52 protein-coding genes and 1 rRNA gene (1 of these 53 running past the window's edge) are annotated in these 57671 nt (G+C 44.6%); 31 read left to right on the forward strand and 22 right to left on the reverse strand.

Going from position 1 to position 57671, the window contains the following annotated elements:
- Positions 1-3: 3 nt before the first annotated feature.
- The 4 genes from rrf to FTV34_RS10550 all read left to right on the forward strand — a co-directional run bounded on the left by rrf (position 4) and on the right by FTV34_RS10550 (position 4962).
- A 5S ribosomal RNA gene (gene rrf / locus FTV34_RS10535) occupies positions 4-118 on the forward strand.
- Between the two features lie 147 nt (positions 119-265).
- Positions 266-1480, forward strand: coding sequence for an MFS transporter (locus FTV34_RS10540; RefSeq protein ID WP_180070098.1), 1215 nt, complete (start codon positions 266-268; stop codon positions 1478-1480).
- A gap of 143 nt (positions 1481-1623) precedes the next feature.
- Positions 1624-4014, forward strand: coding sequence for a YgiQ family radical SAM protein (locus FTV34_RS10545; RefSeq protein WP_180034235.1), 2391 nt, complete (start codon positions 1624-1626; stop codon positions 4012-4014).
- Positions 4015-4413: 399 nt separating this feature from the next.
- Positions 4414-4962, forward strand: a complete 549-nt coding sequence (locus FTV34_RS10550) for a DUF2726 domain-containing protein (protein ID WP_166136543.1) — start codon at positions 4414-4416, stop codon at positions 4960-4962.
- A gap of 80 nt (positions 4963-5042) precedes the next feature.
- On the opposite strand, the gene FTV34_RS10555 is transcribed toward FTV34_RS10550, so the two are convergent.
- The 5 genes from FTV34_RS10555 to mdtD all read right to left on the reverse strand — a co-directional run bounded on the left by FTV34_RS10555 (position 5043) and on the right by mdtD (position 10348).
- Positions 5043-5399 (reverse strand): RidA family protein, encoded by a 357-nt coding sequence (locus FTV34_RS10555; protein WP_005233436.1) that lies wholly within the window; start codon positions 5397-5399, stop codon positions 5043-5045.
- Positions 5400-5403: 4 nt separating this feature from the next.
- On the reverse strand, positions 5404-6699 hold the full coding sequence (gene shiA / locus FTV34_RS10560) for a shikimate transporter (RefSeq protein WP_179992224.1): 1296 nt from the start codon (positions 6697-6699) through the stop codon (positions 5404-5406).
- 222 nt (positions 6700-6921) lie between these two features.
- The gene (gene dinB, locus FTV34_RS10565; protein WP_180031587.1) at positions 6922-7977 is read right to left on the reverse strand and encodes a DNA polymerase IV; all 1056 of its coding nucleotides are present in this window, start codon (positions 7975-7977) and stop codon (positions 6922-6924) included.
- A gap of 143 nt (positions 7978-8120) precedes the next feature.
- Positions 8121-8906 carry a GH25 family lysozyme gene (locus FTV34_RS10570; RefSeq protein ID WP_180052793.1) on the reverse strand — a complete coding sequence of 262 codons (786 nt, stop codon included), beginning with the start codon at positions 8904-8906 and terminating at the stop codon, positions 8121-8123.
- A gap of 50 nt (positions 8907-8956) precedes the next feature.
- Entirely contained in the window at positions 8957-10348 is a 1392-nt protein-coding gene (gene mdtD / locus FTV34_RS10575; protein ID WP_179992221.1) for a multidrug transporter subunit MdtD, read from the reverse strand.
- A gap of 352 nt (positions 10349-10700) precedes the next feature.
- On the opposite strand from mdtD, the gene FTV34_RS10580 reads away from it, so the two are divergent.
- Positions 10701-11666, forward strand: a complete 966-nt coding sequence (locus tag FTV34_RS10580; protein ID WP_034169797.1) for a hypothetical protein — start codon at positions 10701-10703, stop codon at positions 11664-11666.
- Between the two features lie 89 nt (positions 11667-11755).
- Here FTV34_RS10580 and FTV34_RS10585 read toward each other — a convergent pair whose 3' ends face one another.
- Entirely contained in the window at positions 11756-12376 is a 621-nt protein-coding gene (locus tag FTV34_RS10585) for a TIGR00730 family Rossman fold protein (protein WP_166136525.1), read from the reverse strand.
- Positions 12377-12699: 323 nt separating this feature from the next.
- Here FTV34_RS10585 and FTV34_RS10590 point away from each other — a divergent pair, with 323 nt between their 5' ends.
- The 6 genes from FTV34_RS10590 (at position 12700) to FTV34_RS10615 (ending at position 21187) form a co-directional block, all read left to right on the forward strand.
- The gene (locus FTV34_RS10590; protein WP_159123942.1) at positions 12700-14280 is read left to right on the forward strand and encodes a TerC family protein; all 1581 of its coding nucleotides are present in this window, start codon (positions 12700-12702) and stop codon (positions 14278-14280) included.
- Positions 14281-14355: 75 nt separating this feature from the next.
- A complete protein-coding gene (locus tag FTV34_RS10595) occupies positions 14356-14820 on the forward strand; it encodes a YchJ family protein (protein WP_180070100.1) in 465 nt (154 codons plus the stop codon).
- 61 nt (positions 14821-14881) lie between these two features.
- Entirely contained in the window at positions 14882-15526 is a 645-nt protein-coding gene (locus tag FTV34_RS10600; protein ID WP_034169794.1) for a trimeric intracellular cation channel family protein, read from the forward strand.
- A gap of 131 nt (positions 15527-15657) precedes the next feature.
- Positions 15658-16977 (forward strand): MFS transporter, encoded by a 1320-nt coding sequence (locus FTV34_RS10605; RefSeq protein ID WP_005233444.1) that lies wholly within the window; start codon positions 15658-15660, stop codon positions 16975-16977.
- Between the two features lie 163 nt (positions 16978-17140).
- The gene (parC, locus tag FTV34_RS10610) at positions 17141-19360 is read left to right on the forward strand and encodes a DNA topoisomerase IV subunit A (RefSeq protein ID WP_180011315.1); all 2220 of its coding nucleotides are present in this window, start codon (positions 17141-17143) and stop codon (positions 19358-19360) included.
- A gap of 150 nt (positions 19361-19510) precedes the next feature.
- The gene (locus FTV34_RS10615) at positions 19511-21187 is read left to right on the forward strand and encodes an AMP-binding protein (RefSeq protein WP_180003777.1); all 1677 of its coding nucleotides are present in this window, start codon (positions 19511-19513) and stop codon (positions 21185-21187) included.
- Between the two features lie 35 nt (positions 21188-21222).
- Here the strand turns inward: FTV34_RS10615 and FTV34_RS10620 are convergent, their stop codons facing one another.
- Positions 21223-21609 (reverse strand): hypothetical protein, encoded by a 387-nt coding sequence (locus FTV34_RS10620; RefSeq protein ID WP_034703874.1) that lies wholly within the window; start codon positions 21607-21609, stop codon positions 21223-21225.
- Positions 21610-21709: 100 nt separating this feature from the next.
- Between FTV34_RS10620 and FTV34_RS10625 the strand changes: the two genes are divergently transcribed.
- Positions 21710-22108 carry an MAPEG family protein gene (locus FTV34_RS10625; RefSeq protein ID WP_004787362.1) on the forward strand — a complete coding sequence of 133 codons (399 nt, stop codon included), beginning with the start codon at positions 21710-21712 and terminating at the stop codon, positions 22106-22108.
- Between the two features lie 120 nt (positions 22109-22228).
- On the forward strand, positions 22229-22765 hold the full coding sequence (ppa, locus tag FTV34_RS10630) for an inorganic diphosphatase (RefSeq protein ID WP_180070102.1): 537 nt from the start codon (positions 22229-22231) through the stop codon (positions 22763-22765).
- A 100-nt stretch (positions 22766-22865) separates the two neighbouring features.
- On the opposite strand, the gene FTV34_RS10635 is transcribed toward ppa, so the two are convergent.
- Positions 22866-24191, reverse strand: coding sequence for an OprD family outer membrane porin (locus FTV34_RS10635; protein WP_166136507.1), 1326 nt, complete (start codon positions 24189-24191; stop codon positions 22866-22868).
- Positions 24192-25058: 867 nt separating this feature from the next.
- Between FTV34_RS10635 and FTV34_RS10640 the strand changes: the two genes are divergently transcribed.
- Positions 25059-25793 (forward strand): TorF family putative porin, encoded by a 735-nt coding sequence (locus FTV34_RS10640; RefSeq protein ID WP_180015429.1) that lies wholly within the window; start codon positions 25059-25061, stop codon positions 25791-25793.
- Positions 25794-25859: 66 nt separating this feature from the next.
- Here the strand turns inward: FTV34_RS10640 and FTV34_RS10645 are convergent, their stop codons facing one another.
- Both FTV34_RS10645 and FTV34_RS10650 read right to left on the reverse strand, forming a co-directional pair.
- The gene (locus tag FTV34_RS10645; protein ID WP_180070104.1) at positions 25860-27347 is read right to left on the reverse strand and encodes a YifB family Mg chelatase-like AAA ATPase; all 1488 of its coding nucleotides are present in this window, start codon (positions 27345-27347) and stop codon (positions 25860-25862) included.
- Positions 27348-27412: 65 nt separating this feature from the next.
- Positions 27413-27640, reverse strand: a complete 228-nt coding sequence (locus tag FTV34_RS10650) for an accessory factor UbiK family protein (protein ID WP_004787313.1) — start codon at positions 27638-27640, stop codon at positions 27413-27415.
- A 278-nt stretch (positions 27641-27918) separates the two neighbouring features.
- Here FTV34_RS10650 and glnK point away from each other — a divergent pair, with 278 nt between their 5' ends.
- From glnK to FTV34_RS10685, 7 genes are all read left to right on the forward strand, one after another.
- A complete protein-coding gene (gene glnK, locus FTV34_RS10655) occupies positions 27919-28257 on the forward strand; it encodes a P-II family nitrogen regulator (RefSeq protein WP_004650081.1) in 339 nt (112 codons plus the stop codon).
- Between the two features lie 60 nt (positions 28258-28317).
- A complete protein-coding gene (locus tag FTV34_RS10660; protein WP_180053833.1) occupies positions 28318-29733 on the forward strand; it encodes an ammonium transporter in 1416 nt (471 codons plus the stop codon).
- A gap of 139 nt (positions 29734-29872) precedes the next feature.
- Positions 29873-30340 (forward strand): transcriptional regulator NrdR, encoded by a 468-nt coding sequence (nrdR, locus tag FTV34_RS10665; protein WP_004787309.1) that lies wholly within the window; start codon positions 29873-29875, stop codon positions 30338-30340.
- A 2-nt stretch (positions 30341-30342) separates the two neighbouring features.
- Positions 30343-31431, forward strand: coding sequence for a bifunctional diaminohydroxyphosphoribosylaminopyrimidine deaminase/5-amino-6-(5-phosphoribosylamino)uracil reductase RibD (gene ribD, locus FTV34_RS10670; protein WP_180070107.1), 1089 nt, complete (start codon positions 30343-30345; stop codon positions 31429-31431).
- Complete coding sequence (locus FTV34_RS10675) at positions 31428-32720, forward strand: DNA adenine methylase (RefSeq protein ID WP_034703433.1); 1293 nt, start codon at positions 31428-31430, stop codon at positions 32718-32720. The genes ribD and FTV34_RS10675 overlap by 4 nt, the downstream gene beginning before the upstream one ends.
- Positions 32721-32743: 23 nt before the next feature.
- Positions 32744-33403: a riboflavin synthase gene (locus FTV34_RS10680; protein ID WP_166136489.1), complete on the forward strand. Its 660-nt coding sequence runs from the start codon at positions 32744-32746 to the stop codon at positions 33401-33403.
- A 109-nt stretch (positions 33404-33512) separates the two neighbouring features.
- Complete coding sequence (locus FTV34_RS10685; protein ID WP_180070109.1) at positions 33513-34058, forward strand: VTT domain-containing protein; 546 nt, start codon at positions 33513-33515, stop codon at positions 34056-34058.
- A 103-nt stretch (positions 34059-34161) separates the two neighbouring features.
- Here the strand turns inward: FTV34_RS10685 and FTV34_RS10690 are convergent, their stop codons facing one another.
- The 3 genes from FTV34_RS10690 to FTV34_RS10700 are packed head-to-tail and all read right to left on the reverse strand — an operon-like array spanning position 34162 to position 36651.
- Positions 34162-34776 carry a hypothetical protein gene (locus FTV34_RS10690; protein WP_159123955.1) on the reverse strand — a complete coding sequence of 205 codons (615 nt, stop codon included), beginning with the start codon at positions 34774-34776 and terminating at the stop codon, positions 34162-34164.
- A 26-nt stretch (positions 34777-34802) separates the two neighbouring features.
- On the reverse strand, positions 34803-35210 hold the full coding sequence (locus tag FTV34_RS10695; protein WP_034703428.1) for a DNA polymerase III subunit chi: 408 nt from the start codon (positions 35208-35210) through the stop codon (positions 34803-34805).
- Positions 35203-36651, reverse strand: a complete 1449-nt coding sequence (locus tag FTV34_RS10700; protein ID WP_180070111.1) for a leucyl aminopeptidase — start codon at positions 36649-36651, stop codon at positions 35203-35205. The genes FTV34_RS10695 and FTV34_RS10700 overlap by 8 nt, the downstream gene beginning before the upstream one ends.
- A gap of 156 nt (positions 36652-36807) precedes the next feature.
- Here FTV34_RS10700 and lptF point away from each other — a divergent pair, with 156 nt between their 5' ends.
- From lptF to FTV34_RS10720, 4 genes are all read left to right on the forward strand, one after another.
- On the forward strand, positions 36808-37908 hold the full coding sequence (gene lptF, locus FTV34_RS10705; RefSeq protein WP_034703425.1) for an LPS export ABC transporter permease LptF: 1101 nt from the start codon (positions 36808-36810) through the stop codon (positions 37906-37908).
- Positions 37909-37910: 2 nt separating this feature from the next.
- Complete coding sequence (lptG, locus tag FTV34_RS10710) at positions 37911-38981, forward strand: LPS export ABC transporter permease LptG (protein WP_180003801.1); 1071 nt, start codon at positions 37911-37913, stop codon at positions 38979-38981.
- Between the two features lie 124 nt (positions 38982-39105).
- Complete coding sequence (gene gpmI / locus FTV34_RS10715; RefSeq protein WP_180015005.1) at positions 39106-40653, forward strand: 2,3-bisphosphoglycerate-independent phosphoglycerate mutase; 1548 nt, start codon at positions 39106-39108, stop codon at positions 40651-40653.
- A gap of 23 nt (positions 40654-40676) precedes the next feature.
- On the forward strand, positions 40677-41849 hold the full coding sequence (locus FTV34_RS10720; RefSeq protein ID WP_034703419.1) for a S41 family peptidase: 1173 nt from the start codon (positions 40677-40679) through the stop codon (positions 41847-41849).
- On the opposite strand, the gene FTV34_RS10725 is transcribed toward FTV34_RS10720, so the two are convergent.
- The 3 genes from FTV34_RS10725 to FTV34_RS10735 are packed head-to-tail and all read right to left on the reverse strand — an operon-like array spanning position 41850 to position 45517.
- Positions 41850-43271 carry a sigma-54 dependent transcriptional regulator gene (locus FTV34_RS10725; protein WP_180070130.1) on the reverse strand — a complete coding sequence of 474 codons (1422 nt, stop codon included), beginning with the start codon at positions 43269-43271 and terminating at the stop codon, positions 41850-41852.
- 17 nt (positions 43272-43288) lie between these two features.
- Positions 43289-44854: a PAS domain-containing sensor histidine kinase gene (locus FTV34_RS10730; protein WP_179992207.1), complete on the reverse strand. Its 1566-nt coding sequence runs from the start codon at positions 44852-44854 to the stop codon at positions 43289-43291.
- Positions 44855-44881: 27 nt separating this feature from the next.
- Positions 44882-45517 carry a response regulator gene (locus tag FTV34_RS10735; RefSeq protein WP_005233474.1) on the reverse strand — a complete coding sequence of 212 codons (636 nt, stop codon included), beginning with the start codon at positions 45515-45517 and terminating at the stop codon, positions 44882-44884.
- 216 nt (positions 45518-45733) lie between these two features.
- Between FTV34_RS10735 and FTV34_RS10740 the strand changes: the two genes are divergently transcribed.
- Positions 45734-46786, forward strand: a complete 1053-nt coding sequence (locus FTV34_RS10740; RefSeq protein ID WP_180070113.1) for a serine hydrolase — start codon at positions 45734-45736, stop codon at positions 46784-46786.
- Positions 46787-46845: 59 nt separating this feature from the next.
- Here FTV34_RS10740 and thrC read toward each other — a convergent pair whose 3' ends face one another.
- The 4 genes from thrC to xerD all read right to left on the reverse strand — a co-directional run bounded on the left by thrC (position 46846) and on the right by xerD (position 51305).
- Positions 46846-47985, reverse strand: a complete 1140-nt coding sequence (thrC, locus tag FTV34_RS10745) for a threonine synthase (RefSeq protein ID WP_180070115.1) — start codon at positions 47983-47985, stop codon at positions 46846-46848.
- A 57-nt stretch (positions 47986-48042) separates the two neighbouring features.
- Positions 48043-49347, reverse strand: a complete 1305-nt coding sequence (locus FTV34_RS10750) for a homoserine dehydrogenase (RefSeq protein ID WP_005233480.1) — start codon at positions 49345-49347, stop codon at positions 48043-48045.
- Between the two features lie 127 nt (positions 49348-49474).
- On the reverse strand, positions 49475-50287 hold the full coding sequence (locus tag FTV34_RS10755) for a DsbC family protein (protein WP_034703409.1): 813 nt from the start codon (positions 50285-50287) through the stop codon (positions 49475-49477).
- Between the two features lie 100 nt (positions 50288-50387).
- On the reverse strand, positions 50388-51305 hold the full coding sequence (xerD, locus tag FTV34_RS10760; RefSeq protein WP_159124366.1) for a site-specific tyrosine recombinase XerD: 918 nt from the start codon (positions 51303-51305) through the stop codon (positions 50388-50390).
- A 176-nt stretch (positions 51306-51481) separates the two neighbouring features.
- On the opposite strand from xerD, the gene FTV34_RS10765 reads away from it, so the two are divergent.
- From FTV34_RS10765 to ftsW, 5 genes are all read left to right on the forward strand, one after another.
- On the forward strand, positions 51482-51742 hold the full coding sequence (locus FTV34_RS10765; protein WP_004787267.1) for a FeoA family protein: 261 nt from the start codon (positions 51482-51484) through the stop codon (positions 51740-51742).
- Positions 51739-53595, forward strand: coding sequence for a ferrous iron transporter B (locus FTV34_RS10770; RefSeq protein WP_180003813.1), 1857 nt, complete (start codon positions 51739-51741; stop codon positions 53593-53595). The genes FTV34_RS10765 and FTV34_RS10770 overlap by 4 nt, the downstream gene beginning before the upstream one ends.
- 57 nt (positions 53596-53652) lie before the next feature.
- Complete coding sequence (locus FTV34_RS10775) at positions 53653-53904, forward strand: DUF6587 family protein (RefSeq protein WP_180070117.1); 252 nt, start codon at positions 53653-53655, stop codon at positions 53902-53904.
- Between the two features lie 378 nt (positions 53905-54282).
- The gene (gene murD, locus FTV34_RS10780; RefSeq protein ID WP_180070119.1) at positions 54283-55629 is read left to right on the forward strand and encodes a UDP-N-acetylmuramoyl-L-alanine--D-glutamate ligase; all 1347 of its coding nucleotides are present in this window, start codon (positions 54283-54285) and stop codon (positions 55627-55629) included.
- Between the two features lie 20 nt (positions 55630-55649).
- Entirely contained in the window at positions 55650-56846 is a 1197-nt protein-coding gene (ftsW, locus tag FTV34_RS10785) for a putative lipid II flippase FtsW (RefSeq protein WP_004787257.1), read from the forward strand.
- A 2-nt stretch (positions 56847-56848) separates the two neighbouring features.
- Here the strand turns inward: ftsW and FTV34_RS10790 are convergent, their stop codons facing one another.
- Positions 56849-57109: a zinc ribbon domain-containing protein gene (locus tag FTV34_RS10790; protein WP_034705366.1), complete on the reverse strand. Its 261-nt coding sequence runs from the start codon at positions 57107-57109 to the stop codon at positions 56849-56851.
- A gap of 56 nt (positions 57110-57165) precedes the next feature.
- Positions 57166-57671 carry the 3' portion of a tRNA glutamyl-Q(34) synthetase GluQRS gene (gene gluQRS / locus FTV34_RS10795; RefSeq protein WP_180070121.1) on the reverse strand. It continues 415 nt past the right edge of the window, so only the last 506 of its 921 coding nucleotides appear in the window; its start codon lies off the right edge, out of view; it ends in the stop codon at positions 57166-57168.

Raw genomic sequence — 57671 nt, forward strand, 5'->3', positions numbered from 1 at the left:
TGTGCTGGCGACCATAGCAAGAGTGAACCACCTGATCCCTTCCCGAACTCAGAAGTGAAACCTCTTAGCGCTGATGGTAGTGTGGGGTCTCCCATGTGAGAGTAAGTCATCGCCAGCTCATTATTCCAAAAGCCCTCTGCTCACGCAGGGGGCTTTTTTTATGCGTGGGGTTTAAGAAAATTAATTATTCGATGGTTATTTAAACTGAATCATCACATAAAAGGCGAATTGAGAGGCGTATACTGAGCAGGTTCATGGAGCGGATATGTCCTCAAATTCATCTTCAAGCCATATCGCATATGGTTCATCTGCTTTTAAAGCTATTTTATTCTCCTTATTTCTGGCGGGTTTCGCGATTTTTTCATCGCTGTATTGTGTCCAACCGATGATGCCGATTCTGGCGGATTATTTTCATATCTCTCCAACACAAAGCAGTTTTCCACTTTCCTTCTCTACCATTGCCTTGGCTATTGGCTTGATCTTTACTGGTCTGATTTCAGACCATTTTGGCCGTAAGCCGATAATGGTCTGGTCGTTATTTTCAGTTTCAGTCTTACTGTTACTCAGTGCTTTACTGCCAATCTGGTCGATATTTCTAGCCACACGAGTACTGATTGGTTTAACGGTCAGTGGTGTGGCAGCCGTGGCGATGACTTATATTGGAGAGGAAGTGGTAGAGCAGGATGTGGGCTTTGCCATGGGGCTGTATATTTCCGGAACTGCGATTGGGGGCATGAGCGGACGGTTGATCGCAGGGACATTGGTCGATTTTATTTCTTGGCAATCTGCGACTCTGATCATTGGGTTACTGAACCTATGTATCGCTATAACCTTCTATTTTCTATTACCTAAGTCCAGACACTTTCAGGCTTATCCAATTCAATTCAGCCGTTTTATCAGAGCATTTCAACAGAATCTGAGTGATCCTAAATTAAGAATTCTGTTTTTACAGGGCTTTATCCTGATGGGGGGATTTGTCTCGGTATTTAACTATCTGAGTTATCGTTTGATTCAAGCGCCATTTGAATTGTCTCATGTCTGGATTGGTCTGATTTCGATTACTTATCTGGCCGGAATTTATAGCTCGCCACGAGCCGCAGCTTGGAGCAGGAAGTTTGGACGTTATAGGGTACTTGCCGCCATGCTTTGTACCATGCTGTTTGGCTTAGCCTTAATGTTGATTAATAACTTGGCTTTAGTCTTTATTGGTTTGCTGATTTTTACCTTTTCCTTTTTTGCGGCTCATTCAACTGCTAGTAGCTGGGTATCGGTGCAATCCTTACAGTATCGTGCGGTAGGTTCGTCCCTTTATTTGTTCTGTTACTACCTGGGTTCAAGCTTACTTGGAAGTTCGAGTGGACTGGTCTGGGAAAATTCCGGATGGTTAGGACTAAGTGTATTTATCGCTATTATTTTAGGATTAGGCTTGCTGATGGCACAGCGTTTAAAACCTATAAATGATTCTTCAAAATCAGGATGAGTATATATTCCTAATAAAGGTCTTAAAGCTGTTTTTGTATAAATTATAATCAAGCAACCTAAGCCGAATTCATGCTAAAATACTCGGCTTTCATCTTTGATCACTTTTCTGATCTTCCATCTGCCAGCCGAGAATTGCTAGCCATGTCTACTGCTTATACCGCTCAGACTGCGCCTAAAGCGTTGTTTGATTACGACAAATATTGGGCGTCATGTTTTGAACCCGCGCCTTTTTTGCCGATGTCACGCGAGGAAATGGACCAACTCGGTTGGGACAGTTGTGACTTTATTTTTGTCTGCGGTGATGCCTATATTGACCACCCGTCATTTGTGACCGGGATCATTGGACGTGTGCTCGAAGCACAAGGTTTCCGCGTGGGGATTATTGCCCAGCCGGACTGGACTAATGTAGAAGCCTTCCGTGTACTCGGTAAGCCGAATATTGCCTGGGGCGTTTCTGCCGGTAATATGGACTCGATGATTAACCGTTATACGGCGGATCGTAAGATTCGTTCAGATGATGCTTATTCTCCAGATAACCAGCCGAATAAACGTCCAGACCGCGCAGCAACCGTCTATTGCCAACGTTGTCGTGAAGCTTTCCCGGATGTGCCGGTATTACTCGGTGGTATTGAAGGTTCATTACGTCGTATCGCACATTATGACTACTGGTCAGATAAAGTCCGTCGTTCGATCTTAATGGATTCTAAAGCGGACTTGTTGATGTACGGTAATGGCGAACGCTCGATCATTGAAATCATGCATCGCCTGGCTAAGGGTGAAAAGATTCATCAGATTACTGATGTTCGTGGTACCGCATTCATTATCAATAAACATAACCGTGCTGCGAAAGCCCAGTTTGTGGAAATCGCATCCAATGATGTCGATACCATTGGCCGTGTCGATCCGATCATCAACCCCTATGTGATGAGCGAAGATATTGATGGTTGTGAAATTGAAAAAGATAAAGGCAACAGCTTAAGCCAATACCAGAATTTCCAGAAAGAAGTGGTAGCCAACCCAATCGTGCGTGAAGGGGACAATTTAGATCCAGATACGCAAATTGTGCAGCTACAACCAGCTTCTAAAGCAATTAAACATAAATTACCACCACGTGAACTGGCAGTGATTCGTTTGCCTTCTTTTGAAAAAGTGGCAAATGACCCTGTGCTGTATGCACATGCGAACCGTATTCTGCATCTGGAAACCAATCCAGGGAACGCGCGTGCCTTGGTACAAAAACATGGTGAACGTGATGTGTGGATCAATCCGCCACCGATTCCATTAACTACCGAAGAAATGGATTATGTGTTCGACCTGCCTTATGCACGTCTGCCGCATCCATCCTATGGTAATGCACGCTTTCCGGCCTTTGACATGATCAAGTTCTCGGTGAACATTATGCGTGGCTGTTTCGGTGGCTGTACTTTCTGTTCGATCACCGAGCATGAAGGTCGTATTATTCAGAACCGTTCTGAAGAATCAATCCTGCGTGAAGTAGAAAAAATTCGTGATACCGCACCAGGCTTTACCGGTATTATCTCCGACTTGGGTGGTCCAACGGCCAACATGTACCGCCTGGCATGTAAAGATCCTGAAATTGAGAAAAACTGTCGTAAACCTTCATGTGTGTTCCCGGGCGTATGTCAAAACCTGCATACCGACCATGCACCGTTGACCCAATTGTATCGTAAAGCACGTGCTTTACCGGGTATTAAAAAGATTCTGATTGGATCAGGTCTGCGTTATGACCTTGCTGTATTGAATCCGGAATATGTCAGAGAGCTGGTCACCCATCACGTGGGTGGTTATCTGAAGATCGCGCCAGAGCATACCGAAAAAGGTCCATTATCCAAGATGATGAAACCGGGGATCGGGACGTATGACCGCTTCAAGCAGATGTTTGACCGTTTCAGTAAAGAAGCCGGTAAGGAACAGTATCTGATTCCTTATTTCATCGCGGCGCATCCGGGTACCACCGATTACGACATGATGAATTTGGCTATCTGGTTGAAAAAGAATGGCTTCCGTGCCGATCAGGTACAAACCTTCTATCCATCACCAATGGCCACTGCAACCACCATGTACTACACCGGTAAAAACCCGCTGGCGAAAGTCGCGCGTTATACTGAAGATGTGGACATCGTGAAAGGTGAGAAACGTCGTCGTCTGCATAAAGCCTTTTTGCGTTATCATGATCCAAACAACTGGCCTTTATTGCGTGAAGCTTTAAAGGAAATGGGGCGTCAGGATCTGATTGGTAACTCGAAACAGCATCTGATTCCAACCTATCAACCTGCTGGTACAGATGGGCAATACCAGTCTGCACGTAAGAAGAATTCGACTGTAGCGGGTGATTCACAGAAACGTACTGCTAACCCAGGTAATCGTGGTCAGGCTCAAAATAACCGTCCGAAAAAAGGCCAGATTCTGACCCAGCATACTGGTCTGCCACCGCGTGAAACGGGTGATGCGAAAAAGCCATTCGGCGGCCCTAAACCTAAAGCAAAATCAAAGCCAAAATCACGTGCTTGATTAAGCTGATAAAAAAGACACTTCGGGTGTCTTTTTTTATGTTCAGACTTTATTGATGCGGCTTTCAGGTTCTCAATTAAAATGTAAAATATTTTATTTTTAGTCGATTTAAATTTTTGAAAAATGATATAAAAATAACACTTTGTCGGAATTGTCTTACAGTTCAACCGATTTATATTGCGATCTATCAGGAGACTATTTTACAGTCGCGTATAAGGATTTAACCCTAATTTCTATTGAAATAGCAAAAAGCGGTTTTTAAGTAACCGGCAATCAAGTTTTGCTACGAATTGTATTGGTCTCTACACAGAATGGTAGCAGGGCAATTTTAAAAGTAGTATGGGTTTATACTGGATAACAATAAAACAAGAATGATTATAAGAATGCAAGGATTGAGTCATGACCACCTATATGATTATAGGGAGTTTCTTGGTGTTCTGTGTTGTGCTCATGGCATGGAAGCAGCTAAGGAATAGCCCAAAACCGCAAGACAGCGCCTTAAAACAGCGCGCTATTTTTAATCCAAATGAACAACTGACGTTTACACGCCTGAAAGAAGTATTGCCTGATTATATTGTACTGGCCCATGTTTCTTATGATGCACTACTTACTACCAAATTTGGTCGTACCCGGCACAAGTATCGTGATCTGATTGCAGATTTTGTGATTCTGGATCAGCAATACCAGATTGTTGCCATTGTAGCCGTCGATGATCCGGTGATTTTAAAACGTCCACAGCAGGCGCAATTTCAGGATGCCTTGTTGACTATGGCCGGTTATCGGGTCATTCGCTATGAAGATGTACCGGAATATTATCAGTTACGAGGAGATTTCCTGCGTGAGCAGGAGCATTCCAGTAAAGACCAGAGATTTACCGCTGTGAATGATCTCAAAAAATATCATCTCTATTCAGATCTGGAACGACGTAAAGTCAAAGCATTAAACTGATAGAACCTAAACGAAAAAAGTATGCCAAGTGCATACTTTTTTCTATTTTAGATGAGTAGCAATTAGGCCTGAATAGAAGTCTATTCAGGTTTGACGGCTACGACAGTCAGTTCCACTAACACGCGTGGATCATACAGTTTAGCTTCGACACAGGTGCGGGGTAGGGCTTGAATATCCGATACCCAGGCATCCCAGACTTCATTAAACGCTGCATAATCTTTTTCAATATCTTTGAGATAAATCGTCACAGACATGATCTGGCTTTTATCGGTACCGGCATCCGCCAGGAACTGGTCGATAATATCCAGTGTCTGCTGGGTTTGACCTTTGATATCTAGATCCAGGTCTGTCGCCAACTGACCGGCGAGATGAACCAGATTGCCGGCAATGGCGATCTCAGAAAAGCGTTGTGAAACATGCAAACGTTGAACAGACATCAGCTTAATCCTTGGTTTTTGGCATCAAGGCTGCGACTAATGCAGTCAATAGGCAGCCTATCGCAAGATAGATGGCTACATAATGCCATGAACCATCACCCCAAATCACTAAGGAGGCTGCAATCATTGGGGTAAAACCACCACCAATAATACTGGCGACCTGATAACCGACTCCGGCACCGCTATAGCGATATTCCGTACCAAATAGCGAGGTAAAAATCGGTTGATGCACGCTGACCACCATGTCATGCGCGACATTGGCCAGTAGAATGGCGCCAACAATAATCATCCAGGTATTTTGTGCATCCAGTGCCATAAAAAACGGAAAGGCAGACAGTGCACCGATCAGACCACCCCAGACGCACATGGTTTTATGCTGGATTTTATCCGATAGCCAGGCAAAGAAAGGAATACTGAAACAGCTGATCGCACCGACCATCAGGGTGATATTCAGGAAGAACTGTTTGTCCATGCCCAGATTATTGGTGGAATAGTTTAGGGCAAAGTTGGTGACCAGATACATGGTCAGCAGTTCGGTCAAACGTAAGGCAATAATATAAAAGAAAGCTTTAGGATGTTTGCTGATGGCCTGCAAGATTGGCAGTTTTTCTGGATGATGATCTGCCTTAATCACTTTCTCTACGAATTCTTGAGATTCATCCTGATCACGGCGAATCCACATCGCAATCCCGATCAGCACGATACTGGCAATAAACGGAATGCGCCAAGCCCATTCAGCAAAAGCCTCTTCACCCAGTGTGGCAATAATAACGGATACCGCACCCGTTGCCAGTACCAGACCTACGCCATAGCCGACCTGAACACCACTGCTATAAAAGGCTTTTTTGCCTTTAGGGGCATTTTCCACCGCCATCAGGGCAGCACCACCCCATTCACCACCGACTGCAAAGCCTTGAATGGCACGCAGGGTCACCAGTAAAACCGGTGCCCACCAGCCAATGGCTTCGAAATTAGGTAAAAAACCAATCCCGACGGTGGAAATCCCCATCAGGACCACAGTCAGAACCAGCATTTTCTTGCGGCCGAGCTTGTCGCCGAAATGACCAAATACCACACCGCCTAGAGGACGAAACAGGAAGCCTACCCCAAAGGTGGCTAAAGCCGCCAAGGTACCCATATTGGCACCAATGCTTGGGAAAAACTGGTCTTTAAAAATTAAGGCCGCAACAATGCCGTAAAGGAGAAAATCATACCAATCGACAACAGCACCAACAAAACTGGATAACGCCGCTTTACGCGCGCGTCGTTCTTGAATAACAGAAGAATTTACAGAGGACATGCAGGGAGGGATTCCATGAGATACATCAGAGTTGCCCTGTAATATTCGGATTTGATCGTCACGTCAATCACAGGACAGTATGCTGAAAGTAAAGGTGATTTTCAGCATCTCAGCACATACATGGATAATGCATTGCGCAGATAGAGTACTCCAAAAATTCAAAATGTAAAAACAAAGTTGCCGTATTTTTAAACTAACGTCTAATACTTGTACAAAATAGGCCTAAAGCAGCAGCAATTGCGTTTCTGTTTCACGTGCAGCGAGCTGATAGACGCCAAGCCCAATCAGCCGAAACTGCAGTTGAGGAGTAATATGCATCTCTTGAAGCAATAAGTGTAAAGCCTGCTCCAGTTCTTGCGGGCTACGCAGCAGCTGGCTGAAGCTTTTACTATGCTGCATGGTCTGAAAATTTTTCATTCTCAGTTTTACAGTAACCCCGCGGGCAGAGAGCTGTTTTTTTTCCAGACTCTGCCAGAGCTGGGCAATTAATGGCTGCCAGTAAGGCTGGCATTGCGGTAAATACAGATCATCATCGAAAGTCGTTTCCTTGGAAATCTGCTGGCGTTCCCGTTCAGCTTCGACTGGCCGATCATCAATGCCTTGAGCATAGAGAAACAGGCGCCGTCCATATTTGCCAAAATGCTGAATCAGGATCGCTTCTTCAATCTGCTGTAAATCTCCCAAGGTTTCCAGATTCAAACTTTTTAATTTTTCTTGGGTAACTTTGCCTACACCGGGAATTTTCTTCAGTGGAAGATCCTGAATAAAACGCTGCACCTGTGAAGGTTTGATGACACAGATTCCATTCGGCTTATGCCAGTCAGAGGCGATTTTAGCGAGAAATTTATTCGGCGCCACGCCAGCAGAAGCGGTTAGTCCAGTAGTTTGAAAAATATCTTCACGAATGCGCATTGCCACTTCAGTGGCACTTGGAATCTGCTGCAAATTTTCGGTGACATCCAGATAAGCTTCATCCAGAGACAACGGTTCGATGACCTTGGTATAAGTTTGAAATATTTGATGAATCTGACCAGAGACCTGACGGTATTTGGCAAAATCTGGTTCAATCACGATGACCTGAGGGCAGAGCTTACGTGCTTTAGTCATCGGCATGGCAGAGCGCAGTCCGAATTCGCGGGCCGGATAGGAGGCAGCCGCGACCACTGCCCGCGGATGATGCGAGGCAATCACCACAGGCAGAGCGTTCAGCTCCGGACGCTCACGCAGCTCGACTGAGGCGTAGAAGGCATCCATATCGATATGAATAATTTTGCGCATATCCAGTATCTTAAGTGGCTTTAGCTGGATTGGGAAGAGACCGGATTGACAAGTAAACAGGCTAAAGCATTATTCAAGACGAAGCATATCCTGCCTAAATAATTCAATATCCATTTCATGGTTGAATCAGGGAGAAATTGAGTTTATTTCTTGGCCGGAGGCTGGGACTGATCTGGGGTGGGAATACTGTTCTGCTGTAAAAATTTGATCCAGTCCTGCTCCGAGCCATAAAACACATTCAGGTCCACAGTACGGGCAATGCCGGGAATTTCACCCTGACTGGTATGCTGCCAGAAGGTCCATTTAGGCTGACCCTTTAAATCTGGCAAACCTTGGTACTCACGTACCCAGAGCGGTACGTCAGTAAACTCTCCCGCCAGCACGATGTTATAAAAAGATTTGGACACATAGAAGATCGGCTGCTTGCCATAATGGTGTTTTAAGGCATCATGCATGATCCGGATTTCCTTGAGCATCTGCTCTTTGGAATAGTGATTGATGCATTTGCTGTCATATTCCAGATCCATTACGGGTGGCAGGGCATCACTTTTACGCGGAACCGACTCTATAAAATTCTGAGCCTGAATGCTGCCATCACGGCAAAGCCGGTAAAAATGATAAGCACCGACCAGAAAGCCCTGTTCGCGGGCCTGCAGCCAGTATTCCTGAAACTTGGTATCTTTAAAATCACCACCTTCTGTGGATTTTAAATAGACAAATTTATATTTCTGTTTTGGTATTTTCTTCCAGTCTATTTCTTTCTGATGATGGGAAACATCAAAACCATGAATCGAATAATCTGCTGCATGCGCTGATGGCTGTTTGAAAACCAGCAGATAAAGCACAGTGGTTACCACAAGCGTAATCAGCAGCCCGACTGCAATCACTGAGTATTTTTTCCAGTTGCTAGAAGTAGGAGCTGCTTTCATGTGCACGGTGGCCTAATCTAGAGATATTCATATCGAGTTTATATTCTGCCCTAGACTGGCGTGTTTTTGGGGATATGCCAGAAAATATAGGCAGCAATAATGTTAATACAGCCTAGACAGAGCAGCGAAACGTGAAAGGCATTATCTAGCTGTTCTGGGCCGAAGTAGGCACTAAACATATTGACTAGCGTACCTGCCAGTGCCACCCCGATACTCATTGACAGCATCATGATCATCGACAGAAAACTGTTACCACTGCTGGCATCCTGCTGGCTTAAATCTTTTAAAGTCAGCGTATTCATTGAGACAAATTGCAGCGAATTCAGAATCCCGAACACAAAGAAATGTATAGCACGTAACCAAATTGGAGTCTCCGCCGTAGTCAAGGCAAAACTGGCGATACATAGACCGACCAGCAAGGTGTTGATCAACAAGACTCTACGATAACCAAAACGTTGAATGATTTTGCGGATAATCGGTTTAGATGCTAAAGAACCGAGTACCGTTGGAATCATCAGTAAACCGGTAATAAAAGGTTCGAAACCAAAAGCGACTTGCAACATTAAAGGCAATAAAAACGGAATCGAGTTGCCGCCGAGTCGGGCAAAGAAATTACCCAGAATGCCAATCGAATAGATCTTATTTTTAAATAATTTACTGCGAAAAAGCGCGTTCAGATGAGTATGCGAGTGGTAGGCGTAGATGAGTGAGGCAATCAGGCCACTTCCGACCAGACTTAAGCTCCACCATAGTGGATATTGTGGATTGGCAAAGTTTTCAATCCCTAGACACAAGCCGATCATTGCGATGACCAGTAGAATAAAACCGCCAAAATCAAAACGCTGTACCGTCGGTTCGGTAATATTGGGCATAGCTTTAAAGGTAATCAATGCACCCAGCAGACCAATCGGCAGATTGATCAGGAAAATCCAGTGCCAGGACAGGTATTCCACCATCCAGCCACCTAAGGTTGGACCGATTAAAGGACCCATTAGTCCGGCCAGACTCATCAGACTCATAGCGGATAGAAACTGGGTACGAGGAATAATTTTCAGCATGGCCAGTCGTCCGACTGGAAGCAGCAAAGCACCTCCAATGCCCTGAAATACCCGATAAACCAGTAGTTCATTCAGATTCTCAGACCAGGCACAGCCGAGTGAGGCCAGAGCAAAAATAATGATCGCTGCAAAATAGATATTCCGAACCCCAAAGCGATCTGCCAGCCAGCCACTTAAGGGAATGCAGGCTGCCACAGAAAGCACATAGGCCACCACCACACTATGCATCCGTAACGGATCTTCCTGCAGGTTACTGGCAATCGCAGGCAAGGCGGTATTGATAATCGTGGTATCCAGGCCTTGCATGAAAAAGCCAATCGATACCAGCAAGACCAGCAGTCTGAATTCAGGTTGTAGGGATTGATGCGTAGGAGTGACATTCATGGATTTAAAAAATCATCTATTTTGAATAGTTTAAAGAAATCTATGCAGCAGTGTGACTGAAATAAAAACGATTGTGAATAGGAGTCGTGTAGACAAAATGCTAATGAATTCACAGCCTGATTTCAGTTATTGAAGAGAAAGGGTAAAAGATATATTTCTATACTGCGAACATCTCAAACTTATACGGATTTATAAATACGTCATTTTTGGAACACTTCAAGCTTCTTTTTAAGGAGTAGGCTACAAAAAAATATGACGGAAATGTCATGAAAATGAAATAAAACCGTCATAATCTGGGGCAAACTTCCAGAACTGCTGTACTGGGAACTGTCTAGTAAAAGGTTTTGTACTTATGACCATCGAGATTCTGATGGTAGTTGGCTTCTGTCTGGCCGCCTATTCCATCGTGGGGAATGATGTTCCGCAAACATTAGGAACATTTATTTCATCGAACTCACATCGCCCATGGTGGGTACTCTGGATTTACATCAGTACTATTCTGGTTGTGGTGTTAATTTATGGCTGGTTTGCTTCTGGAGTAGGGGATGCCTCTTATGGACGTTTGGAAACCATTCCTTTTCCTGAGGATGGGGTCACCTGGCTATATGTAGTACCGCCTCTTTTACTGATCATTTTGACCAAATATGGTATTCCGGTGAGTACTACTTTCTTGGTGCTCACGATCTTCTCCCCGAGCAGTCTGGGTTCCATGCTGACCAAGTCGATGATGGGTTATGCCGTCGCGTTCTTTGTGGCGATTGTGATCTATCGTCTGGTCATGAAAAAACTCGCGGTCTATTTCAGTGAAACCCGTGATCAGCAACATTCTCCGATGTGGATGGCTTTGCAATGGCTATCTACGGCATTTCTGTGGAGCCAGTGGCTGATCCAGGATCTGGCCAATATCTTTGTTTATGTGCCGCGTCAGGTGCCGTTTGAATTCCTGATCTTTGCCATTTCTGTCTTTGTCATCCTGCTGGGCATGATTCTTTACCAACGTGGTGGAGCTATCCAGAATATTGTCGATACCAAGACTGGGGTCACCGATGTCCGTTCTGCTACAATTATCGACTTTATCTATGCGCTGATTCTGCTGGTGTTTAAAGAGTGGAGTAACATCCCGATGAGTACCACTTGGGTATTCTTGGGGTTACTGGCCGGTCGTGAATTTGCCATTTCGATGCTGGTGACTGAAGTCAACAAGCACCGTACTTCACGTAATGTCAGTAAAGATGCCATGAAACTGATGTTTGGTCTGGCGATTAGTGTATTTCTGGCGACGACTTTGCCATGGTTCTATCACACGATTTCCGGTTAATGTCTTTGCATGTATAAATGAAAAAAGCGAGCATCAAGCTCGCTTTTTTATGGCTTTAAATATTTGCTATTCAAAGCAGATGAAAAAATTTAAACCACAAAACGTTGTGGGGCATCCAGATTCAGCAAGGTGGTATAAATCTGATCTGCATGTTCACAGACAATCAATTTAGCCCGATGTTGGGGCGGCAAGAAGCCTTCCTGCACCGCAAGATCAAGCTGGGCAATCAGGGGATTATAAAAGCCATTGACGTTATACAGCATCATCGGTTTTTGATGCTGGTTCAGCTGACCCCAGGTCGCAATTTCCAGAATTTCTTCAAATGTTCCCAATCCACCCGGCAAGGCGACAAAGGCACAGGCACGATCTGCCATCATGGCCTTACGCTGATGCATGCTGGTGACGATATGCAGTTCTGTGAGTTGAGGATGGGCAATCTCATAATCCAGCATGAATTCAGGAATCACGCCCACCGCTTCACCACCATGCTGAATCATGGTGTCTGCCACCTGGCCCATCAGACCAATACTGGCGCCGCCATAGACCAGACCAAAACCATGTTCGGCCAGACCTTGTGACAGTTGAATCGCTTTTTCCAGATAAATCGGTTTGTTGCCGGCACGAGAGCCACAATATAAAGCTACTAGCGGGCGTGTTGTTTTTGGGGAGTTATCATTAAAATAATCGGTCATTTCCATTACACTTTGCATTTATTTTTTTCACCTTATCATTTTTTTATCTACTTACTATAACTTAGTTAACAAATATGACAATTCCATGAGCAGACCTCATTTTAGGACAAAATATTTCATTCAAATTCATCCATAATCCCGGATGAAAACAGGTGAATTTCATGCTGTTCTTGATATACTGAAAGTCTGTCTTACTACAATAGAACTCACATGGGTAGTCGAAGTTGGCGCTTTAATTTAATAAAACGTCACATTATCAAGTCTTTAATTCAAGTCGGGTATCAACCTGTATCTCATCATGCAAATACTTGCCTTTCTCCTCGGTTAGAGGAGCAGATGCAATGATTTTTGAATGGATGTCAGATCCCTCTGCCTGGATTGGCTTACTCACACTGATTGTTCTTGAAATTGTACTCGGGATCGATAACCTGGTCTTTATTGCAATTCTGGCGGAAAAGCTTCCACCCGAACAGCGTAATGCAGCGCGTATTACCGGTCTGGGCTTGGCGCTGCTAATGCGACTGGTGTTGCTGGCATCGATTGCCTGGGTCGTAACGCTTACTGAACCGCTATTCCATATCTTTGAGCATCCATTTTCAGGACGCGACCTGATCTTATTATTCGGTGGTGTATTCCTGCTGTTTAAAGGCACTATGGAGCTGCATGAGCGTCTGGAAGCCAAACCTGTGACCAAGGAAGAAAATCCGGTTCAGGCGGTGTTCTGGATGGTGATTGTGCAGATCGTGGTACTGGACGCCGTGTTCTCGCTCGACAGCGTGATTACTGCGGTTGGTATGGTCAAAGATCTGTCTGTGATGATGATCGCGGTGATTATTGCGGTCGGTATCATGTTGTGGGCCTCTAAAGCCCTCATGGATTTCGTCAACAAGCACCCGACAGTAGTGATTCTCTGTCTGGGCTTCCTGATGATGATTGGTTTCTCGCTGGTGGTTGAAGGCTTCGGTTTCCATATTCCAAAAGGCTATCTGTATGCCGCGATTGGTTTCTCGGTGATTGTGGAATTCATTAACCAGACCATGAAACGCAATCAGGAAAAAATGGTCACCACTACTGATATGCGTTACCGTACTGCGTCTGCCGTAATGCGTATGCTGGGCGGTAAACCGGCTCAGGACAATGATTCTTCTGAACCGGAAGATGTACTGGCGACTCGTGCCTTTGCTGATGAAGTCTTTGATGATGACGAAAGTGGAGTCTACCATAGCGTTATGGTGCAGGGCGTACTTGGCCTGTCAGAACGTCCGGTGAAATCGGTGATGACACCACGTCCTGAACTGGAATGGATTGATCTGGAAAATGATCATGCCAGTATCAAAGAGCAATTATTGCATATGAGCCATTCACGCCTGATTGTGGCGCGTGGTGAACTGGACAATATTGCCGGTGTGGTATTGACCCATAAAGTCCTGAATGAATACATCGAAACAGGTATTTTGGACTTCGAAAAACATCTGCGTGAACCTGTGATTGTACATGAAAATGCTCAGGTCTTGATGGTCATGGATCAGTTGCGTCAGGCACCGCTACAAATGGCTTTAGTACTGAACGAATATGGTTCCATTGAAGGCGTGGCGACACCGATTGATGTACTGGAAGCGATTGCCGGTGAATTCCCGGATGAAGACCAGTTGGAAGCAGCTGTAGAAAGCCTGGAAGATGGCAGCCTGATTCTGGATGGTTCGACCGATATTCGCCACGTGTCACTGCTTCTGGATCGTGATCTGGTCAATGAAACGGAAGAATATTCGACATTGTCGGGTTATATTCTGTTCCATCTGGGGCGCTTGCCAGAAAATGGCGAAAAGCTCGAAGCAGATGATTATATCTTTGAGGTGGTCACGATGGACGGCCACAAGATTGATAAGGTGCATATCATTGCCCCAGCGAACCGGAAAGACTAGTTCAGCGCCCGAAGGACGAAGCTAAAAGTTTGCTAAAATAGCCCGCACTGTCGGGCTATTTTTTATGGAATTGAGATGTCAGAAGCATGTCCATGTGGACGAGGTGAATATGCAAGCTGTTGCCAGCCACTGCATCAGGGTCAGCAATTGGCTCAAAGCGCCGAGCAATTGATGCGCTCGCGGTATAGTGCCTTTGCCAAGCATGAAATTGATTATATCCAGCAGACTACCGCCCGTGGACAGCAGCAGGCTTTGGACATGCCAGCCATTGCTGAATGGAGTAGGACCAATCAATGGCTGAAGCTGGAAATCGTGCAGGCCAATGAAAAGCTGGACAAGACCCATGCGCTGGTCGAGTTCAAAGCACATTATCACGATGGCAAGCAGGCCCAGATTCATCATGAAATTTCACATTTTGTAAAGTTCGAGAATCGCTGGTACTTTCTAGATCCAACGACAGATCAACAGTTTACAATGAAACAGCCGTGCATCTGTGGCTCCGGGAAAAAATTTAAGCAATGTTGTGCGCATTTTTTATAATTTTCACATAGATTTAGCTTAGAATAGCCGCCATCTCAAAGCCTCAGGTGGAAGCAGGGCGATGTTACTGACCGTCATCTATATTATTGCAATTACCGCTGAAGCCATGACCGGAGCCTTATCTGCCGGTCGGCGTAGTATGGACTGGTTCGGGGTCACGATTATTGCCTGTGTTACGGCGCTCGGTGGTGGTTCTGTACGTGATGTACTGCTTGGCCATTATCCTTTGACCTGGGTCAAACACCCGGAATATCTGGTACTGACCTGTTGTGCCGCCTTTGTCACCATCCTGATTGCCAAATGGATGCGCCATTTACGCAATATCTTCCTGGTACTGGATGCCTTGGGCCTGATTGGCTTTACCATCATTGGCTGCCAGATTGCGCTGGAAATGGGGCATGGTTTTGTAGTCAGTGCGGTCGCCGGGGTTCTGACCGGAGTATCGGGCGGTATTTTACGTGACATTTTATGTAATGATGTGCCTTTAGTCTTCCGCCGTGAACTGTATGCCAGTATTTCCTTTGTTGCAGTCATCTTCTACTGGCTCTGCAGCAATTTCGGTCTGTCACTCGAACTGACCATTATTTCCACCCTGATTTTTGGCTTTAGTTTGCGTTTGATTGCGATCTATTTCGGTCTGGAAATGCCGAAGTTTATCTATAAGGATGATGACGAACAGTCCGCTTCATCCAAAGACGAATCTTGATATGAATTACGGTAACTGCGGGAGGGAAAACTTCCCGCAGGCGTACGTATTCGTAGTATAAAAAAATAAAAAATCAAACCTCCTGTTGGGACAGCAGCATCTCCCGTTTCACCTGATCAGAGATTTTTGTTATGGATTTAGTTTCTCGGATACAGCGCTTGCCGATCGGCAAGTTCCACTACACTCTTTTATGGGTGATTGGTCTTGGCTGGATGTTTGATGCCATGGATACGGGATTGATTTCCTTTATTCTGGCGAAAATGGCTGAAGACTGGCAGATGACCGCTGACCAGAAAAGCTGGGTGGTTTCGATCGGTTTTATCGGTATGGCGATTGGGGCGATTTTCTCAGGTGGACTGGCAGATCGCTGGGGACGTAAAACGGTATTTGCCAGTACGCTGGTGGTTTATAGTCTGGCAACCGCTGCCTGTGCCTTTGCGCCTAATCTGACCTGGTTACTGGTATTCCGTTTTATTGTCGGTCTGGGATTAGGGGGTCAGTTGCCGGTTGCTGTGACACTGGTCAGTGAATATATCCCGGCACGGGTACGTGGTCGTTTCATTGTGCTGTTGGAAAGTTTCTGGGGCTTGGGCTGGCTGGTGGCTGCGCTGGTTTCGCGTTTTGTGATTCCTGATTTTGGTTGGCAAGCTGCATTCATGATTGGCGGGATACCGGCACTGTATGCCATCGTAATCTGGAAACTGGTGCCTGAGTCGGTGCCGTATCTGATCAATCGTGGCCGGGTAGATGAAGCACAGGCTCTGGTTAAAAAGATTGAGCGCAAATGCGGCGTCGAAGTCATGGAAATCTTTGAAGTTAAACCTGTGGCTGCCAAGCAGAATATCTCGTTTACCCAGCTCTGGAGTGGTATTTTTGCCCGCCGAACCTTGATGCTGTGGCTGATCTGGTTTGGGATCGTTTTCTCCTACTATGGTATTTTTACCTGGTTACCAAGCCTTCTGGTCAAGGAAGGCTATACCATCGTGCAGTCTTTTGAATATGTCCTGGTTATGATTCTGGCGCAATTGCCGGGTTATATTGCGGCAGCATGGCTAGTCGAAAAACTCGGTCGTAAGGCGACTTTAGCTGGCTTTATCGGCATGTGTGCGATTTCAGCCTATTTCTTTGGTCAGTCAGGTAGTGTCACCGAGATCGTAATCTGGGGTTGTCTGATGTCCTTCTTTAATTTGGGGGCATGGGGCGTTCTTTATACCTATACACCAGAACAGTATCCAACCAATATCCGTGCTTTTGGTTCAGGCTGGGCCGGTGCAATTGGTCGTATTGGCGGGATTGCTGCACCTTTTGCCGTAACCCATTTGATGGGGATGCCAAATGGTTTCAGTTATGTCTTTACCATGTTTACTGCAGTATTAATCGCAGTAGCTGTGGTCATTTTAGTCCTGGGTGAAGAGACCAAGGGCAAGACGCTAGAGTCCATGGGTTTATAAGGTTGGTGATTTTTCAGTTGCTCAGCTGCTATAAAGTGGATATTTTTAGCCCATAAGACACGATTTGTCGCGCTGTGTAGTTTACTGCCCTTGTGCAGCACACAGCCGCGACTTAGCATAAGAAACATTGATACAAAAACGAATTTTAGGATTATAGGTTGTTATGACAAGCCTTGCGCATCATGCGACAGAAAACCGTTCCGTAGCCGAATTTACCGAACAAGCTTATTTAAATTATGCCATGTACGTGATTATGGATCGTGCATTGCCACATATTAGTGATGGTTTGAAACCGGTACAGCGCCGTATTGTCTATGCCATGAGTGAACTGGGTCTGAAATGGACCAGTAAACCGAAAAAATCGGCACGTACTGTCGGGGATGTACTGGGTAAATACCATCCGCATGGTGACTCGGCCTGTTATGAAGCCATGGTCTTAATGGCGCAGCCATTCAGTTATCGCTATCCATTTATTGAAGGACAGGGCAACTGGGGTTCACCGGATGATCCGAAGTCTTTCGCGGCGATGCGTTATACCGAAGCCAAGCTGTCGCAATATAGTGAACTGCTTTTATCCGAGCTAGGACAAGGTACCTGTGACTGGCAGGATAACTTCGATGGTTCGATGAAAGAACCGATCAACTTACCGGCACGTGTTCCGAATATCCTGCTAAATGGTACCACCGGGATTGCTGTGGGGATGGCGACTGATATTCCGCCGCATAACTTGCGCGAAGTAGTGAAAGGTACTATCGCTCTGATCCGTAATCCGAACCTGACCGATGCCAAAATGGCAGAATACATTCCGGGACCGGATTTACCGACCAAAGCGGAAATCATTACGCCACCCTCCGAACTGCTTAAAATTCAGACGACAGGTCGTGGCAGTTACCGCATGCGTGCGGTATACACCATTGATAAAAATGAAATCGTGATCACCGAATTGCCTTATCAGGTATCAGGTTCAAAAATCATCAGCCAGATTGCAGATCAAATGCAGGCGAAAAAATTGCCATTGGTCACTGATGTTCGTGATGAATCGGATCATGAAAATCCAACACGTTTAGTGGTGGTATTGCGTTCGAACCGTATTGATGCGGAAGCGGTAATGAGCCATCTGTTTGCGACTACAGATCTCGAATCCAGCTATCGTGTCAATATGAACATGATTGGCGCGGATGGCCGTCCACAGGTGAAATCGATTCGTCGTATTCTGCTGGAATGGATCGAAATCCGAAAAACCACCGTCACTCGCCGTTTGCAATACCATCTGAACAAGATCGAAAAACGTCTGCATATTCTTGGCGGTTTGATCATTGCCTACTTAAATATTGATGAAGTAATTCGGATTATTCGTGAGGAAGATCAGCCTAAACCAGTGTTGATGGAACGTTTTGGCATTGATGAGATTCAGGCCGAAGCTATTTTAGAACTCAAGCTACGTCATCTGGCCAAGCTTGAAGAAATGGAACTGCGCCGCGAACAGGAAGAGCTGGAAGCTAAAGCTGCCGTGATTCGTGAACAGCTGGCGAATCCTGAGTCTTTAAAAACTTTGATCATCAATGAACTAAAAGAAGATGCCAAGAAATTTGGGGATGATCGCCGTTCTCCAATCGTGCAACGTGCCGAAGCCGCTGCTATTGATGAAACTGAAATGCTGCCAGCGGATCCTGTAACGGTAGTATTGTCTGAAGCGGGCTGGATTCGCTGTGCTAAAGGGCATGAAGTGGATGCTGAAAATCTGAATTTCCGTGCGGGCGATCAATACCTTAGTCATGCCCAAGGTAAGTCTAATCAACGCGTCTATGTATTAGATGATAGTGGCCGTAGCTATGGCTTGCCAATCAATAGCCTGCCATCGGCACGAGGACTCGGTGAACCGTTGAGTTCAAAACTTTCTCCGGCAAGTGGAGTTGGTTTCAAGCAGGTATTGGTGGCTGAAGATGATGCAGAAATCCTGGCAGTCAGCAGCAAAGGTTATGGATTTAAAACCCAAGCCAAGCAGTTGGATACCAATGCCAAAGCTGGTAAGGCTTTCCTGAATCTATCTGAAGGTGCACAGGTCATGAACCTGCAACCACTGGAAGATGCAACTCATGTTGCACTACTCAGTTCAGCTGGCCGTCTGCTGGTTGTTGATCTGTCGGAATTACCTGTACTCAATAAAGGTAAAGGTAATAAATTGATACAACTTGAAGATAAAGATCAAATTTTATCCATGACAATATTGAAACTTGATGAAATAATTCAAGTGCTTGCAGGACAGCAACAATTAAAACTTAAAGGGGATGACCTGCAAAAATATATTGGGAAACGAGGCTCTAAAGGAACCCTGTTACCACGTGGATATCAAAAAGCAAATAAACTGTTGATTCAAAGATAATACTAGCATCCATGAATCGAAATACGTTATATATGAGTAACGATTCGACAAATGGATGCAATGTTGCACATATACAAGTCTAAAAAATGACGTGCAGCATTGAAAAAAACAGTTGAACTACTAAGGATTATGATTGGAGAGATTGGCATTATGGAAAAGATTTGGTTCGCTGAATACCAAAAAACAGGGATTCCAGAAACTGTAGAATTACCAGCAGAAAATACATCTCTGGTTGATATTTTTGAACGCAATTTCCAAAAATTTGGCTCACGTGATGCCTTTATCTTTATGGATAAGACTTTAACGTTCAATGAGTTGGAAGAAGCTAGTCGTAAATTCGCAGCATATTTACAAAGTTTGGGTCTGGCAAAAGGCACACGTGTTGCCGTAATGATGCCAAACGTTCTTCAGTATCCGGTCGTAGCATTGGGGGTGTTCCGCGCTGGTTTAGTACTGGTCAACGTGAATCCACTATATACATCACGTGAGCTTGAGCATCAGTTAAAAGATTCTGGTGCTGAAGTTCTGGTCATTATTGAGAACTTTGCAAGCGTTTATCAGTCAATTATTGGCAAAACGCCGGTGAAGCACGTGGTTGTTGCTTCTGTGGGTGACATGCTGGGTGCTTTAAAAGGTACTTTGGTGAACTTCGTATTGCGTTCAGTACGTAAGCAGATTCCGGCATGGGATATTCCTGGTCACATCAAGTTCAATGCTGCACTGAACAAGGTAAATCCAAGCAACTATAAACGCCCTGAATTGACTTTAAGTGATACTGCAGTACTTCAGTACACAGGTGGTACTACTGGTGTTTCTAAAGGTGCTGAACTGACCCATCGTAACCTGGTTGCTAACCTGTTGCAGTGTGACGGTATCTTCCAGAGCAAATTCGGTGCGCAAGATGGCCAGCCAGATGACCGTATTTTCTGTGCTTTACCGCTTTATCACATCTTTGCTTTCATGGTCTGTGCACTTTACGGCATGTATAAAGGTCAGGCGAACGTTCTGATTCCTAACCCGCGTGACCTGCCTGCGGTGATGAAAGAATTACGTAAATACCAGCCAACATTCTTCCCTGCTGTGAACACACTGTTTAATGCGCTTGTAAACAATGAAGAATTCAAGCAACTGGATCATAGCCGTTTAAAAATGGCGATGGGCGGTGGTATGGCGGTTTTGCCTTCTACTGCAGAAGCTTGGAAGAAAATTACCGGCACTAATATCATTGAAGGTTATGGCCTGTCTGAAACTTCTCCAGTGGCAACTGCAAACCCACCGGCATCTGAAGCATTTAGCGGTACGATTGGTATTCCGTTGCCTTCAACTGAAGTTGCTATTCTGGATGATGACGGTAATGAAGTTGCACTCGGTGAGCAGGGTGAAATCTCAATCCGTGGTCCTCAGGTGATGAAAGGCTATTGGAACCGTCCGGATGAAACCGATAAAGTGATGGTGAATGGCTTCTTCCGTACTGGTGATATCGGTGTAATGGATTCACGTGGTTATATCAAAATCGTTGACCGTAAGAAAGACATGATTCTGGTCTCTGGCTTCAACGTTTATCCTTCTGAAATTGAAGAAGTCGTCGCGAAACATCCAAAAGTTCTGGAAGTGGCTGCAATTGGTGTACCAGATGAAAAATCAGGTGAAGTGCCAAAACTTTTTGTGGTGAAGAAAGACCCTTCATTGACGACTGAAGAAGTTCTGGCATTTGCGAAAGAAAATCTGACCGGTTATAAACGTCCACGTTATGTTGAATTTATGGATGAATTACCGAAATCTAACGTAGGCAAAATCCTGCGTAAAGACCTACGTAAGACTGCATAAATCTTGCAATAAAAAAGCGCCTAAGGGCGCTTTTTTTAATTCTCTTTTTTCATTAGCCAGCGGTCGAAGTAAGGACGTCCTACACCGATCACACCCAAAAAAATAAACATGGTACCAAACTGGCGGTTAAATCCTCTCAAATTAAAACTGCCATAACTGAGAATATTATCTATCAAGCAATAAATGATGATTGCGACCACCCAGTGCCAGATCGGCATGCGTTTGATGCCCACGGCATAGAAGGCAATCCATAAGATGGCAAAGGTAAAGAGGGGAGACCAGATATTCATATTGGCACAAATGACCGCTATCAGAAATGCAACAATCGGCAATACGATTTTTAATACGCGATCCACTTGACGTTGATGCTGGCGCTGTTTCTCGAGGACATCGAACATTTCATTTTGATCAGGGCTGACCATAGTGAATCCTTAATCATTTATAAAAACACTCTATTTAACAAAATTTATTCACGAAACGCCATGCTATGATAGACATAAAAATTCTCAAGAGAAAAATCAGATGCATAGCATTAGTGGGGTTATCTATCTCATTTTGGCAGCTTGTCTTTTACCTTATGTTTTTACCTTGATTGCGAAAAAATCGGCAGGGTTTCGTGCAAAAGACAATCAGAATCCGCGGGCATTTTTAGAAAAGTCTACAGGCTTGGCCAGTCGTGCCAATGCCGCCCAGCAAAATAGCTTTGAAAGCTTACCGCTCTTTATCGCCTCGATTCTGATGGCAGAATATATGGTCGTGTCGCAAAGTCTGGTGATGACCTTTGGGATTGCCTATCTGGTTTTTCGGGTCATCTATGGGATCTGTTATCTGGCGAACTGGTCGACCTTACGTTCAATTGTCTGGCTGTTATCCTTATTATGTCCAATAACCTTACTGCTGTTAATTATCAAAATCTCTTAAGCTTAAAATAAAGCAGGTCGAGATATTTACAGTTCAATATTTTAAAATCAAAAAAAATCTGTAAAAACCGTTATAATTGTCGCGGTTTTTAAAAGATATAACTTGTTAAAGAGTGATGCTATGAGCTACAGCAATATCCCAGCGGGTAAAGATGCGCCAAACGACATCTATGTCATTATCGAAATTCCTGCAAATGCAGCACCAATCAAATATGAAATCGATAAAGATTCTGATGCATTATTTGTAGACCGTTTCATGGGTACAGCAATGTTCTACCCAGCAAACTATGGTTATGTACCAAATACACTTTCTCTAGATGGCGACCCTCTAGACGTATTGGTGGTAACTCCACATCCAGTAGAGCCAGGTTCAGTTATTCGTTGCCGTCCTGTGGGTAAACTGAACATGGAAGATGACGGTGGTGTTGATGCGAAACTGGTTGCAGTTCCACACGAAAAACTGACTCCGATCTACAAAGATGTTCAAGAATATACTGATCTTCCTCCATTACTGATCAGCCAAATCGAACACTTCTTCCAGCATTACAAAGACTTGGAACCAGGCAAATGGGTTAAGTTAAGTGGTTGGGAAGGTGCTGATGTTGCGAAACAAGAAGTACTCAGCTCAATTGCAGCTTATGCAGAAGCAAATAAATAATTCATTTGCTTTTCAGTTTAAGTCTTTAACTTTTTAAAGCTTAAACAAAAAAACCTGCACATTGTGCAGGTTTTTTATTATGGCTTGAAATTCGGGTGAATTAGAATAATTTCACAGGAATATCTAACCAGATACGCCATTCGTTGGTGTCAGGCATATATGCATCATTATAAAGTTGATCTGCACGGTAAAATGAATGACGTAGACGTAAGCTTGCATCTTTGGCAAAACCAGACTGAACAGTGTATTTCACCTGGTTAAAGAATTCACTTTCTTTAGCATTATCAATTGTCATATTACCTTGATTATCAGTAGCTTTGATATCCCAACCATATACATATGCTGTAGTCCAGGTTAATCCAGGAATATTTAGACCTTTGAAGTCATAGGTATATTGAAGTTGAGCAGATTTTTCATCATTACCAATGAAGTCAGACAGGTATGAGTTTGGCATGTAAATAGTTTGATGACCATCACCGACACCACGACCTAAACCGTAGTCATAGCCTGTATTACCAAAGTTCTGTTGGTAAGCAACCATTACATTGTGCGGACCATGATTATAAGTAGTCGATAAAGCTAAAATTGTATTATCGAATGAATCATCTTGTGAACCAATTTGAGAATACAAATAAGGATTCGCTTCTTTATCCCATTTAGTGTGATAACCACTGAAATCATGAGTTAAAGTGCTTTTATCTGCTAAATCATAACTATAGTTAGCATTTACATAATGACGGTCTAAACGGTCTTTAATGTCTGTACCATAGTAAGAAGCGTTTAAAGCATCACTAAATTTATATTTCGCACCCCAAACAGTAGCGCGATCTAATTCATTGCCATCTGAATTAATCTGGCTAGAGCGCTGATTTTCAGTGAATTTACCCGCAACAAGACTTAGATTTTCAATTTCCTTACTTTCAATCAATACACCATTATAGTATTCAGGCACTAAACGTGCAGTATTGCTTGCAAGTACAGGAAGATCTAAAACTTGAGTACCATAAGTCGCTGTTGTATTTGATACTCGAGCTTTCACATATGCACCACCACGAGCCCAATGGTCATAGGCATCTTTAGTACCATCTGCATTATCTTGAGGATGAGTAGGGATCATATCGTTACCAGTATGACCATTTTTACCTAATTTGAATGAAGCATCCCCAATGATACCTGCACCAAAGCCGACTACACCTTGAGTAAAACCTGAATCTAATTTGACAATTGCTGTTTGAGCGAAAGAACTCGTATCACTATTTGGTGGAGTACCTTTATAGTCACGGGTTAAATAACCAGTACGGAAAAGTACAGATCCTTCTGCGTCTTCTACAAAACCTTTAGACTCACTTTGCTCGCTAGCAAAAGCGGTTGAGATCAATGCAGCCTGAATCAAAACTGCCAATGTTAATTTTTTTGTGTTTTGCATTGGGAGAGAGCCTTATACAAATTGATGGAAATTTTTAGGAATTGTATAAGATTCGCTGAATAAATGTCATTTTTATTTACGATATTCCACTAAAGTCGAGGGATTTTTTTTAATCTAAAGTAAATAATAGTAAGATATCTAACAGTATAAATCCTGACCATATAGTAAAAAAACAAATAAAAACAAAGATATTTTTTAAATCTAATTCTCTGAAGGGTATGACTCATGAGTGCATCAATAATATTTAAAATTAAAATTCTTAGAATGAAAAAGTTGAGTGTTCAAAATCTTCATTTTCTGTATCAGACTCTTCATTAATAATTTCTTAAAAGTGAGAATTTATTATAAATTATTGAATTTTAATATATAAATATTTAATTTAAATATTTATAAATCCAAAAATGCGCAGAGATTTCCGAATAATAAAAAGTCATTCTATGAGAGTCACTTTTTCTTGCTTAGCACTATTTTGAACTTTTTAATCCAGAAATTTTCTGAGTTTGAGCAAGAATCGAAAACTCGAATAGAGCAATCTGTTTCTTTACTTTTTATTTCTGCACCTTTTTTTAGCACAAAATTTAATCAAAGCGAAAATAGACTCAAAATGGCGCAACTTGTAAATGATTATGTATAAGACCGAAAAAAGAAAATAAATCTTTGAAAAAGGGCTAATGGTAAAAAAATTTATCAAAGTACTTTTATTAAAAAATTAAATATAATTTAAAAACAAAAACATAGATATTTATTTTATTTTTATTCATCAGATTTCAGTTGTTTTATTCCAGATTGGCATAGCTCTTGCAAATTTTGAACTTGAGTTTAATCAATATCATAAAAACGTCTCAGACGATCTGGGGGAGTCATACAATGAAATCAACATTAAAAGTATTATCTTTTGCTTTACTAGGTGCTGCATCTTCTTTCACTTTCGCGGATGAACCAGCTGCTGAACATTCAGTTTCTGGAAATATCAGTGTACTTTCAAGCTATAACCTGCGTGGGATTACCAACACACCTGAAAATAGCGGAGCTACTTTACAAGGCGGACTTGACTATAATCACGCCTCTGGCTTCTATGCTGGTTGGTGGGGCTCTACCTTGGATTATTCTTTGGTTGAAGAAGGCCGTGATGCTTTTGAAAATAATTTCTATGCAGGCTACAGCCATTCGGTAAATGATGATTTGGGTTTAACGATCGGTACGACTTACTACTATTACTATGAATCTGATGAAGAAACGAATGGATTTGAGCTGTTATTAGGTCTGAGCTATAAAGATTTAGGTATTACAGCACAAACTCTTCTTGAAGATACGACTTGGGGGAATGCAGGGGATACTTATATCAAAGGTACTTATAGCTATGCACTGCCTAATGACTTTAGTTTAGACACCGCTTTAGGTTTATATGCTTATGAAAAGTCAGGTGACTATGTAGAAGAGACAAGTGAAAGCTTTGGTTTCCGTCATTTTGATATCGGTTTAAGCAAACCTCTTGCAGATACTGGTGTGACTGCAAGCATCAATTACATCATCGGTGGTTATGATCGTATGGATGTGAAACAAAAGAACAAAGTAGTATTCGGATTAGGTTATAGCTTCTAATTTTCTCTGAATAAAAAAGGCGACTTTAAGTCGCCTTTTTTATTGCTTGGATTCTTATTAAGTTATTTAAATGTGCTGCCCGCGATAAGACAAGGCTTCCGATAAATGCCCAGTCTGAATATCTGGACTTTGGTTAAGATCGGCAATGGTTCTGGCAACACGCAAAATGCGATGATAGCCTCTTGCTGATAAATTCAGTTTCTGCTGCGCCAGTTCAATCATTTTCTGAGCTGGTGGATCGAGAGGGGCATATTGTTCCAGTTGTTTCGGACTAAGACTCATGTTTAAGGCGTTTTGCCGTTCGATCTGAATATTATAGGCGGTGATCACACGCTGTCTGACGGCTTCAGAGTTTTCGACGGGTTTATTGTCCTGTAACTCCTGTGCCTGTAAAGGTGGTACGTCAATATGCAGGTCAATCCGATCCAGTAATGGACCAGAAATCCGGTTCTGATAACGCTTGATGCTTTCAGGTGAACATTGACAGCGGCTGTCCTGATTAAATGCATAACCGCATGGACAAGGATTCATGGCTGCCACCAGTTGAAAATTGGCTGGAAAAGTAATTTGCCGGGAAGCACGTGAGATTACAATTTCTTTGGACTCAAGCGGCTGACGTAATACTTCTAAAACCTTGCGGTCAAACTCAGGCAGTTCGTCCAGAAATAAAACGCCCAAATGTGCCAGTGTGATCTCTCCAGGTTTAGGATGTGAGCCACCGCCGACCAGTGCAATGGCAGACGCAGTATGATGCGGTGCCCGAAATGGCCGCTGGCCAAAGGGATGATTGGCATTGGCAATTGAATAGATACTAGCAACTTCCAGATTTTCCTGAGTATTTAAGGGAGGTAAAATACTGGCGAGGCGCGATGCTAATAAGGTTTTACCTGTACCAGGTGGGCCGCGGAACAGCAGGGAATGGCCACCTGCAGCTGCAATTTCCAAGGCACGTCGTGGTCGCAATTGTCCTTTCACATCCGCAAGATCAAATTTATAAAAAGAGTGCTGATCTAATGGACTGGTCTTAAACGGGGGCAAGGTTTCTGCTTGAGCCAGATGTGCACAGACTTCCTGTAAATGATTGGCAGCAAATACCTGAAAATCCGGAAGCTGAGAGGCTTCCTGAGCATTCGGACTAGGCAAGATCAGTTGATGCTGTGCCTGCTGGCAGGCGATTGCAATACTCAGGATTCCTGTTACTGGCCGCAATTGACCATCTAGGGCCAGTTCACCAATAAATTCAAGGTCATCTGTGCAATTTTCTGGAAGCTGCCCTGAGGCCACTAAAATTCCTAGCGCAATCGGCAAGTCCAAACGTGAGCCATCTTTAGGTAGATCGGCAGGTGCCAGATTAATGGTCAGGCGTTTGGTCGGAAACTGAAAGCCGCTATTCAGAATAGCTGATCGAACCCGATCCTTACTTTCCCTGACTGCGGCTTCAGGAAGCCCCACAATGGTGAGGGAAGGCATGCCAGAACTGACATGAACTTCGACTTCAATTAAAGGTGCATGTAGGCCTAACAGGCCTCGCGTATAAATTTTGGCAAAAGACATATTGTTGTTCCAATATAGTGCATTATTTTTATTGTTCTCGTGTCTTTTGTGCACTGTAGTTGTGCTTATTTTTTAATCGAGATTTTTTCTTCTAGTTCTTCGACTTGTTTTAGTAACTCATTTAAACGCTGATTGGCATTATTTAGGGCAGTACGTTGACGTTCGAGCTCTTCTTTAGACACTAAATCCATTTTACTGACGGCTTCATTGAGCAGGGCACGCAGGTTGTGCTCCAGATCCTTTTTAGGTTGTTCAACTTGCTGCAAAATTGCTTGTAACAGGGTTTCAATCATAATTCGATCCATCGCCATATAAATGCGCGGACAGTGTAGCATTGCTGCAAGAGTGACTGACAGTATTTCAGATAAAATATAGGCTGCTTCGATTAGTAATATTGTAAAAATCCACATAAAAAATATCCAATTTGTGCAGATTCCAATACGTTATAAGTATAAAATGAAAGAGCAAGAAACATCATGCCGGGCTTTCTAATTTCCCCCGACCTTGGGAATCTTGGCATGAAATTTGAACATAAAACCTTACTGGTGAAATAAGCCGAAGGAAAACAAACATGAAGCTCGTAACTGCAATTGTAAAACCTTTCAAATTGGATGATGTGCGTGAAGCATTATCTGAAATTGGTGTTCAAGGCATCACTGTGACTGAAGTCAAAGGCTTTGGTCGTCAAAAAGGCCATACTGAACTTTATCGTGGTGCTGAATACGTTGTAGATTTCCTACCGAAAGTCAAAATTGAAATCGCAATCAGCGACGAAATGGTTGATTCGGTAATTGAATCAATTACCCGTGTTGCAAGCACTGGCAAAATCGGTGACGGAAAAATTTTCGTAACTAACTTAGAACAAGTCATCCGTATTCGTACCGGTGAAACAGGTGCAGACGCTGTTTAATTTGGCACGAAGTTTGCTGAGTACCTAATAACTCACAAAAAACATGGTTGGGGGATACGAATGAAAAAAATGCTAATGGCGTTCGGCTTGTCCAGCGCTCTTTTAGGTGGTTCTGTTGCGTGGGCTGAAGAGGCCGTAACAGCACCAACACCTACTGAAGAAGTCGCACTCGTTGCAGAGACTGGTGATACTTCACTTACAACAACAGACACAACTACAGCAGAGATTGCTGAAGTGGCGCCAGCTGAACCAGCAGTGCCTGCAGAAGAAGAAGCTACTCTCGATACTGGCGATACAGCCTGGATTCTCACTTCAACAGCCCTTGTATTACTGATGACCATTCCAGGTTTAGCCCTGTTCTATGGCGGTATGGTCCGTAAGAAAAACGTATTGGGAACCATGGCACACAGCTTTGTTGCTGCAGCCGTAGTCAGTATTGCCTGGGTCGTGATTGGCTATACCTTGGCCTTTGGTGAAGGAAATGCCTTTATCGGCAGTCTGGACAAGCTCATGCTGGCTGGAATAACTACCGATGCGCTATCCGGCACAATTCCTGAAATCCTGTTCGTGATCTTCCAAATGACGTTTGCCATTATTACGGTTGCCATCATCAGCGGTTCGATTGCTGAGCGTATGAAGTTTGGTGCTTTTGTGGCATTCATTGCACTCTGGGTGATTCTGGTGTATGCACCAATTACTCACTGGGTCTGGGGCGGCGGCTGGTTAGGCAACGACGGTGCGCTTGACTTTGCTGGTGGTACAGTCGTTCACATCAACTCAGGTGTAGCGGGTCTGGTTGCAGCCTACATGCTTGGTAAACGTATGGGTCTTGGCCGTGAATCAATGGCGCCACATAACCTGACTTTAACTGTAGTCGGTGCAAGCTTACTTTGGGTAGGCTGGTTCGGCTTCAACGGTGGTTCAGCATTGGGTGCAAATGGTTCTGCAGGTTATGCGCTGATCGTAACTCAAGTTGCAGCAGCGGCAGCAGCGATCTCTTGGTTAATTACTGAAAAAGTAGTACGTGGTAAGGCATCTGTATTAGGTGGGGCTTCTGGTGCGGTAGCAGGTCTGGTGGTAATTACTCCAGCAGCTGGTTTTGTCACTGTCGGTGGTGCCCTGGCAATGGGTCTGATCGGTGGTGTGGTATGTTTCTGGGGTATTACTGCTCTGAAACGTACACTGAAAGCTGATGATTCTCTGGATGCCTTTGGCCTACACGGTGTGGGTGGTATCGTTGGTGCGATTCTGACAGCATTCTTCGCAAGCGAATTCATCATGGGTGATGCTGCTCCAGCAAATGTAATGAGCCAACTTTGGGTTCAAGTTGAAGGTGTACTTGCAACCATCGCTTACTCTGCAGTATTAACTTTCGTGATTCTTAAAGTGATTGATCTGATCATCGGTATCCGTGTTTCTTCTGATGATGAACGCATGGGTCTGGACTTAAGTCAACATGGCGAACGTGTAGAATAATCTGCTAAAACAATAATCAATATATTGTGTAAAACAGCCCATCTGGGCTGTTTTTTTTCTATATGTTGCGTAAAACTCTACAAAGTTTGGAATTTTTGCTACACTCGGAAATCATCAGGATTTGTTCAATTAAACCGCTATGCATTGCCCATTTTGCAATACACCAGACAGTAAAGTGATCGATTCACGCCTGGCCGCTGAAGGTTGCCAGATTCGCCGCCGTCGTGAATGCGTCAGTTGTAATGAACGCTTTACCACCTTTGAAAGTTATGAAGTGGTGATGCCGCGTGTCATCAAATCTGATGGCAAGAATGAACCCTTTGATGAAGCCAAATTACGCCGTTCCCTGATGCATGCCTTGCAGAAACGTCCTGTGACGCAAGAACAGATTGAAACGGTACTCAGTGATATTCAATTACAGATTCGCCGTCTGGGTGAGCGTGATGTGAAATCACGCACTATTGGTGAAATTGTCATGCAATCTCTATTTGCACTTGATCATGTGGCTTATGTCCGTTTTGCTTCGGTCTATCAGGATTTTCAGGATGTCGAGGCTTTTCGTCGTCAAATTGAACAGATGCAGCAACGTGGCGAATTTCAAGAATAAACATGTCTGAACTCAATCAAGATCAAGTCTGGATGCGCCGTGCCATCGAACTGGCACGTCAGGGACAGTATTCCACTAAACCGAATCCAAACGTTGGCTGTGTCATTGTCAAAGATGGCGTAGTAGTGGGCGAAGGTTTTCATCCCAAAGCGGGTCAGCCACATGCTGAAGTCTTTGCAATGCGTGAGGCCGGTGAGCAGGCCTATGGTGCAACCGCTTATGTAACTTTGGAACCCTGTGCGCATTATGGCCGTACACCTCCATGTGCCAAAGGTCTGGTTGAAGCTGGCGTAGCTAAAGTTGTCGTGGCTTGTCCTGATCCAAATCCACTGGTCGCTGGAAAAGGCGTGCAGATCCTGAAAGATGCTGGCATAAAGGTTGAAGTCAGTGTTTGTGAGGATGAAGCGCATCCGCTGAATGATGGCTTTCTGAAAGCCATGGCGACTGGGATGCCTTATGTGCGTTTGAAAATTGCATCGAGTCTGGATGGCCGTACGGCTATGGCATCCGGTGAATCGAAATGGATTACCGGTCCTGAAGCCCGTCAGGATGTCCAGCACTGGCGTGCCATTTCTGGCGCAGTGATTACCGGGATTGAAACTGTATTGGCTGATGACTGTCAGCTCAATGTCCGTAGTCTGAAGGGTGTTGATGATATTAACAGCATCGTTCAGCCAAAGCGGGTTATTCTGGATCGCCAAGGCCGTTTGCTACTCACTGCCAAAATTCTGGAACAGCCGGAAACGGTAATGGTCATAGGGCCATATCGTCCGGAACTGGCTGACCTGGGTGTGACCCAACTTGAGATTCAGTCTTTACAAGAATTATTACAGCAACTGGTTCAGCAGCATCAGATATATGATGTGCTGGTGGAAGCAGGTGCGACTTTATCTACTGCATTTTTACAGGCAGGGCTGGTGGATGAACTCATCAGTTATGTTGCACCGACTTTATTGGGGCAAACTGCGCGTAGTATGTTCAATGCAGAATTCAGCCGAATGGCAGAACAACTTCGATTCAAGTTGCAGGACGTGACCCGTTTGGGTGATGACGTGCGCTTCAGGTTAATTCCCTCTCAAGAGACACTATGAATTCAGAGTCTACGGTTTACCACAAACGTCGCCATGCGGCACGTACCACAGATGAATATCTTTTCCATCAGTTGGTTCCTTATTTGGGGAACAAACGCCGTTTACTACATTTAATTCTGGAAGCACTTGAGAGCACGGGAACCTTAAAACGCGAAGATGGCCGTGCGCCGATTTTTGCCGATTTCTTTGCCGGTTCTGGTGTGGTATCACGTTTGGCACGTCAAAATGGCTATCGTGTCATTGCCAATGACTGGGAACCCTATAGTCATGCACTCAATCATGCAGTTTTAGCTTGTACTGAAGCACCTGCCTTTAAAGAGCTCGGTGGCTATCAGAAAGCGATTGATTATCTGAACCGTTTGCCTGAAGTTAAAGGCTGGGTGACACATAACCTGTGTCCGCGTAATGATGAGATTTATGATCCGACCCGAGACCGTTTGTTCTTCAAACGCCGTAACGGCATGCGTATCGATGCCATCCGTCAGCAGATTGCCACCTGGCAGGCTCAAGGTGCGATTGATGACGTGGAAATGAGTGCTTTGCTGGCACCGCTGCTCTATTCAGCCAGTTTTGTCAGCAATACCTCAGGTGTATTTAAAAGTTTCCATCATGGTTGGGGCGGTAAAACCCAGACTGCACTAGAACGCATTGAATCACTACTTTGGTTAACGCCAAGCCGTTTCTGTGAAGATGCTAAGCATCAAGGACCTGCCGCAGAAATGTGGTGTGTGGATGCCCAACACTTAGCCAATCAGATGAGTGGTTTTGAAGTCGATGTGGCTTATCTGGATCCACCGTATAACCAGCATGCCTATAGTAGTAACTATCATGTACTCAATGCTTTAACGCTGTGGGATCAGGTGGATTTACCGACTCCAGACACTAAAGGCTTCAAGAGCGGGATTGACCGTGCATGGCGTAAAGAACGTCCAAGTCAGTACAACTCATCCAAGCATGCCAAAGAAGCCTATGAAACTTTGTTGGCGACCATTAATGCGCGTTTTATCCTGACCAGTTATTCAACCGATGGTAATATCAGTGCCACAGATTTGCTGCAGGCCAACCTGAAACGTGGCCGTGTAACCTTGCTCACTCAGGATGTGCCACGTTATCGTGTCAGTAAGCAGCGCCAGTCTGAACGTGCACGCGTATTGGAATTTATTGTAATTACCGACACGCATGCCAAGTCAGGTCCACCAATTCGTCAGTTACTGAGCCAGTTGCATCATTATGCTGAGCTGGGCGGTGTGGATACGACCGGCGTGAGCACCCAATTGGCCTTGTGGTAAGCGCAGAGAAAAAGGAAATAAAGATGTTTACAGGTATTATTGAAAGTCTGGGCAAGGTCGAGAGCTTGCAAAGCGTTGGCGGTGATGTACGCTTACGCATCCAGACGGATCTGGATATGTCCGATGTACATCTGGGTGACTCGATTGCCACCAATGGCATCTGTCTGACCGTAATTGACTGGGGTGAGAACTGGTATGCTGCAGACGTATCACGTGAAAGCCTGGACCGGACTACACTGGCTAACTGGAAAGTCGGCCAACCTGTAAATGTCGAAAAGGCAATGCTGCCCACTACACGCTTTGGCGGACATATTGTCTCTGGTCATGTCGATGCGGTTGGTGAAATTACAGTAGTACGTTCCGATGCCCGTTCCATTTATTTTGAAGTGACTGCACCAAAAGAAATTGCCAAATATTTGGCAGAGAAGGGCTCTATAACAGTAGATGGTATCAGCCTGACCATTAACCACTTGCGTGGTAACATCCTTAGTCTGAATCTGATTCCACATACAGCCGAACGTACCAATATTAGTACCTGGAAGTTAGGCACTAAAGTCAATCTGGAAGTGGATGTACTGGCGCGTTATATCGAGCGTTTATTGCTTGGTGACAAGGCCGCAGAAACTACAGAACAGTCTAAAATCAGCATGGAATTCTTAGCCGAAAATGGCTTTTTGAAATAAATCCGCTGAGCAATTACCAGACAGTCTAATTGAAAAATTAGACTGTTTTTTTATTTTTCGGGATAATACGTAGCTCAACTCGCGATTTTAGCCCCAGTGGACAGGTCGAATGCTCGATTTTTTACTTCATCTTGAACAGTCTTTACCTCTATTGCTGGAGCAGTATGGGGTGTGGATCTATGCAATTTTGTTCCTGGTGATTTTTGCGGAAACAGGTTCGCCATTTTTTTTCTTTTTGCCCGGTGACAGTCTGTTGATTGCCGTCGGTGCGCTGTGTTCCAGCTCCGATCTGATTACCTTACACTCCATGGGTTTATTGCTGCTGATTGCTTCGATTCTGGGTTATACCGTGAATTATTATTCAGGCAGGGTGCTCGGATTAAAATATTTCAATGAGCATTCACGGTTTTTCAAACCCGAATATATGGTCAAAACCAATCATTATTTTATGAAACATGGCGGCAAGACGATCTTAATTGCGCGTTTTATTCCCTTTGTACGTTCCTTCGGTCCTTTTGCGGCAGGTTCTGGCCATATGAGCTTTGCAACTTTCAGTTTTTATAATGTGACTGGGGGAATTCTCTGGATTAGCATTCTGCTAGGGGCTGGCTATCTGCTTGGCAATACCGCATTTTTACTGGCTGACTTGTTTTAATTTTAAAGCAGATTTTATAGTTTGATGGAATAAACTAACCAAGACAGGGGATGGATTAGGCTGAAAAATAAAAAGAATCTTTTCAGCCAACTGACGATCAACTTTACTCAGCCAGATCAGAATTTTTCAGAATATAGTCAATTTCTTCTTTGGCTGCAGCGCGTAATTTCTCACGCAGTGCATTGACGGTTTGTTCAATCACAGTTTCTGCTTCGAGTTCCAGACGTAACCGTAAGCTTTCCAGCTCAGATAAAATCTGGGTATCGTCGATATTTAGGCGACCTTTGGCAAAGTCGAGCACCTGATCCGGATTTTTCTGATAACGTGCGGCATAATCCTGAACCTCAGTATCTAGCATATGACGCATTTCAGCCAGCTTCCGGGTCTGCTCGGCAAATTTTCGCTCTTCATCACGGCGTAGCTGTTCGGCATAGGCTTGCTCTTCAGCACGTTTTTCGGCTAAGGCTTTTTCGAGTGCCCGTTGTCTGCGAATACGTGCTTCTTCAATCAGTTCGGCCTTGCGCTGTGCATACGCTGCTTCAATTTTACGCTCAGACTCTTTCTGTAACTGTTGGTCGCGAACGAGCCATTCTTCTACAGCGGTTTCAGGCTTAAGTACTTCACAGATGCGCGAGAGGTCATCGATAAAGGTCTGACGTACAGCCTCAGGCGTGTTTAACCAGCGCTGTTTAAAATCTGGACCTACATTTAATGCCACTTGCATCTCCTTGTTCACGTGATTACTTAGAGCTTAAAGGTATTTGGCTGAATGCCAAAGCCACGATATTGTTTATATTTTTCACGTCCCAGCTGTTTGGCTGGTTCATTGTTTTCAATAATCTCAATAATGTGACTAAATTTCGCATCAGGTTCAAGTGCTTCCGGATTAAAATTAAAAATAATCCAGCCAGGCTGCTCTGGTAATTGAGCCGATATACAAACGGTCGCATCTGGCTGATCGATTCCATGCGGAATAAAGCTGGCAGGATCAAAGTTCCATAGCTTTTCATCCAGTTCCTGCTGTAAGGCAGGATCGGCACACAGCAGCCAGATACGCTCTGGCTGACGCAAAATTTTACGGCATAAACGACAAGTGCTGTCCACTTGTCGTTCAGGGCTTTTTTCAAATAAATAAAAGCTGACCTTAGCCATGCTTTTGAACGCGATTAGCCAGGAATTGCATTAATAGAGGTACTGGACGGCCAGTTGCGCCTTTATTTGGACCTGAATTCCATGCAGTACCTGCAATATCCAAGTGAGCCCAGCGATATTCACGCGTAAAACGTTGCAGGAAGCATGCAGCTGTTACAGAACCGGCTTTAGGGCCACCAATATTGGCAATATCAGCAAATGGTGAATCCAGTTGTTCCTGATAGTCGTCCAGTACTGGCATGCGCCATACACGGTCAAATGCATTTTGGCCGGCGGTTTCAAGCTCTGCAGCCAGCTCATTGTCTGGCGTAAACATACCGGTCAAGACTGAACCTAAGGCCACTACACAAGCACCGGTTAGAGTTGCAATATCAATCACCAGGGCAGGGTTGAAGCGTTTCACATAAGTTAGCGCATCACAGAGTACCAGACGGCCTTCAGCATCAGTATTTAAAATTTCAACAGTTTGACCACTCATGGTGGTTACGATGTCACCTGGACGGGTGGCTTTGCCCGATGGCATATTTTCCGCTGCAGCAATCGCACCTACCACATGAATTGGTAAACGAGATTCGCATAGTGCACGAAGCGTGCCCAGAACTGAAGCTGCACCGCACATATCGTATTTCATTTCATCCATGCCAGCGCCTGGTTTTAATGAAATACCGCCGGTATCAAAAGTAATGCCTTTACCCAGTAATACAACTGGTGCTTCTTCACGATGAGCCAGATATTCAATTGTAATAATACGGCCTGGACGGTCTGAACCTTTGCTAACTGCAAGGAAGGCACCCATACCAAGGTCAGCCATTTGCTGTTCATTAAGTACAGTTACTTTAAGCAGGTCCGGATATTGAGCCGCCAGCGCTTGCGCCTGTTCTGCCAGATATTCTGGGAAACAAATATTGCCAGGACGATTACCCAGATCACGCGCCAGATTCTGACCAGTCTGAACGGCCTGAATCAATTGCAACTGTTCAGCTGTTAGCGGAGTTTCGGCAGCGATGAAATCAATCTGCTGCAGAATAAATTCGTTCTTTTTTGACTTGTATTCGTCATAGCCGTAGCTGGCTTGAGTTAAAGCCAATGCAAACAGATAGTGCAATTCTTGTGGAAGTTGTGTCAGATCAACAGAAATCTGTTTGAATTTTTTTTGAGAGCCTTTAATAATGGCTTGGGCAATTTTCGCCAGTTTTCCCGCTTGTAATTCGGCAGTCTTGCCGAGGCCGATCAGGGCCGCATGCTGAGACTGGCTGACCTGTCCAATCAGGCTTAAACTTTCTGCCAGACCAGCCTTGAATTGAGATGCTTCAATTAATGTATCTAGGCTGTTGATTTGGTATGTTGATGCAGTGCTCTGAATCTGTTCTGAGTCGACTAAAATCAACAAAGATTGACTTGATCCATTCTCTGGGAATGACGTATTAATTGTAAGGTTCATATCTTGTTTTCACGCCTGTTTAGATTTGCAAATCATTCAAGCATTGAAACATTTATCCGAATAGATTTTCAATGGGCAGAGCCACCTAGGTTTTATATTTTTGCTATTCGGGTAAACTAGCACTCGTTTTATGGAGCTCATTTTGGAAGAACTAATTTGATTATTCGGCGTTATCTGGTCAAGCAAGTGGTATCGACCTCCTTGGTGGTGATTGCCTTACTGACCCTTATCATGATGGGCGGTCGTTTGATCAAGTATTTTGGTGTGGCCGCACAGGGGCGTCTGGATGCGGGAATCCTGTTCAGCATCATTGGTTATCGTTTGCCTGAATTCCTGACCTTGATTCTTCCACTTGGGTTCTTTATTGGCTTAATGCTGGTCTTTGGTCGTCTCTATGTTGATCATGAGATGGCGGTCTTAAATGGTAGTGGAATTAGCCGGCATCAGCTGGCACGTCTTTTGATTCCGATGACTTTGGTCTATCTCCTTGCACAAGGCTTTCTCATGTTGTGGGCTTCACCGTGGGGGATTCGACAGTTCGAAGCCTTGACCAGTGAGCAGGCAGTACGAACCGGCTTTGATCTGGTTCGGCCCAAAGAATTTATCTCTTCCGGACCTTATACCATTTATGCCGGAGATCTATCCGAAGATCGCAAAAACCTGAAAGATATCTTCTTCTATCAGCGTGCGGAAAAAGAAGGCAAGCCAGATGTGATGATTCTGGCGCAGGAAGCGACCCGAATTGAAATGCCGAATGATGCGGCCAATGTGGTCGATCTCGTCAATGGCCGCCGCTATGAAATTTATCCAGGCACGCCGCAATATACCCAGGCTGAATTTGAAAGCTATCGTTTACGGATCGAAAGTGATAAAGAAGCAGAACTGGCCAGTGATGAAGTCGAGGCCTTGCCGACCGGACAGCTTTGGAAAAACCGTCAGGATCCGGTGGTAGCCAGTGAGCTTGGCTGGCGTGTCTTTGTACCATTTGCCATTGTAATTGCCCTGATTTTGTCTGTAGCCCTGTCTGAAGTGAGCCCACGTCAAGGTCGCTATCTCAAATTATTCCCGGCACTGATGATCTTTGCCAGCCTGATTGTCGCCCTGATGGCGATCAAAACCCGGGTCAGCAAGGCGGAAATGGGCATTTGGGCTTATCCATTGGTCCTGATCATATATGCCATAGCCGGTGCATTGTTCTCACGTAAACAGAATTTGGCGCCAAAAATTAAAAAACGGATTCAGCGAGTGAGGTCTTAACAATGTTAGCACGTCGTATAGTTGCCAAACATGTGACCGGAACCACCGCGCTGGCGATGCTTGGGGCAACCGCTGTTCTTTCAGGTCTGCAGGTCTTATTTACGTATTTAGGTGAATTGGGTTCCCTGAAAGAAGGCTATGGTGCCTGGGATGCCTTGAAATATGTACTCTGGGGGGCACCGAATTATCTTTATGAAATCCTGCCAATTTCGGCACTGATTGGCGCGGTACTCGGTTTAGGTACATTGGCTTCCAATAGTGAACTGATCATAATGCGTTCAGTCGGAGTCAGTCTGTGGCGGATTGTCGGCTGGGTGATCCGTTCAGCATTGCTATTGGTCGTATTATCGTTTGCCCTGAGCGAGTGGGTGATTCCATATACCAATGAACAGGCCAAAGCAGTCAAAAGCTATAACAAGCCAGTCAAAATTGGTGAAGTGAAAGGTTACTGGACGCGTGAGGGTAATCGCTTTATCTATATTGATTATGCCAACGCCAAGGGCCAGCTGAAAAATGTACAGATGCTGGACTTTGATGACAATTACCGACTGCGGGGTACTCTGGATGCCAAGCAGGGTGAATTCGTCAAAGATGGGGCTTGGAAACTAGATAGCACAGAACAGTTTGATATTTTACAAAACGGCAATGCGACACTGGTACAGCATGATGAGCAACCACTGGCTTTGGCTTTGCAGCCGAAATATGTGCATATGGTCACGATTGATCCGGAAGATTTATCACCAAGTCAGTTAGTGAGCTTTATGAGCTATATGCATGAATATAGTCAGGTACCTAAAACCTATCAGCTGGCCTTCTGGCAGAAAGTCGGTTCGCCATTTGCCCTGATTGCGCTGGTAGTGATTGCCTGTTCATTTATCTTTGGGCCATTGCGTCAGCAATCGATGGGCTTCCGTTTGGTGATTGCGTTATTCGCAGGGTTAGGCTTCTTCTACCTGCAGGATTTTCTCGGCTATGCCAGTCTGGTCTATGCGCCGTCACCGGCATGGTTCGTATTTATTCCTATTTTACTGATGTTTGCTATTGGCGGCTACTTGCTCCATCGGGCCCGCTAAGCCACAGGAAAATAGAAGAAATCAATCGCAACAAGAGGCTTAAACCATCGACTGGTCATGGCCTCTTTTTGCAAAATTCGGTAAACTAGAGCGATTAATTCGTAGACGAAAAGAGTATTTCATTATGACGGATGCAACTGCTGGCAAAATCCCTCACGTTTTGGTGATTATGGATGGTGTGGGTCATCGCGAAGCGGTCGAAGACAATGCGTTTTTAGCGGCTAAACGACCAAATTTAACTGCTATGCAGGAAAAGCATCCGCATGGTTTGATCTCAGGTTCAGGTGAAGATGTCGGCCTGCCTGATGGTCAAATGGGGAACTCTGAAGTTGGTCATATGAACCTCGGTGCTGGCCGTGTGCTGTATCAGGACTTCACGCGTATTACTAAAGATATCCGTACTGGTGCTTTCTTCGAGCATGAAGTGCTGGTAGATGCGGTTGAGAAAGCCAAAGCAGCAAATGGCGCAGTCCACATTATGGGCCTTCTTTCTGAAGGCGGTGTGCACTCACACGAAGATCATATCGTGGCGATGGCTGAACTGGCTTTAAAACGCGGTGCTCAGGTTTATCTGCATGCGTTTCTCGATGGCCGTGATACACCACCAAAAAGTGCGCAACCCTCTTTAGAAAAACTGGATGCATTATTTGCTCAATATCCGGGCCAGGGTCGTATTGTCAGCATGATCGGTCGTTATTTTGCCATGGATCGTGACAACCGTTGGGATCGTGTAGAGCAAGCATATCGTCTGCTGACTGAAGGTGAAGCAATGCGTACTGCAGCTACTGCAGTTGAAGGTCTGGAACAGGCTTATGCTGCAGAGGAATCAGACGAATTCGTAAAAGCGACTCGCATTGGCGACACTGTGAAGATTCAGGATGGCGACAGCGTCGTATTCATGAACTTCCGTGCTGACCGTGCCCGTGAATTGACTCGTGCCTTTGTTGAAAAAGATTTTGCCGGTTTTGAACGTAAGGTTGTACCGAATCTGGCGAAATTCGTAATGTTGACCCGTTATCAGGCGACCATTGATGCACCAGTAGCCTATATGCCAGAAGCGCTGGTAAATTCTTTAGGTGAGTATCTGTCGAACCTGGGTAAAACTCAGCTACGTATTGCAGAAACCGAGAAATATGCGCATGTAACGTTCTTCTTTAGCGGTGGCCGTGAAGATGAATATCCAGGTGAAAAACGTATCCTGATCCCATCTCCAAATGTTGCGACTTATGACCTGAAACCGGAAATGAGTGCCTATGAAGTAACAGATGAACTGGTGGCAGCGATCAATTCAGGCGAGTTTGACCTACTGGTTGTGAACTATGCCAATGGTGATATGGTCGGCCATACTGGTGTATTTGATGCAGCAGTGAAAGCCGTTGAAGCCGTGGATACTTGCTTAGGCCGAGTTTATGAAGCTGTGATGGCGAAAAAAGGTCATATGATTATTACTGCAGACCATGGTAATGTGGAGCAGATGCAGGATTATCAGAGCGGTCAAGTGCATACCCAGCATACCACTGAACTGGTTCCATTTATCTATGTGGGTCCAAGCTCTGCAACAATCGCAGAAGGTGGCGTACTGGCTGATGTTGCACCAACCCTGCTGAACTTGATGCAAATTCCGGTACCAGCTGAAATGCAGGGTCGCAATCTTATTGAGCTGCATGCTTAATCTTTTATAAAACAGGTATAAGAATGATAAAAACACATGGCAAGTCTGTAGTCTTATCCTGCTTACTGATGTGTTTGAGTCATTCCGCCTGGAGTGCTGTTTCGACCGAGATGGCACTCGATGAACTGGAAATGGATGAACAGGTCTATAATGAAATTCCTGTTACATCCATCCAGGAATTTGTTCAGATTTATGGCATCGTCAAAGATAATTATATTCAAGACAAAAATGACGATGTGCTTTTCCAGCAAGCCATTCAAGGTTTGGTGAGCGGCCTGGACCGCTATTCCCGCTATTTATCTCCTGAAGACTATAAACAGCTGCGTGAATATACTGAAGGTGATCTGGCCAGTATTGATTTTGATCTGCATTTTAATCCACAGCTAAAACAATGGATGGTACAAGGCCTAAGTCCGGATGCTGACTCTGCCAAACAAGGCCTTCGCAATGGTGTCACAGTTTATAAGATTGATGATCAGGTCTTGAGTGCGCTGAAACGTGAGCAGGTGCGAGATTTATTGACTGGTGCCATTGGCTCTACTTTAACGCTTCAGCTTTCTGCGCAAAGTGTACCGATTACACTGGTCCGCAATACCAAAGTGGATACCGAGATTAAATCGACTTTACACAGTAATCAGGTTCTGGTGCTGCAGGTCAAAGTTTTCCAGCAAGATACTGCTAATGAAATCAAGCGAATTATTGAAAGTTATTCAACCAATCGCCTGAAAGCAGTGCTGTTTGACTTACGTAATAATCCGGGTGGTTTATTGTCTGCGGCTGTTGAATCAGCAGATTTGTTCCTGAATCAGGGCATTATTGTCTCGACCAAGAGCCGTTCTGAAGGTAATCAGCAATTTCAGGCACTTCCAGGAATTGAATTTCAAAATCTGAAAGTCGGGATTCTAATCAATAACCGTTCGGCTTCCGCTGCAGAAGTATTTACTGCTGCTCTGAAAGAACATAATCGTGCCTGGGTGGTAGGGGAAAAGAGCTATGGCAAAGGGGTAGTGCAGAAACTGTTTCCTTTGAGCAATGGCTCTGCTTTGCAGATGACTGTATCGCAATACTTTAGCCCGAGCGGCAATATGATTGAAGGACAGGGGATTCAGCCACATTTCACCTATCCTCTCGGTCAGGATGCGCGTGAGGAGAGCTATCTGGATCACGTCACAGACTTGCTGCTCCTGCAGAAATAATTATTCCTCTTCTTCGGTATCCAGTCCGAATTTTTTCAGACGATAACGTAAAGAGCGAAACGACATACCGAGTTTTTTGGCGGCCAATGTACGATTCCAATGCGTCAGATTCAAAGCATTCAGCAGAATTTCTTTTTCAATCTTTTCTAAATACAGTTCCAGACCTTCCTCGGGGAGTTTCTTGGGAATAATGATCTGATCCGTAGATGAGGTCGGCTCTGCCAGATTTGCCGTTTCTGATAAGATAGGTGCCAGATGACGCAGTGGAGCAGTTTGCAGATGCTGAAGATCAATCTTGTCTTCATCACTCAAAGTAATAGCTCGTTCAATAATGTTACGCAGTTCGCGTACATTGCCCGGATAGTATTGCTCCAGTAAAAATTCCTTGCTCCGTTCCGTCAGTTTTTTCGCAGGAATCTCCCATTCCTGACAGATCTTTTGAACAAAATGCTCAGCGAGGAGCAGAATATCTTGGCCGCGCTCACGCAGTGGTGGTAAGACCAGATCCATCACGTGAATACGGAAGAACAAATCCTGACGGAATTTGCCTTGTTGTACCAGCGCATCGAGATCCTGGTGGCTGGCACTAATGACACGGAAATCGACATCAATTTCAGTGTCAGAACCGACTGGACGAATGCGTTTTTCCTGGACGGCACGTAACAGTTTAACCTGCATAGATAGCGGTAATTCGGCGATTTCATCTAAGAACAAACTACCTCCATGGGCAGACTGAATTAGTCCTTGTTTGTCCTGAGTCGCGCCAGTAAAGCTGCCTTTCTTGTGGCCAAACAGTTCACTTTCCATTAATTCAGTCGGGATTGCACCGCAGTTAATCGCGATAAAAGGTCCTTCATTGCGGTTACTAAGACGATGGACCAGATTGGCCACCACTTCTTTCCCGGTCCCTGATTCACCAGTAATAAATACCGGAGCTTGAGAACGGGCAATTTTTTTCAAGGTGACCCGCAATTGCTGAATAGGCAGAGATTGTCCAATCAGCAATTTATGTTCTAATGAATCATTGGAATTATTCTGATAATAGTCTACTGGTTTATTCAGTGCTTTTTGCAGCAGTTGTTCCAGATGCTTTTGATTGATCGGTTTGCTAACAAAGTCAAATGCACCTGCCTTGAGTGCAGCAATAGCAATATCCATATTGCCATAAGCCGTTAGAACAGCTACCGGAAGGTGAGGGGAATGCTGGTTAATCCAGTCCAGTAATTGCAGACCATTGCCATCAGGAAGATTTAGATCTGTCAGACAGGCATCATATTGATGATCTGCCAGACATTTTTTCGCATCTTCCAGACGATGGGCAATATGCGTACGGATTCCCATGCGCATCAATGACATTTGCATGAGGGTACATAGATCTTCCTCATCATCCACCAATAAAACCAGTGGTTGTTGTTCCACAATATTTCCCCTTATTCCTTTTATGCTGTCACACGTTGACAGCTAATCCGAAAGCATGCGCCCTGTTCTTGTGAAATGTAGTTGAGTTGTGCCTGATTGGCTTCACAAAAACTGTGTGATAAATATAGTCCGAGTCCCGTTCCATGGATAGACGTGCTGAAAAAAGGTTTAAATAATAATTCCTGATCATGGGTGGCAACACCAGAGCCAAAATCCCGGACATCTATCCATACCTTATGTTCATATGGGTGAATATTCAATTGAATATGGGACGAATCCGGTGAATTATGCCGGATGGCATTACGAATCAGGTTAATTAGAATCTGACGTAACTGGGCTTCATCGAACTGAATTGCCAGTGGTACATCAATATTAAATTGAATCTGGTCCGCCACATCTGCTAAATCCTCCTGAATAAACAGTAGGATAAATTCATTCAGCTGAATTACGACCGGATGGGTTTCCTTGTTTTTCACCATATTCAGGGTGTCCTGAATAATCCGGTCAATCCGGGTGGCCTGTCGGCTAATCATCTGATGCAGGACCTGTTGCTGTTCAGGTTCAGAATCGAGATAAAGATCATTGGCCTGTACAATGGCAGCCAGAGGATTGCGAATTTCATGGGCAATACTGGCGGAAAGCTGGCCTAGAGCAGCAAGCTTTAACTGTTGCACCTGCTGATTAAGTTTGCGGGCATCTTGCAGCACGAGGAGAGTCAGAGTCTGGTGCGGCACAATCAGCTTTTGTACCTGCACGTGAATATTATAACGACTCTGCTGGGATTCAAATTGAAACCGCTCGCCATTTTCCAGATTTTCAAAACGGATCAGTTCAAACAGGTCATTTTGAGATTGGTATAACGAAAATCTTTCATGGGCATACATTGGCTCAATGCCGAGCAGATGACAGGCAGCCGGATTACTGAGCACCACATGGTAATTCTCATCTAAAACCAGATAGCCGGTTTCAATCTGTTCCAGAATATAGCGGTTAATATTCTGTAAGCGATATAGTTCCAGCGATTGAGAAAAATTCAGGTTTTCCAGAATCTGAAAGCGCCGTACCGCAATTTGTCCTGAGCCATAGACGACAAAAAACAAAAAGGCCAGCAGGGCACTATTCCCGATATTGGTAAGCGAGGAAAAGGCAAAAATACTGCCGATAAAATGCTGGTAGATGATACTAATCACCGCAATCAGGGTGATGATCAGGGCCTTCTTGGCATCGAGCAATAATGAGGCTGAAAAAATGGTAATAACAAAAATCAGTCCGAGATGCACGTTTGGACCCTGACTGGCCAAGGTCAATAAACTGAGAAAAAAGACATCGCTGGCAAAAATCAGAATGAACTGCGGCTGAATCAGGCGCTTTACCCATCTCAGCGTAAACAGCTGCACAGTATTGACGGCGACGCTAATCATTAAGGCATAGTGATAGAGTTTAGGATACTGATAATCTGTAGTCATATCAGGATAAGTCAGCAGAAAAATCAGCAACAGACCCGTGCTGATAATCAGGCGGTAGGCGCTATACCATAGGCCCAGATGATATTGATTCAGTTCAGAATAACTGGATGTTTGCGCCATAGGAACCGCATTAAGCAGAGGGTTAAATTAAGGTTTAATCAGGCCATAGCGCATTGCAAGATGGGTTAGTTTAACATCACTATCGATATTCAGTTTTTCGAAGATCCGGTAACGGTAAGTATTAACTGTTTTAACACTTACAAACAGCTTGTCGGCAATTTCCTGCGCGCTGATACAGTTCACTACCATCATGGCTACCTGCATTTCACGTTCAGACAGTGCGTCAAAAGGAGATTGCTGGGTATCGGACAGGTAAGAACTCGCCAGCTGTTCAGCAATGTCGGCACTGAAATATTTACCGCCCTGCATGACTTTATTGATGGCACGGACCATCTCTGATACAGGTGCACCTTTGGTGATATAACCTTTGGCACCTGCTTTCAATAATAGTGAAGGATAAGGTTCTTCAGCCAGGCCACTGACCGCAAGAACTTTGGTTTCAGGAGCAGTCTGTAGCAAACGGCGTGTGGTTTCTACACCACCGATACCTGGCATGTTGACATCTAACAGAACCACATTGGGATGATGCTGACGGACGAGGGTAATTGCTTCTTCACCAGATTCAGCCTGTCCAATCACCTGAACATCCGCATGGTCTTCCAGCATTCTGCAAATTCCAGTACGAACTAATTCATGGTCGTCGACAACTAAAACTGTGATCACCTAGACTCTCCCTCATTAAAAAATCATTTTTTTGTTACATAAAGCAAAATAAGCTTGCAATGAAACTACAAAATTAGCAATCCTATTCGCAGATTAAATCTGAAACTTATCACATAGTGTCAAGAACAAAAAATGTTCGGCATTGTGTTTAAATGTAAGGCATATTAGAGGTAATACGCAAATCAATCTTACCTCTGTTAGTTGAGTGAAGGAATAGTGAAGAAAATAAACAAGTCTTTAAGGCATCTACTCGGCCTGTCCGTGTTAATCAGCATGAGCACGACAAGTTTTGCTGAAATCATTATGAATTCTGGCACAACAGAGGGCGGATCCAGCATCAGCTGGTCTTCTGATGAAGTCAATCAGCTCATGAATGATAATTTGAGCGTATCTGCTGCAGAACCTTCACCACCAGGTTCAGCAACTGTTACGACGACGATTCGTCAGGGCAGTGCACCAGCGCCAGTACCGACAAAACCTGTACAGATTATTGATAATAGTCATTTTAGTAATCAACCTGCTGTAAGTGCGCGTGCAGCTCTGGTGATGGATTCACAGACAGGTGAAGTGTTATTCAGTAAAAATACCAATAATGCTTACCCGATTGCGTCGATTACCAAATTGATGACTGCAGTAGTGATTTCAGATGCGCGTTTGAATATGTCTGAAAAAATTACTCTGCAACAGGCTGATTTTTCCTGTGCAGGCTGTAAGAGCTCAAGTTCTACTTTAAGAGCCGGGGACAGCATGAATCGTGCTGAAGCCTTATTATTTGCTTTGATGAAGTCTGAGAACCCGGCTGCAGCCGCATTGGCACGTACCTATCCAGGTGGACGTGCAGCCTTTATTGCGAAGATGAATGCCAAAGCTAAAGAGCTGGGCATGAATTCAACCCATTATATGGAATCTACTGGCCTGCATCCTGGCAATGTGTCTTCTGCACGTGATTTGGGGATTCTGGTCAATACCGCTTCACAGTATGGTCTGATCCGTCAATTCTCTACCACTGCCAGCTATGATTTCAACCTGGGTTACCGTGTATTGAAATCTAACAACACCAATTCACTGGTGCGTAATGGTGGCTGGAATATCAATCTGTCTAAAACCGGTTATATTAATGAAGCAGGACGTTGTGTCGTCATGCACACCACCTTGAATAACCGTCCTGTGGTGGTCGTGGTATTAGGTGCGGATTCAACTGCTGCACGTACCAATGATGCGACTCGTCTGATGACTTGGGTATCTAGCCTGCCTAAACAACGTGTTTAATCTTTTTTAAGCGCCTATAAAAAGCCCTGCAATTGCAGGGCCTTTTATTTCAATCTAAATTACATATTAGAAAGAATTGATTCACGAACCTGTTCTAAAGTTGCGTCAATTGAAAGCATTACGGCATCAGAACATTGTTTGATCGCAGTATCCGGATCTTTCAGACCGTTACCAGTTACGGTACACACGATCACAGAACCTTCAGCAATTTTACCTGCTTTAATGTCACGGATTGCGCCACCGATTGAAGCTGCAGATGCAGGTTCTACGAATACGCCTTCATACATAGAAAGAAGACGTTGCGCTTCCAGAATCTCGGCATCAGTCAGTTCATCGAACCAGCCTTTAGAATCACGAACAACCGCTTTCGCATGGTTCCAGCTTTGTGGATTACCGATACGGATTGCAGTTGCAACAGTCTCAGGATTTTCAACAGGTGCACCACGAAGGAAAGGTGCAGCACCAGAAGCCTGGTAACCTACCATTGTTGGCAGACCTTCAGGTTTAGGACCAGTGAAGGCATCAGTTGCAGCGTCATAAACCACTTGTTCAAACTCGCCAGTAGGCTGATTTGCAACCGCTTCGGTATAACCCATCCAGTGCGCAGTAATGTTACCTGCGTTACCTACTGGCAGGCAGTGGTAATCTGGTGCACGGCCCAATTCATCCACGATTTCGTAAGCAATGGTTTTTTGACCTTGCAGACGGTACGGGTTGATTGAGTTAACAATCGTCACAGGTGCTTTGTCAGCGATTTCTTTTACCAGACGCATACCGTCATCGAAGTTACCGCGGATTTGCATGGTAATTGCACCGTACATCATCGCTTGCGCCATTTTACCCATCGCAATTTTGCCTTCTGGGATTAAAACGAACGCTTTGATACCTGCACGCGCAGCATAAGCTGCAGCTGCTGCTGAAGTATTACCTGTAGATGCACAGATAATGGCTTTAGAGCCTTCTTCAACCGCTTTTGTTACCGCCATGGTCATACCACGGTCTTTAAATGAACCAGTCGGGTTTAAGCCCTCGTACTTCACATAAATTTCAACATTTTTGCCAATAATGCGCGGAATATTCGCAAGCTTAATCAGTGGTGTGTTACCTTCACCCAGAGAAACGGCTTTAGTAGTTGCAGACACTGGTAAACGGTCGCGATAGCGGTCAACTAAACCAGTATAACGATTGGCATTCGACATGATGATGTTCCAATTGTGTGTAGAGCTTGGCAAGGGGAGAGTGTCCCCTCGACCCGATTAATTATCAAGCGATTCTAAACGAATTCGTACAATTTCGCCATGAATGACAGGAAGAGCTTGAATTTGTTTTAACGCTTCATCCATTTTCGCTTCCTTGACTGGATCAGTCAGGATCACGATAGGAATAAGATCTTTCAGACGTGACTGCTGCAGAATTGCATCAATACTGATGCCTTCGCGGCTTAGAATAGAGGTTACTTCAGCCAGTACTCCGGTTTGATCTTCAGCATTGATCCGGATGTAGTATCCAGTCGTCATTTCTTCACGTGGCAGGATTGGCAGGTCACTTAAGCTTTCAAAAGCCAGTTGTGGAATTGTACCAGCACCATCTTCAGTATAAGAAATATCACGTACGATATCCACGACATCTGCGACTACTGCAGAAGCTGTAGGACCTGCACCCGCACCTGCACCGTAATACAGTGTAGGACCAACCGCATTGGCTTGAACCAGAACTGCATTTTTTACACCATTCACATTAGCGATCAATTGCTCTTCAGGAATCAGGGTAGGGTGTACACGGAGTTCGATACCAGTTTCAGCACGACGGGCAATACCGAGGTGTTTGATACGGAAGCCCAAGTCTTCAGCATATTTCACGTCTTGTGCAGTAATTTTGCTAATGCCTTCAGTAAAGACTTTATCAAACTGTAATGGAATACCAAAAGCAATAGAGGCCAGTAATGTCAGTTTGTGTGCTGCATCGATGCCTTCTACGTCGAAGGTTGGATCTGCTTCTGCATAACCCAGCTCTTGTGCTTCTTTCAGTACATCAGCAAAGGCACGGCCTTTATCTCGCATTTCAGTCAGGATAAAATTGCCTGTACCGTTGATGATGCCAGCCAGCCAGTCAATCTTGTTGGCTGCCAGACCTTCACGCATCACTTTAATAATTGGAATGCCGCCAGCCACCGCTGCCTCGTAAGCAATTTGCACAGCGTTGTCATCGGCAAGTTTGAACAGTTCATTCCCGTGTTCAGCGAGCAAAGCTTTGTTCGCAGTTACGACCTGTTTACCATGCAGAATGGCTTCTTTAATCACTTCATAAGCAGGGTGAATACCGCCCATGACTTCAACCACCACATCTACATCAGGTTGACGTACGATGTCGAGCAGATCTGCACTTTGTTTGACTGATTCAGGTAGATCCAGATCAGGACGCGGGCGACGCGTACCAACATGGGTAATTTGAATTTCACGACCGGTGCGACGTTTAATCTCAGCAGCATTTTCTTTTAATAGTTTAAGGGCACCACCACCCACAGTACCAAGACCGAGGATTGCCAGACGAACTGGTTTCACGTCACACTCCAAATATAAACAGTTTTTTACGAGAGCCTAGATCATAGCTAAAAAAGCGGTCTGACTCTAGGGTCATTTCAGAATATCTTCATCTATAAAATAAAGTTAAATAACTAATTAAAATGAGTTATTTAAGTCGATCCAATAATTCTGATGTGCTCATATAGCCACCGAGATAAAGTCCTTCAGAACTGTATACGCCCGGGGTACCATTAACACCAATATTAAGACCCATTTGATATTGATCTTTCACAGGATTTTTACAAGTCGTTGGTGTGATAGATCCACCGGCAATGGCTTGATCGAAGGCTGCACGACGATCGGAATTACACCAGATGGCTTCCATGGCAGGCATATGCTGCTCGCCACGTGGCCAGGCAATATAGCGTACTTCGATGCCTTTGCTGTTCATTTCATCCATCTGTTCATGGAATTTGTGACAATACGGACAGCTGACATCGGTAAAGACATAGATCACATGCTTGGTTTTGCCTTTGGCTGGATAAATCAGCAGGTCTTCCGCTTTAAGGTTTGCAAAGATTTTCTTGTTGACGTCAGATTGCAAAGTTTCACTGACATTATGCAGCTCTTTATCTCCAAGGCGAATGACATCGCCCTGAATCAGATATTTGCCATCATTTGTCACATAGACGGGTGCCATACCTTCCAGGCTGACCCATGACATGTTGGGTACTTCAGTGGTTTTAATACCCGTGATTTTTGCGTTAATTCCCGCTTTTTTGAAATGACCTTCGAGCGTTGAAATCAGGCGTTGCTGTGCATTACGTTCGCTAAGGTTAGAGGCTTCACCCGTCGCCGGTGCACTTGCTGTAAGCGTATCTTGCTTTTTATCTGAATTATTGGAATTGGAACATGCGCTCAGTCCCAGACCGGTAGCAAGCAGACAAGCGATAAAAATTTTGGTGCGGGCAAATGTCATAATAACCCTTTTTTTTCTTGGACTAAAAACAGAGCATTAGCATAGCAAAAAAAGATAGAGCTACGTCAAACTTCTCAGTTTATTCTATTCAAATCAGCTCCTAAGCCCGTGGATGATGGGTTGCATGCAATTGCTGCATTCTAACTTGTGCCACATGGGTATAGATCTGTGTGGTGGATAAATCACTGTGACCTAGCAACATTTGTACTACCCGTAAGTCAGCGCCATGATTAAGTAAATGCGTGGCGAAGGCATGGCGCAAAGTATGTGGAGACAGTTCAGCCTGAATTCCGGCTTGTAGTGCATAGCGTTTAATGGCATACCAGAAATTCTGCCGGCTCATGATGCCGCCATGCTGGGTGAGGAACAGATAATCGGTCGCTGTCTTATACAATTGCGGGCGTGCTTCCTGCAGGTATTTTTCCACCCATTCACAGGCCATCTGTCCCATCGGCACCAGACGTTCTTTATTGCCTTTACCGACAATACGCAAATAGCCCTGTTTTAAATTAATCAGATCCAGACGCAGATTAATCAGTTCCGTCACCCGTAAACCGCACGCATAAAGCACTTCAAACATGGCACGATCACGTAAACCAAGGGCAGTATTAATATCAGGTGCATGAATCAGCGCTTCGACATCAGCTTCAGACAGGTCTTTCGGCAGGGCACGGCCCAGTTTTGGTGTTTTATGGGCAGCGACCGGATTGTCACTCCGCAGTTTTTGTTCCCGCAGGAATTTATAAAAAGAACGTAAGGCGGACAAACATCGTGCAATTGAACGTGGACTTTTTTGCTGTTTGGTTAGTTCAATCAGCACATCGGAAATATCATCATGGTTCCATTCTGGTAAAGGTTTAACCAGACATTCAGCACACTGGATCAGATCAGATAAATAGGCATTTCGGGTATGAGGGCTCACTGTCTGGGCAATCAGATAATCACGAAAACCCTGTAAGTAACTGAAAGCTTCAGGAATCTGAACTGGACTAGGAATGCGAGGTTTTTTATTCAGCATGATGTTTAATGAAGATAATTTTTAAAAGCGAGAAGCCTGATTGCTATTCTCCACTCTAGTTTAATTTTACTGACATGTCGATGTGCTATACAGCCAAGAAGAAATGTAATTAATACTTATTTGTTAATTATTCTCATTTGTTTGTATACTGTACAAAAGTCTTAGGAATTTTCACGGTGCGTTTGTCTGATTTGAAAGCAAAACAAACTGCCATCATTCGAAAAGTTAATCGAACTACTGATGGTAAAGGCGCTTCCCACGATGTTGTGGCCAGTCGCTTGGAAACTTTAGGTTTTGTACCAGGGACTCAGGTACAAGTCATTACCAAAGGTATTTTTGGTGGGGATCCGATTCTTATTCAGGTAGGGTTTACGCGTTTTGCTTTACGAAAATCGGAAGCGGCCAAGATTGAAATTGAACAGGGAGCCGCGGCATGAGTGATACCTTACGTATTGCCCTTGTCGGTAACCCGAACTGCGGTAAAACTTCTTTATTCAACCATTTAACCGGATCTCGTCAAAAAGTCGGCAACTATGCCGGGGTTACGGTTGAACGTAAAGTCGGGAATTTTACGCTTCCTTCAGGCAAACCGGTACGTGTACTGGATCTGCCAGGTACTTATAGTCTGGATGCGACTAGCCCGGACGAAGAAATTACCCGTAATGTGGTTCAGGGTAAAATTGCAGAAGAAGGCCAGCAGGATACTTTCCTGTGCGTGGTAGATGCAACCAACCTAAAACTGCATCTGGGACTGGTACTGGAAATGATTCAGCTGGGTCGTCCAATGCTGGTGGTGCTGAACATGATGGATGAAGCACGCCGTCGTGGGATGCAGATTAATACCCAGAAACTGTCTGAACGTCTGGGTGTACCTGTGGTTGAAACGGTAGCCGTGCGTACTTCAGGCATTGAAAACCTGAAAAATGCACTGGATAAAAACAAGTTTTCTGCCCCGCAAACTGAACTCAGCGGTTTGAGTGGCGATCACCATCATCAGATTACCAGCATTCTGAAAGATGTGGTGAATTATGCCGATCAGGAAGATAAACGTACTGATTTTCTGGACAAGATATTCCTGCATCCGGTATTGGGCCTGCTTAGCTTAGCCATTATGATGTTTGTGGTGTTTCAGGCGGTCTTTGCTTGGGCTGCGCCCTTCATGGACGGGATCGAAACTTTCTTCGGCTGGTTGGGCGAGTACATGGGTGGACTGATCGCTCACCCTTTATTAAACAGCTTGGTGGTTGACGGGATTATTGCCGGCGCGGGTGGAGTAGTGGTCTTCCTGCCGCAGATTCTGATTCTATTCTTCTTTATTCTGGTTTTGGAAGAATCTGGTTATTTACCACGTGCCGCCTTCTTGCTGGATAAATTGATGTTTAAGGCAGGTCTTTCGGGCCGTGCTTTCATCCCTCTATTGTCCAGCTTTGCCTGTGCCGTACCGGGAATTATGGCTTCAAGAACGATTAGTGACCCACGTGACCGTCTGACCACGATTTTTGTGGCGCCACTGATGACCTGTTCGGCACGTCTGCCAGTATATGCTTTGCTGATTGCAGCCTTCATTCCTGAGCAAACCGTGTGGGGTTTCATGAACCTGCAAGGTCTGGTGTTATTTGGTCTGTATATGGCCGGTATTCTGAGTGCACTGATTGTTTCCTTTATCCTGAAATTTTTCCATAAAGACAAGTCTCAGCATATGCTGTTGATGGAGCTGCCAAGTTACCGTTTCCCGGATGTTAAAAACGTCTGGATTGGCCTACTGGATCGCGGCAAAATCTTCTTGAAGCGTGTCGGCGGCATCATCTTTGCATTATCTATTCTGCTATGGTTCCTGTGTACGTTCCCGCAGCCACCAGAAGGTGCAACTTTACCGGATATCGATTATTCCTTTGCCGGGATGCTGGGCCATGTGATGCAACCTATTTTTGCACCATTGGGCTTTAACTGGCAGATCTGTATTGCACTGATTCCGGCGATGGCAGCGCGTGAAGTTGTCGTGGCAGCACTAGGTACGGTTTATGCCTTGTCTGCAGTCGATGAAGATGCCATGTCTGAGGGTCTGGCGGCACTGATTAGTGGCGGCGGTGATTTGGGCTGGTCGATCGCGACCGGCTTGTCTCTACTGGTATGGTTTATTTATGCACCACATTGTCTGGCGACCTTAGCCACTGTGAAGCGTGAAACCGGTTCATGGAAAACGGTCAGCTTTATGACCTTCTACCTGTTTGGTTTGGCATATTTCATGTCATTCCTGACTTATCAAATTGCATCACATTATTTGGGTTAAACTGGCTGAAGGGAAACCTTGGCTCGATCTGAATGATCATGTGAATGGGAGATTGAGATGATTGAAATTCTGATTGTAGCGGTACTGGTTGTCTGGAGTGCGCTCGTGGTATTTAAAAAGGTATTTCCGAATACCTCACGCTCAGTCCTCCAGAAGCTGTCTGATGCCTGTGCAGCCAAAGGCTGGCATACGCTGGCGAAATGGTTAAAACCGGCTATGGCCAGTGGCTGTGGTGGTAACTGTGCCTGTCCGGCATCGGAACAAAGCTCAAGTACAAAACCTAAAGCTCAGGCAGTGAAATGGAAGTAAACTTTCATTCTGTTTGAGAATAAAAACTGAGCATGCAAATGAGTAGGGAGCTTAGAAATAAGCTCCCTAATTTTTTATTTTTTAAAAACTTATTAATTTATCTAGGTGAAAATAATCCACTATTTTTCTATATTATGAATGGAAGCGTTATCTGATTTTCCTTTCAAGTTATGGATAGCATAGTCTTAACTTTTATTCCCATGATGGCTCCAATAAAAATTTATTAATTATTAAACCGATTAAAGATGAAGATTTAACGATATTTTTTTACGCCCTGACACAAAAAATGCCAGAGAAAGTCAAAACAGAAAAAGCATTCAAAACAGCAAAGTGCTACCATTTCTTCAGTTTTAAAATAGACCAGAAAATGGGGCGAAAATGTTAATACAACGTGGTGGATTAAAAGTCGTTGCAGGACTCGGGATTTCAGGTGTTGCAGCGGTCAACTTCTTACATGACCAGGGCTACCGCGTTGCAGTAACGGACTCAAGAGCCACCCCTCCGGGACATGACCAGATTCCTGCGGAAGTACAGACCAGTTTTGGCAAGTTTGACCAGAATCTGTTGCTCTCTGCCGAAGAAATTATCATCAGCCCGGGACTCGATCCAAAACTGCCTGAAATCCAGGCAGCACTAGATCAAGGTATTCCTGTGGTAAGTGAAATCCAGATTTTACGTCGTGCGACTGATAAGCCGATTGTGGCGATTACCGGTTCCAATGCCAAAAGTACCGTAACTACTTTAATCGGTCTGATGGCAGCGAATGCAGGTAAAAAAGTGGCAGTTGGGGGGAATCTTGGCCGTCCAGCACTGGATCTGACCAAAGATGATCCTGAACTGTATATTTTGGAGTTGTCGAGCTTCCAGTTAGAAACGACCTCAAACTTGCAGGCTGAAGTGGCTGTTGTTCTGAATATGAGTGAAGACCATCTGGATCGTCATGGCGACATGATGGGTTATCACACTGCCAAACACCGTATTTTCCAAGGTGTGAAAAAAGTGGTGTTTAACCGTGATGATTCACTGACCCGTCCATTGGTTCCAGATGCAACACCAATGCAGAGCTTTGGTTTGAATGCACCGGACATCAACCAGTACGGTATTCTCAAAGATAAGGATGGCACGATCTGGCTGGCACGTGGCCGTGAACGTCTGCTCAAAAGTTCTGACATGTACATTCAAGGTACCCATAATGTGGCGAATGCCTTGGCTTGTCTGGCTCTAGGTGAAGCAATTGGCTTACCAATGAACGTTATGCTAGATACATTAAAAACCTTCAAAGGTTTGGAGCATCGCTGCGAATTTGTTAAAGAATTCAATGGGGTACGTTATTATAATGACTCCAAAGGAACCAATATCGGAGCAACGCTGGCAGCACTTGATGGTCTAGGCATGGCGATCGAAGCTCAAAGCGGTAAGGTTGCCATTATTCTTGGTGGTCAGGGTAAAGGTCAGGATTTTACTGCTTTACGTGACTCATTATCTAAGTATGCAAAAATCGCCGTATTGATTGGCGTGGACCGCCCAATTATTGAAGAAGCGATTGCAGGTACGACTGAATTGATTCATGCGGAAAGCCTGCAGGAAGCAGTAGAAGTTTGCCAAAAGCGCACTCAGGCACATGATGTCGTGTTATTGTCTCCTGCATGTGCAAGTTTTGACATGTTCTCCGGTTATCCGGAACGTGGTCGCAAGTTTGTGGCCTATGTGAATGAACTCAATTAAGAATAACAAGGATTCGTGATATGGCTGAGTTTGCTCAGACTGCGATCAATAAAATTAATCAATTTTATCAGCAGTGGGTACCTAAGTTACCCGCTGAAGTTAATCCGCGTAATGTGCTGATTTTTTGTGTATTGGCTTTGCTGTGCATCGGTTCGATCATGGTGGCATCGGCTTCGATGCCTTATGCGGAACGGATGCATGAGAATGCTTTCCATTATGTGACCCGACATGCGATCTCGATTCTGGTTGCGGCAGGTGCAGCCTTTTTAGCCTATAAAGTTCCATTAAAAGTCTGGTTCAATAACACTTTCTTTTTATGGATTATTACCATTGTTTTGCTGGTCGCCGTACTCTTTGTCGGGACTGAAGTAAACGGCTCCAAGCGCTGGATTCGGGTAGCCGGTTTTACCTTGCAGGCTTCCGAAGTCGCTAAGGTCATGATGGCGATTTTTACCGCTGACTATGTAGTCCGTCGTGCTGAAGAGGTTCGTAATAATATCAAAGGCTTGGTACGATTAAGTGCCATCATGGGTGCAACCGTTGGCCTGATTATTCTTGAGCCTGACTTAGGGGCAACAGTGGTAATCACCCTGACCATGCTCGGTGTATTCTTCCTGGCTGGTGCACCCTGGATTCAGTTCGGTGTCGCTTTTATTACTTTATTGGGTGCATTTGCTGCTGCGATTGCTCTGGAACCTTATCGTTTACAACGTTTATTGTCTTTCTCGAATCCTTGGGAAGATCCGCTCGGTACCGGTTATCAGCTTTCTAATGCCTTGATGGCGTTTGGTCGTGGTGAATGGACCGGAGTAGGGCTAGGCCATAGTATCCAGAAAATGTCATATCTGCCGGAAGCGCATACTGACTTTATGTTGGCGATCTTAGGGGAAGAATTTGGTTTCTTGGGTATTTCTACCATTCTGATTCTGTCCTTTACCGTGATGGTCTGCTGTATCCGGATTGGACATCGTGCCTTGCAGCATCAATACTTGCGCGCAGGTTATCTGGCTTATGGGATCAGTATCATTTTCCTGTTACAGATTCTGGTAAACGCTGGGATGAATATGGGGCTATTGCCAACCAAAGGTTTGACCCTGCCATTTATTAGTTATGGTGGTTCATCACTCATTGTCTGTGCAGTGATGATCAGTTTGATTCTGAAAATTGACTCAACGACTCAACAAGTTAATCCAAGTCGGGAAGAATCAAGCTTCTAGAATCAAGCTTCTAGATTAGACGGACGCTGTGGATCGGGCTGAGCATGGTTAAGCACTGTGCTCGGCATGACAGTTCCACAGTTCAGGCAACGCACAAAAGTACTTTTTGCCTTAGAAAGTGGAACTAGCGGAATAAAAAATAAAGAAAAATAATTACGCTGCTGTTTGAGTTCATACCCAGAACGGGTTCGGCAGACTGGACAAAGAAACTGACTTTTCTCAATGACTTTGGTTTTCGGTCCTACACCAAAAATAAAAAACATTTTTATGACCCTCACTCGCCTGTGTTATTGCTTTTAGCTTAAGTGAAAACCCGTTTTTATAAATAGTGACCTTGTAGCTCAGTTGTATGCGGGATTCGGGAAATATCCCATTGTGCGACGGCTTGTTCGAGCATACGAGCAGGGCGATCCAGTTCTACGGGCGCCTGACAGAGGGCTTGAAGTGCTTTTTGCAAGAGCTGGGGAGCTTGATCAAGATCCAGTGCCTGGGCCAGATTTTGCTTGGACAGTTTCTGGCTCTGATCATTCATTGCCAGTGGTAAATGCATATAGCTTAAACGCGGATAACCCAACAATTGACCCAGATAAATCTGACGTTCCGTGTTGTCCAAAAGGTCTGCACCACGGACTACATGGGTCATGCCTTGCAGATAGTCATCGACCACAACTGCCAACTGATAATTCATGATGCCATCACGGCGTTTTAAGACAAAATCGCCCAAGTCCTTTTTCAGTTGTGAGCAGTGTCGGCCTTGCAGACGGTCTTCAAAACAGATTTCAACATCTTCAACCTTGACCCGAATTGCCTGATGTTCAAAAGACA

Source organism: Acinetobacter sp. YH16038, from assembly GCF_013417275.1.
Lineage (GTDB): Bacteria > Pseudomonadota > Gammaproteobacteria > Pseudomonadales > Moraxellaceae > Acinetobacter.

Excerpts from the sequence above, each read along its gene's own strand:
- dinB (WP_180031587.1), bottom strand. The coding sequence starts at position 7,977 with ATGCGCAAAATTATTCATATCGATATGGATGCCTTCTACGCCTCAGTC.
- ftsW (WP_004787257.1), top strand. The coding sequence starts at position 55,650 with ATGGCTGAGTTTGCTCAGACTGCGATCAATAAAATTAATCAATTTTAT.
- glnK (WP_004650081.1), top strand. The coding sequence starts at position 27,919 with ATGAAGCTCGTAACTGCAATTGTAAAACCTTTCAAATTGGATGATGTG.
- FTV34_RS10605 (WP_005233444.1), top strand. The coding sequence starts at position 15,658 with ATGGATTTAGTTTCTCGGATACAGCGCTTGCCGATCGGCAAGTTCCAC.
- FTV34_RS10660 (WP_180053833.1), top strand. The coding sequence starts at position 28,318 with ATGAAAAAAATGCTAATGGCGTTCGGCTTGTCCAGCGCTCTTTTAGGT.
- FTV34_RS10685 (WP_180070109.1), top strand. The coding sequence starts at position 33,513 with ATGCTCGATTTTTTACTTCATCTTGAACAGTCTTTACCTCTATTGCTG.
- FTV34_RS10580 (WP_034169797.1), top strand. The coding sequence starts at position 10,701 with ATGACCATCGAGATTCTGATGGTAGTTGGCTTCTGTCTGGCCGCCTAT.
- FTV34_RS10695 (WP_034703428.1), bottom strand. The coding sequence starts at position 35,210 with ATGGCTAAGGTCAGCTTTTATTTATTTGAAAAAAGCCCTGAACGACAA.
- nrdR (WP_004787309.1), top strand. The coding sequence starts at position 29,873 with ATGCATTGCCCATTTTGCAATACACCAGACAGTAAAGTGATCGATTCA.
- FTV34_RS10790 (WP_034705366.1), bottom strand. The coding sequence starts at position 57,109 with ATGTTTTTTATTTTTGGTGTAGGACCGAAAACCAAAGTCATTGAGAAA.
- FTV34_RS10650 (WP_004787313.1), bottom strand. The coding sequence starts at position 27,640 with ATGATTGAAACCCTGTTACAAGCAATTTTGCAGCAAGTTGAACAACCT.
- FTV34_RS10545 (WP_180034235.1), top strand. The coding sequence starts at position 1,624 with ATGTCTACTGCTTATACCGCTCAGACTGCGCCTAAAGCGTTGTTTGAT.
- FTV34_RS10555 (WP_005233436.1), bottom strand. The coding sequence starts at position 5,399 with ATGTCTGTTCAACGTTTGCATGTTTCACAACGCTTTTCTGAGATCGCC.
- FTV34_RS10675 (WP_034703433.1), top strand. The coding sequence starts at position 31,428 with ATGAATTCAGAGTCTACGGTTTACCACAAACGTCGCCATGCGGCACGT.
- FTV34_RS10625 (WP_004787362.1), top strand. The coding sequence starts at position 21,710 with ATGCATAGCATTAGTGGGGTTATCTATCTCATTTTGGCAGCTTGTCTT.
- FTV34_RS10640 (WP_180015429.1), top strand. The coding sequence starts at position 25,059 with ATGAAATCAACATTAAAAGTATTATCTTTTGCTTTACTAGGTGCTGCA.
- FTV34_RS10615 (WP_180003777.1), top strand. The coding sequence starts at position 19,511 with ATGGAAAAGATTTGGTTCGCTGAATACCAAAAAACAGGGATTCCAGAA.
- mdtD (WP_179992221.1), bottom strand. The coding sequence starts at position 10,348 with ATGAATGTCACTCCTACGCATCAATCCCTACAACCTGAATTCAGACTG.
- FTV34_RS10645 (WP_180070104.1), bottom strand. The coding sequence starts at position 27,347 with ATGTCTTTTGCCAAAATTTATACGCGAGGCCTGTTAGGCCTACATGCA.
- ppa (WP_180070102.1), top strand. The coding sequence starts at position 22,229 with ATGAGCTACAGCAATATCCCAGCGGGTAAAGATGCGCCAAACGACATC.
- FTV34_RS10730 (WP_179992207.1), bottom strand. The coding sequence starts at position 44,854 with ATGGCGCAAACATCCAGTTATTCTGAACTGAATCAATATCATCTGGGC.
- parC (WP_180011315.1), top strand. The coding sequence starts at position 17,141 with ATGACAAGCCTTGCGCATCATGCGACAGAAAACCGTTCCGTAGCCGAA.
- thrC (WP_180070115.1), bottom strand. The coding sequence starts at position 47,985 with ATGTCGAATGCCAATCGTTATACTGGTTTAGTTGACCGCTATCGCGAC.
- murD (WP_180070119.1), top strand. The coding sequence starts at position 54,283 with ATGTTAATACAACGTGGTGGATTAAAAGTCGTTGCAGGACTCGGGATT.
- FTV34_RS10635 (WP_166136507.1), bottom strand. The coding sequence starts at position 24,191 with ATGCAAAACACAAAAAAATTAACATTGGCAGTTTTGATTCAGGCTGCA.
- FTV34_RS10585 (WP_166136525.1), bottom strand. The coding sequence starts at position 12,376 with ATGCAAAGTGTAATGGAAATGACCGATTATTTTAATGATAACTCCCCA.
- FTV34_RS10540 (WP_180070098.1), top strand. The coding sequence starts at position 266 with ATGTCCTCAAATTCATCTTCAAGCCATATCGCATATGGTTCATCTGCT.
- FTV34_RS10570 (WP_180052793.1), bottom strand. The coding sequence starts at position 8,906 with ATGAAAGCAGCTCCTACTTCTAGCAACTGGAAAAAATACTCAGTGATT.
- FTV34_RS10775 (WP_180070117.1), top strand. The coding sequence starts at position 53,653 with ATGATTGAAATTCTGATTGTAGCGGTACTGGTTGTCTGGAGTGCGCTC.
- FTV34_RS10590 (WP_159123942.1), top strand. The coding sequence starts at position 12,700 with ATGATTTTTGAATGGATGTCAGATCCCTCTGCCTGGATTGGCTTACTC.
- FTV34_RS10680 (WP_166136489.1), top strand. The coding sequence starts at position 32,744 with ATGTTTACAGGTATTATTGAAAGTCTGGGCAAGGTCGAGAGCTTGCAA.
- ribD (WP_180070107.1), top strand. The coding sequence starts at position 30,343 with ATGTCTGAACTCAATCAAGATCAAGTCTGGATGCGCCGTGCCATCGAA.
- lptG (WP_180003801.1), top strand. The coding sequence starts at position 37,911 with ATGTTAGCACGTCGTATAGTTGCCAAACATGTGACCGGAACCACCGCG.
- shiA (WP_179992224.1), bottom strand. The coding sequence starts at position 6,699 with ATGTCCTCTGTAAATTCTTCTGTTATTCAAGAACGACGCGCGCGTAAA.
- FTV34_RS10595 (WP_180070100.1), top strand. The coding sequence starts at position 14,356 with ATGTCAGAAGCATGTCCATGTGGACGAGGTGAATATGCAAGCTGTTGC.
- xerD (WP_159124366.1), bottom strand. The coding sequence starts at position 51,305 with ATGCTGAATAAAAAACCTCGCATTCCTAGTCCAGTTCAGATTCCTGAA.
- FTV34_RS10700 (WP_180070111.1), bottom strand. The coding sequence starts at position 36,651 with ATGAACCTTACAATTAATACGTCATTCCCAGAGAATGGATCAAGTCAA.
- FTV34_RS10720 (WP_034703419.1), top strand. The coding sequence starts at position 40,677 with ATGATAAAAACACATGGCAAGTCTGTAGTCTTATCCTGCTTACTGATG.
- FTV34_RS10550 (WP_166136543.1), top strand. The coding sequence starts at position 4,414 with ATGACCACCTATATGATTATAGGGAGTTTCTTGGTGTTCTGTGTTGTG.
- FTV34_RS10600 (WP_034169794.1), top strand. The coding sequence starts at position 14,882 with ATGTTACTGACCGTCATCTATATTATTGCAATTACCGCTGAAGCCATG.
- gpmI (WP_180015005.1), top strand. The coding sequence starts at position 39,106 with ATGACGGATGCAACTGCTGGCAAAATCCCTCACGTTTTGGTGATTATG.
- FTV34_RS10770 (WP_180003813.1), top strand. The coding sequence starts at position 51,739 with ATGAGTGATACCTTACGTATTGCCCTTGTCGGTAACCCGAACTGCGGT.
- FTV34_RS10755 (WP_034703409.1), bottom strand. The coding sequence starts at position 50,287 with ATGACATTTGCCCGCACCAAAATTTTTATCGCTTGTCTGCTTGCTACC.
- FTV34_RS10620 (WP_034703874.1), bottom strand. The coding sequence starts at position 21,609 with ATGGTCAGCCCTGATCAAAATGAAATGTTCGATGTCCTCGAGAAACAG.